General features: G+C 71.8%; 54 protein-coding genes, 1 tRNA gene and 1 pseudogene (2 of these 56 running past the window's edge). 43 read left to right on the top strand and 13 right to left on the bottom strand.

All coding sequences use genetic code 11. The annotated features are described in order from the left end of the window. Both ACN9MM_RS14160 and ACN9MM_RS14155 read left to right on the top strand, forming a co-directional pair. Window positions 1-866, top strand: partial view of an AfsR/SARP family transcriptional regulator gene (locus tag ACN9MM_RS14160; RefSeq protein WP_426363955.1) — the 3' portion only. Its footprint begins 76 nt before the window's first position; the window shows 866 of its 942 coding nt (coding positions 77-942); its start codon lies beyond the left edge, outside the window; its stop codon occupies window positions 864-866. Window positions 867-1,032: 166 nt separating this feature from the next. Continuing rightward, on the top strand, window positions 1,033-3,048 hold the full coding sequence (locus ACN9MM_RS14155) for a helix-turn-helix domain-containing protein (RefSeq protein WP_426363954.1): 2,016 nt from the start codon (window positions 1,033-1,035) through the stop codon (window positions 3,046-3,048). Window positions 3,049-3,078: 30 nt separating this feature from the next. On the opposite strand, the gene ACN9MM_RS14150 is transcribed toward ACN9MM_RS14155, so the two are convergent. After that, the gene (locus ACN9MM_RS14150; protein ID WP_426368739.1) at window positions 3,079-4,284 is read right to left on the bottom strand and encodes an IS701 family transposase; all 1,206 of its coding nucleotides are present in this window, start codon (window positions 4,282-4,284) and stop codon (window positions 3,079-3,081) included. Window positions 4,285-4,761: 477 nt separating this feature from the next. Here ACN9MM_RS14150 and crcB (ACN9MM_RS14145) point away from each other — a divergent pair, with 477 nt between their 5' ends. Next, complete coding sequence (gene crcB, locus ACN9MM_RS14145) at window positions 4,762-5,178, top strand: fluoride efflux transporter CrcB (protein WP_426363953.1); 417 nt, start codon at window positions 4,762-4,764, stop codon at window positions 5,176-5,178. Further along, window positions 5,175-5,531 carry a fluoride efflux transporter CrcB gene (gene crcB / locus ACN9MM_RS14140; RefSeq protein WP_426363952.1) on the top strand — a complete coding sequence of 119 codons (357 nt, stop codon included), beginning with the start codon at window positions 5,175-5,177 and terminating at the stop codon, window positions 5,529-5,531. Before crcB (ACN9MM_RS14145) ends, crcB (ACN9MM_RS14140) begins: the two co-directional genes overlap by 4 nt. A 9-nt stretch (window positions 5,532-5,540) precedes the next feature. On the opposite strand, the gene pucL is transcribed toward crcB (ACN9MM_RS14140), so the two are convergent. Then, entirely contained in the window at window positions 5,541-6,458 is a 918-nt protein-coding gene (gene pucL / locus ACN9MM_RS14135) for a factor-independent urate hydroxylase (RefSeq protein WP_426363951.1), read from the bottom strand. A gap of 415 nt (window positions 6,459-6,873) precedes the next feature. On the opposite strand from pucL, the gene kdpF reads away from it, so the two are divergent. Genes kdpF through ACN9MM_RS14115 form a run of 4 tightly spaced genes read left to right on the top strand, consistent with a single transcriptional unit; the run spans window position 6,874 to window position 11,378 of the window. Next, a complete protein-coding gene (kdpF, locus tag ACN9MM_RS14130) occupies window positions 6,874-6,963 on the top strand; it encodes a K(+)-transporting ATPase subunit F (RefSeq protein ID WP_033204243.1) in 90 nt (29 codons plus the stop codon). Window positions 6,964-6,970: 7 nt separating this feature from the next. Then, entirely contained in the window at window positions 6,971-8,635 is a 1,665-nt protein-coding gene (gene kdpA / locus ACN9MM_RS14125) for a potassium-transporting ATPase subunit KdpA (RefSeq protein ID WP_426363950.1), read from the top strand. Continuing rightward, window positions 8,632-10,737: a potassium-transporting ATPase subunit KdpB gene (kdpB, locus tag ACN9MM_RS14120; RefSeq protein ID WP_426363949.1), complete on the top strand. Its 2,106-nt coding sequence runs from the start codon at window positions 8,632-8,634 to the stop codon at window positions 10,735-10,737. The genes kdpA and kdpB overlap by 4 nt, the downstream gene beginning before the upstream one ends. A gap of 5 nt (window positions 10,738-10,742) precedes the next feature. Next, window positions 10,743-11,378: a potassium-transporting ATPase subunit C gene (locus tag ACN9MM_RS14115; RefSeq protein ID WP_426363948.1), complete on the top strand. Its 636-nt coding sequence runs from the start codon at window positions 10,743-10,745 to the stop codon at window positions 11,376-11,378. On the opposite strand, the gene ACN9MM_RS14110 is transcribed toward ACN9MM_RS14115, so the two are convergent. Beyond that, window positions 11,372-12,517, bottom strand: a complete 1,146-nt coding sequence (locus tag ACN9MM_RS14110) for a winged helix DNA-binding domain-containing protein (protein WP_426363947.1) — start codon at window positions 12,515-12,517, stop codon at window positions 11,372-11,374. The two genes, ACN9MM_RS14115 and ACN9MM_RS14110, sit on opposite strands and share 7 nt — an antisense overlap. Window positions 12,518-12,626: 109 nt before the next feature. On the opposite strand from ACN9MM_RS14110, the gene ACN9MM_RS14105 reads away from it, so the two are divergent. The 3 genes from ACN9MM_RS14105 (at window position 12,627) to ACN9MM_RS14095 (ending at window position 16,621) form a co-directional block, all read left to right on the top strand. Next, window positions 12,627-14,198: a DUF2079 domain-containing protein gene (locus ACN9MM_RS14105; protein ID WP_426363946.1), complete on the top strand. Its 1,572-nt coding sequence runs from the start codon at window positions 12,627-12,629 to the stop codon at window positions 14,196-14,198. An 81-nt stretch (window positions 14,199-14,279) separates the two neighbouring features. Then, complete coding sequence (locus ACN9MM_RS14100) at window positions 14,280-15,146, top strand: hypothetical protein (protein WP_426363945.1); 867 nt, start codon at window positions 14,280-14,282, stop codon at window positions 15,144-15,146. Between the two features lie 134 nt (window positions 15,147-15,280). Then, a complete protein-coding gene (locus tag ACN9MM_RS14095) occupies window positions 15,281-16,621 on the top strand; it encodes an esterase-like activity of phytase family protein (RefSeq protein ID WP_426363944.1) in 1,341 nt (446 codons plus the stop codon). Between the two features lie 22 nt (window positions 16,622-16,643). Here the strand turns inward: ACN9MM_RS14095 and ACN9MM_RS14090 are convergent, their stop codons facing one another. Further along, entirely contained in the window at window positions 16,644-18,227 is a 1,584-nt protein-coding gene (locus tag ACN9MM_RS14090) for an IucA/IucC family protein (protein WP_426363943.1), read from the bottom strand. Between the two features lie 713 nt (window positions 18,228-18,940). On the opposite strand from ACN9MM_RS14090, the gene ACN9MM_RS14085 reads away from it, so the two are divergent. After that, complete coding sequence (locus ACN9MM_RS14085; protein WP_426368738.1) at window positions 18,941-20,161, top strand: IucA/IucC family protein; 1,221 nt, start codon at window positions 18,941-18,943, stop codon at window positions 20,159-20,161. Here the strand turns inward: ACN9MM_RS14085 and ACN9MM_RS14080 are convergent. Continuing rightward, on the bottom strand, window positions 20,140-20,595 hold the full coding sequence (locus ACN9MM_RS14080) for a cupin domain-containing protein (RefSeq protein ID WP_426363942.1): 456 nt from the start codon (window positions 20,593-20,595) through the stop codon (window positions 20,140-20,142). The two genes, ACN9MM_RS14085 and ACN9MM_RS14080, sit on opposite strands and share 22 nt — an antisense overlap. 20 nt (window positions 20,596-20,615) lie before the next feature. On the opposite strand from ACN9MM_RS14080, the pseudogene ACN9MM_RS14075 reads away from it, so the two are divergent. Continuing rightward, a pseudogene (locus ACN9MM_RS14075) lies at window positions 20,616-21,269 on the top strand (LysR family transcriptional regulator); the annotation flags it as partial. 79 nt (window positions 21,270-21,348) lie between these two features. After that, the gene (locus tag ACN9MM_RS14070; RefSeq protein ID WP_426368965.1) at window positions 21,349-21,615 is read left to right on the top strand and encodes a hypothetical protein; all 267 of its coding nucleotides are present in this window, start codon (window positions 21,349-21,351) and stop codon (window positions 21,613-21,615) included. A gap of 9 nt (window positions 21,616-21,624) precedes the next feature. On the opposite strand, the gene ACN9MM_RS14065 is transcribed toward ACN9MM_RS14070, so the two are convergent. After that, complete coding sequence (locus ACN9MM_RS14065; protein WP_426363941.1) at window positions 21,625-22,185, bottom strand: carboxymuconolactone decarboxylase family protein; 561 nt, start codon at window positions 22,183-22,185, stop codon at window positions 21,625-21,627. Window positions 22,186-22,337: 152 nt separating this feature from the next. On the opposite strand from ACN9MM_RS14065, the gene ACN9MM_RS14060 reads away from it, so the two are divergent. Beyond that, on the top strand, window positions 22,338-22,634 hold the full coding sequence (locus tag ACN9MM_RS14060; RefSeq protein ID WP_426368737.1) for a winged helix-turn-helix transcriptional regulator: 297 nt from the start codon (window positions 22,338-22,340) through the stop codon (window positions 22,632-22,634). Here ACN9MM_RS14060 and ACN9MM_RS14055 read toward each other — a convergent pair. Both ACN9MM_RS14055 and ACN9MM_RS14050 read right to left on the bottom strand, forming a co-directional pair. Then, a complete protein-coding gene (locus tag ACN9MM_RS14055) occupies window positions 22,609-23,445 on the bottom strand; it encodes a PhzF family phenazine biosynthesis protein (RefSeq protein ID WP_426363940.1) in 837 nt (278 codons plus the stop codon). The two genes, ACN9MM_RS14060 and ACN9MM_RS14055, sit on opposite strands and share 26 nt — an antisense overlap. 80 nt (window positions 23,446-23,525) lie before the next feature. Continuing rightward, window positions 23,526-24,197 carry a DUF4097 family beta strand repeat-containing protein gene (locus tag ACN9MM_RS14050; RefSeq protein WP_426363939.1) on the bottom strand — a complete coding sequence of 224 codons (672 nt, stop codon included), beginning with the start codon at window positions 24,195-24,197 and terminating at the stop codon, window positions 23,526-23,528. A 303-nt stretch (window positions 24,198-24,500) separates the two neighbouring features. Here ACN9MM_RS14050 and ACN9MM_RS14045 point away from each other — a divergent pair, with 303 nt between their 5' ends. Next, entirely contained in the window at window positions 24,501-25,208 is a 708-nt protein-coding gene (locus ACN9MM_RS14045) for a DUF998 domain-containing protein (RefSeq protein ID WP_426363938.1), read from the top strand. A gap of 33 nt (window positions 25,209-25,241) precedes the next feature. Here the strand turns inward: ACN9MM_RS14045 and ACN9MM_RS14040 are convergent, their stop codons facing one another. Together ACN9MM_RS14040 and ACN9MM_RS14035 are read right to left on the bottom strand one after the other, a co-directional pair. Beyond that, a complete protein-coding gene (locus tag ACN9MM_RS14040; RefSeq protein ID WP_426363937.1) occupies window positions 25,242-27,986 on the bottom strand; it encodes a phosphotransferase in 2,745 nt (914 codons plus the stop codon). Between the two features lie 1,809 nt (window positions 27,987-29,795). Then, window positions 29,796-30,968 carry a helix-turn-helix domain-containing protein gene (locus ACN9MM_RS14035; RefSeq protein ID WP_426363936.1) on the bottom strand — a complete coding sequence of 391 codons (1,173 nt, stop codon included), beginning with the start codon at window positions 30,966-30,968 and terminating at the stop codon, window positions 29,796-29,798. A 740-nt stretch (window positions 30,969-31,708) separates the two neighbouring features. On the opposite strand from ACN9MM_RS14035, the gene ACN9MM_RS14030 reads away from it, so the two are divergent. Both ACN9MM_RS14030 and ACN9MM_RS14025 read left to right on the top strand, forming a co-directional pair. After that, window positions 31,709-32,155, top strand: coding sequence for a winged helix-turn-helix domain-containing protein (locus ACN9MM_RS14030; RefSeq protein WP_426363935.1), 447 nt, complete (start codon window positions 31,709-31,711; stop codon window positions 32,153-32,155). Between the two features lie 11 nt (window positions 32,156-32,166). Further along, window positions 32,167-32,730, top strand: a complete 564-nt coding sequence (locus tag ACN9MM_RS14025; RefSeq protein ID WP_426363934.1) for an HD domain-containing protein — start codon at window positions 32,167-32,169, stop codon at window positions 32,728-32,730. Here ACN9MM_RS14025 and ACN9MM_RS14020 read toward each other — a convergent pair. Both ACN9MM_RS14020 and ACN9MM_RS14015 read right to left on the bottom strand, forming a co-directional pair. After that, window positions 32,718-33,191, bottom strand: coding sequence for an NUDIX hydrolase (locus tag ACN9MM_RS14020; protein WP_426363933.1), 474 nt, complete (start codon window positions 33,189-33,191; stop codon window positions 32,718-32,720). The two genes, ACN9MM_RS14025 and ACN9MM_RS14020, sit on opposite strands and share 13 nt — an antisense overlap. Further along, complete coding sequence (locus tag ACN9MM_RS14015) at window positions 33,188-33,958, bottom strand: helix-turn-helix domain-containing protein (protein WP_426363932.1); 771 nt, start codon at window positions 33,956-33,958, stop codon at window positions 33,188-33,190. Before ACN9MM_RS14015 ends, ACN9MM_RS14020 begins: the two co-directional genes overlap by 4 nt. A 656-nt stretch (window positions 33,959-34,614) precedes the next feature. Between ACN9MM_RS14015 and ACN9MM_RS14010 the strand changes: the two genes are divergently transcribed. From ACN9MM_RS14010 to ACN9MM_RS13930, 17 genes are all read left to right on the top strand, one after another. Next, window positions 34,615-34,881: a DUF6284 family protein gene (locus ACN9MM_RS14010; RefSeq protein ID WP_426363931.1), complete on the top strand. Its 267-nt coding sequence runs from the start codon at window positions 34,615-34,617 to the stop codon at window positions 34,879-34,881. Next, window positions 34,878-35,216 carry a hypothetical protein gene (locus ACN9MM_RS14005; RefSeq protein WP_426363930.1) on the top strand — a complete coding sequence of 113 codons (339 nt, stop codon included), beginning with the start codon at window positions 34,878-34,880 and terminating at the stop codon, window positions 35,214-35,216. The genes ACN9MM_RS14010 and ACN9MM_RS14005 overlap by 4 nt, the downstream gene beginning before the upstream one ends. Beyond that, window positions 35,213-36,244 carry a DUF2637 domain-containing protein gene (locus ACN9MM_RS14000; protein WP_426363929.1) on the top strand — a complete coding sequence of 344 codons (1,032 nt, stop codon included), beginning with the start codon at window positions 35,213-35,215 and terminating at the stop codon, window positions 36,242-36,244. Before ACN9MM_RS14005 ends, ACN9MM_RS14000 begins: the two co-directional genes overlap by 4 nt. Beyond that, window positions 36,241-36,471 (top strand): hypothetical protein, encoded by a 231-nt coding sequence (locus tag ACN9MM_RS13995; protein WP_426363928.1) that lies wholly within the window; start codon window positions 36,241-36,243, stop codon window positions 36,469-36,471. Before ACN9MM_RS14000 ends, ACN9MM_RS13995 begins: the two co-directional genes overlap by 4 nt. Then, complete coding sequence (locus tag ACN9MM_RS13990; protein ID WP_426363927.1) at window positions 36,471-36,806, top strand: RRQRL motif-containing zinc-binding protein; 336 nt, start codon at window positions 36,471-36,473, stop codon at window positions 36,804-36,806. The genes ACN9MM_RS13995 and ACN9MM_RS13990 overlap by 1 nt, the downstream gene beginning before the upstream one ends. Window positions 36,807-36,836: 30 nt before the next feature. Next, window positions 36,837-37,343 (top strand): hypothetical protein, encoded by a 507-nt coding sequence (locus ACN9MM_RS13985; protein WP_426363926.1) that lies wholly within the window; start codon window positions 36,837-36,839, stop codon window positions 37,341-37,343. A gap of 17 nt (window positions 37,344-37,360) precedes the next feature. After that, entirely contained in the window at window positions 37,361-37,924 is a 564-nt protein-coding gene (traA, locus tag ACN9MM_RS13980; protein WP_426363925.1) for a plasmid transfer protein TraA, read from the top strand. A 24-nt stretch (window positions 37,925-37,948) separates the two neighbouring features. Next, a complete protein-coding gene (gene traB, locus ACN9MM_RS13975; protein WP_426363924.1) occupies window positions 37,949-39,988 on the top strand; it encodes a plasmid transfer protein TraB in 2,040 nt (679 codons plus the stop codon). Between the two features lie 181 nt (window positions 39,989-40,169). Next, window positions 40,170-40,664, top strand: coding sequence for a hypothetical protein (locus ACN9MM_RS13970; protein ID WP_426363923.1), 495 nt, complete (start codon window positions 40,170-40,172; stop codon window positions 40,662-40,664). Window positions 40,665-40,675: 11 nt separating this feature from the next. After that, complete coding sequence (locus tag ACN9MM_RS13965; protein WP_426363922.1) at window positions 40,676-41,080, top strand: RapZ C-terminal domain-containing protein; 405 nt, start codon at window positions 40,676-40,678, stop codon at window positions 41,078-41,080. Between the two features lie 18 nt (window positions 41,081-41,098). Next, entirely contained in the window at window positions 41,099-41,449 is a 351-nt protein-coding gene (locus tag ACN9MM_RS13960) for a hypothetical protein (RefSeq protein WP_426363920.1), read from the top strand. A gap of 102 nt (window positions 41,450-41,551) precedes the next feature. Next, window positions 41,552-41,821 (top strand): hypothetical protein, encoded by a 270-nt coding sequence (locus ACN9MM_RS13955; protein ID WP_426363919.1) that lies wholly within the window; start codon window positions 41,552-41,554, stop codon window positions 41,819-41,821. A gap of 87 nt (window positions 41,822-41,908) precedes the next feature. Continuing rightward, on the top strand, window positions 41,909-42,859 hold the full coding sequence (locus tag ACN9MM_RS13950; RefSeq protein WP_426363918.1) for a bifunctional DNA primase/polymerase: 951 nt from the start codon (window positions 41,909-41,911) through the stop codon (window positions 42,857-42,859). Window positions 42,860-43,050: 191 nt separating this feature from the next. Then, window positions 43,051-44,241 (top strand): DUF3631 domain-containing protein, encoded by a 1,191-nt coding sequence (locus ACN9MM_RS13945; RefSeq protein WP_426363917.1) that lies wholly within the window; start codon window positions 43,051-43,053, stop codon window positions 44,239-44,241. 185 nt (window positions 44,242-44,426) lie between these two features. Then, on the top strand, window positions 44,427-44,624 hold the full coding sequence (locus ACN9MM_RS13940; RefSeq protein WP_426363916.1) for a helix-turn-helix transcriptional regulator: 198 nt from the start codon (window positions 44,427-44,429) through the stop codon (window positions 44,622-44,624). Further along, window positions 44,624-45,748 (top strand): tyrosine-type recombinase/integrase, encoded by a 1,125-nt coding sequence (locus tag ACN9MM_RS13935; protein ID WP_426363915.1) that lies wholly within the window; start codon window positions 44,624-44,626, stop codon window positions 45,746-45,748. The genes ACN9MM_RS13940 and ACN9MM_RS13935 overlap by 1 nt, the downstream gene beginning before the upstream one ends. After that, window positions 45,745-46,023: a hypothetical protein gene (locus ACN9MM_RS13930; protein ID WP_426363914.1), complete on the top strand. Its 279-nt coding sequence runs from the start codon at window positions 45,745-45,747 to the stop codon at window positions 46,021-46,023. The genes ACN9MM_RS13935 and ACN9MM_RS13930 overlap by 4 nt, the downstream gene beginning before the upstream one ends. A 167-nt stretch (window positions 46,024-46,190) precedes the next feature. Here the strand turns inward: ACN9MM_RS13930 and ACN9MM_RS13925 are convergent. Beyond that, window positions 46,191-46,263 (bottom strand) — tRNA-Arg (locus tag ACN9MM_RS13925). Between the two features lie 301 nt (window positions 46,264-46,564). Between ACN9MM_RS13925 and ACN9MM_RS13920 the strand changes: the two genes are divergently transcribed. The 8 genes from ACN9MM_RS13920 to ACN9MM_RS13885 all read left to right on the top strand — a co-directional run. Beyond that, a complete protein-coding gene (locus tag ACN9MM_RS13920) occupies window positions 46,565-48,184 on the top strand; it encodes a dynamin family protein (protein ID WP_426363913.1) in 1,620 nt (539 codons plus the stop codon). A 1-nt stretch (window position 48,185) separates the two neighbouring features. Beyond that, on the top strand, window positions 48,186-50,174 hold the full coding sequence (locus ACN9MM_RS13915; RefSeq protein ID WP_426363912.1) for a GTPase: 1,989 nt from the start codon (window positions 48,186-48,188) through the stop codon (window positions 50,172-50,174). Between the two features lie 120 nt (window positions 50,175-50,294). Continuing rightward, window positions 50,295-50,762: a single-stranded DNA-binding protein gene (locus ACN9MM_RS13910; protein ID WP_426363911.1), complete on the top strand. Its 468-nt coding sequence runs from the start codon at window positions 50,295-50,297 to the stop codon at window positions 50,760-50,762. Between the two features lie 225 nt (window positions 50,763-50,987). Beyond that, the gene (locus tag ACN9MM_RS13905) at window positions 50,988-52,445 is read left to right on the top strand and encodes an LAETG motif-containing sortase-dependent surface protein (protein WP_426363910.1); all 1,458 of its coding nucleotides are present in this window, start codon (window positions 50,988-50,990) and stop codon (window positions 52,443-52,445) included. 372 nt (window positions 52,446-52,817) lie between these two features. After that, complete coding sequence (ettA, locus tag ACN9MM_RS13900) at window positions 52,818-54,482, top strand: energy-dependent translational throttle protein EttA (RefSeq protein WP_426363909.1); 1,665 nt, start codon at window positions 52,818-52,820, stop codon at window positions 54,480-54,482. Between the two features lie 5 nt (window positions 54,483-54,487). Next, window positions 54,488-54,913, top strand: coding sequence for an acyl-CoA thioesterase (locus tag ACN9MM_RS13895; RefSeq protein ID WP_189801763.1), 426 nt, complete (start codon window positions 54,488-54,490; stop codon window positions 54,911-54,913). Then, window positions 54,910-55,569 (top strand): hypothetical protein, encoded by a 660-nt coding sequence (locus ACN9MM_RS13890; RefSeq protein WP_426363908.1) that lies wholly within the window; start codon window positions 54,910-54,912, stop codon window positions 55,567-55,569. The genes ACN9MM_RS13895 and ACN9MM_RS13890 overlap by 4 nt, the downstream gene beginning before the upstream one ends. Further along, on the top strand, window positions 55,566-55,607 hold the 5' end (the start) of the coding sequence (locus tag ACN9MM_RS13885; protein WP_426363907.1) for a GNAT family N-acetyltransferase. The gene runs 378 nt beyond the window's last position; the window shows 42 of its 420 coding nt (coding positions 1-42); it begins with the start codon at window positions 55,566-55,568; its stop codon lies off the right edge, out of view. The genes ACN9MM_RS13890 and ACN9MM_RS13885 overlap by 4 nt, the downstream gene beginning before the upstream one ends.

Below are 55,607 nucleotides of genomic sequence, written 5' to 3'. Positions count from 1 at the left end.
GGCAGCTGCTCGCCCTGCTCACGGCCAGCGCCGACCAGGTCGTCCCCGTGACGGTCCTGACCGAGGAACTGTGGCCGTCCGGCGCGCCGCGCGGCGCCCGCGCCGAACTGCAGGCGCACATAGCCGAACTGCGGTCCCTCATCGCAGGCGCCCTGCGCGACACCGACCCGGCGGAGCCCCGGCCCGGCTGGTCGGACCGGCGCAGCGCCGACGCGATACTCGTCTCCCAGCCCGGCGGCTACCGGCTCGACACCGGCGGCGGCGTCAACGACGTCTGGCAGTTCGAGCGCGCGGCCGGCGCCGGCTACCGGGCCATGGAGGCCGGCGACCTGTCCCGGGCGGCGCTCCGCCTCGGCGAGGCACTCGCCCTGTGGCGCGGCGAACCCTACGCCGGCGTCGCCGCGGGACCCCGGCTCCGCAGGGAGATCGAGCGCCTCGAAACCTCCCGGCTCAGCGTCCTCGACCAGTGGATGGAGGCCCAGCTGGGCCTCGGCCGGCACGCCGAACTCGTCTCCGAACTCACCGGACTCGTCGCCCGCTACCGCACCAACGAGCCCCTCCACGCGCACCTCATGGTCGCCCTCCTCCGCTGCGGACAGCACGACGAGGCCCTCGTCGTGTACGAGCGGCTGCGCGTGCACCTCAAGGCCGAGAGCGCCATGGAACCCTCGGCGCGGCTCCGCCGCCTCCAGCGCTCGGTCCTGGCCGTACGGGACACGGCCGGCCGGCCCGTGTACGCTCCGCGGATCCCCGCCCAGCACATCCCCACCCAGCACGTCCCGGCGGCCTACGTCCCCGCCCAGTACGGCACGGCGCGGTACGGTCCGGCGCGCGAGCGGCTCGTCCCGGCGGGCTCCGTCGGCTGACCTCGGGCGGCCGTCCGGCGGCCGACCGGCGGGGTGACCGCCCGTCACGAGGGAATGAAGTGCGGCAACTCACCGTTGACCGACTCCCGAAGCCGAATTACTTTCGGCGAGCAGTACGGGTTTCCTCCGAGGTGCCCGATTTCGCTCGACTATGGGGGTTGGGGCCATGACGATGGACGGCGCGGACGGAGCCGGTGGTGCCGACGCGCTGCTCACGGTCCTCGAACTGCTCGCCCGGCAGGCACCGCACGGCCGCCTCGACGACCTCCTCGACGAGGCCCGCGCGAACGGACTGACCGGCGGGGAACTCCACCGCCTGGAGCGGGCCGTGGGACTCGCCCGCGAGGTCCACACCGGACGCGCGCGCGACGCCCGCCGCGAGGCCGCGCTCACCGCCCTCACCGACACCACCCGCGACCTCACGCTCTCCTACGACCTCGACAGCCTCCTGCGCGTCATCACCCGCCGCGCCCGCCGGATCCTCGGCCTCGACCTCGCCTACGTGACCCTGCGCGGCCCGCACGGCGCCTGCTACGTCCACACCACCGAGGGCTCCCGCGCCGCCACCGGCCCCGGCCCGCGCCTCACCCCCGGACTCCGGATCGCCGAGGGGTACGGACTCGGCGGCGCCGTCCAGCTCCACGGCGAACCCGTCTGGACCGCCGACTACCTCGCCGACGAGCGCTTCGCCCCCTCCGGCTCCCTCGACGCGGGCGTCCACGCCCCCGCCTTCGACGAGACCGCCGAGTCCGCCCTGCGCGCCGAGGGCCTCCACGCGATCGTGGCCGCGCCGCTGCGCAGCGGAGACACCGTCATCGGCGCCCTCTACGGCGCCGACCGGCGCGTCCGCCACCACACCTCCGAGGAGATCGCGCTCCTCTCGGGGCTCGCCGACCTCGCCGCCCTCGCCGTCGAGAAGGCCGGCCTCCTCGACCGCACCCGGGCCGAGGTCTCCGAACTGGAGCGGGACAGCTCCCGGGTGCGCACCAGCCTCACCCGGATGCGGCACGTCAGCGAGGCCCACGGCCGCATCATGAACCTCGTCCTCGCCGGCGGCGACCTGTGCAACGTGGCCAAGGCCGCCGCCGACGCCCTCGACGCGACCGTGCTGATCCGCGACCCCGGCGGCCGCCCCCTCGCCACCGCCGGAGACATCCCCGGCCTCGACGAGGAGGCCGTCGCCAAGGCCTCCCTCGACGCCCACGCCCGCCGCCGCCCGGTCCTCGCCGCCGACGACACCTGGGTCGCGCCCGTCATCGCGGGCTCCGAGGACCTCGGCGGCCTCGTCGTCCGCGCCGCCGGAAGCCTCACCGGCGAGGACGAACGCCTCCTCGAACTCGCCGCGCAGTCCGTCGCCTTCCTGCTCCTGATGCGCCGCTCCACCGCCGTCGCCGAAGGACCCGTCCGCGACGAACTCCTCGACGACCTCATCGCCGACCCGCCGCACGCCCCGCAGCAGATCGCCCAGCGCGCCCGCCGCCTCGGCGTCGACCTGGGCAGGCCCCATGTCCTCGTGCTCGCCCGGCCCGAGGGCGGCGAGCAGGGCCGCGCGGTCGTCTGGGCGTCCTCCTACGCGTACCGCCTCTCCGGCCTCAAGACCGTGCAGGGCGGCTGCATCGTGCTGCTGCTCCCCGGCATAGACGCCTCGGCCGCGGCCAAGGCCGTCGCCGCCGAGCTGTCCCCGCTGCTCGGACACCCCGTGTCCGTCGCCGCCGCCGGACCCGCCCAGAGCCCGGACGGCGTCGGACGGATCCACCAGGAGGCAGGGCGCTGCCTGGACGCGATGAGCGCGCTCGGCGGCACCGGCTCCGCCGCCTCCGCGCAGGACCTCGGTTTCCTGGGGCTGCTGCTCTCCGACGACAACGACGTCGACGGCTTCGTCGACGCCGCGATCGGGCCCGTACTGGACTACGACGCCGAGCGGTTCACCGACCTCACCCACACCCTGGAGGCGTACTTCGCCTCGGGCGGCAGCCCCACGAACGCGGCCGAGGCGCTCCACGTCCACCCCAACACGGTCTCCCGCCGCCTGGAACGGATCGGTGAACTCCTCGGCCCCGAATGGCAGAAGCCCGGCCAGGTCCTGGAGGTCCAGCTGGCGCTGCGCCTCCAGCGCACCCGGGAGGTCCTGGCCCGCGGACGCGCGACGGCGGGCCCCGCGGGACCCGCCGGACCGGCGTGACCCGCACGGCCCGCCGGACCCGCGTGGCCGTCAGCTCGCCGAACGGCCCGAGACGTAGCCCGTGTCGTACGCCGCGTCCCAGCCGCCGGCCATGACCGTCGCCGCGTGGGCCGCCGAGGCCAGCGTGATGTGACGGTGCCAGCCGCGGAACGAACGGCCCACGAAGTCCCGCAGGCCCGCCCCCTCGCCGACCTCGGCGAAGTCCCGCTCCACCCGGCGGCCGAGCTTCGTGATCCGCAGCAGCGAACCCACCGGAGAGCCCGTCAGATCGCTGACCCACACCCGGGCCGGCGCCCGGCGCGGGTCGTCCCACTCGCCGAGCAGCACCAGCGGACGCATCCGCTCCCCGCCCGGCGCGGGCAGCGCCACCCGCACGGCCGTCGCCAGCGAGGTCCGCGAGGTCCGCGCCCCCGCCACCGTGTCCACCCAGCTCACCGGCCTGCGCAGGCCCTTGAGCGACTCCAGGATCTGCACGGCGGACAGCGGACCCGCCCCGAAGCCCGGCAGCGAACGGTCGGCGATCGCGAGCCGCGAGCCCGGGTTGATCCGGGCCACCACGGGCACGCCCGCCCCGGCGAGCCGCGTCAGGGCCGCCCGTCCCGCGCCGCCCCGGATGTCGAGGAGCACCGGCTTGCGGGTGACGTCGGACCAGCGGGCGGTGTCGAGCGCCGCCGCGACCGCGCACTCCTCCAGGGTCTCCTCGCCGGCCTCCTGGGGAACCTCCGCGCGGTCGCGCCGCGTCCGGTCGTTCACCCAGGGGTCCGGCAGGAACAGCCGCCAGTTGACCGGCACGCTCAGCTCGTCGCTCGCGAACCACACACCGAAGGCCTGCTGCCCGTGGAAGACCTGCCCGCGCTCCGGGTCGAAACGCCGGTCCACGCCCACCGAGTGCTCCCCGGCCTTCGGGATCGGCATCGGACGCACCACCCAGGCCTGCGGGCAGCTGTTCCGCTCCAGGTACCGGGCGAGCGACGCCCGCATGGGCTGCCAGTCCCAGGTGGAGCTGGAGACGAAGTGGTGCAGGCTCTGCTCGGCCGCCGGCCCGCCGATCTGCGCGGCGATGTTCCGGATCGACTTGCGGCCGTGCGCCGTGAGCAGACCGTGCAGGTACTGCTCGGCCTTCAGGCGCTGGTCGCGCCGCGGGAAGCCGGAGAACAGCGCGGCACACAGCTCGGCGTAGACGTCCTCGCGCGAGTCGGCCGCGCCGCCGGAGGACCTGACGACGCCCAGGGGCACGGCCGGGGAGACGGTCCCGGTGGCGGCCCTGCGCTTTGTTGCGACGGATGTACTCACGACACTCCTGCCCGAAGGTTGAGCAGCTCCCTCCCGCTGCTGCACCAGCGTCGCCCGGACCCGCCCGCCGGGAGGAGGTGTACCCGGCACCCGAATCGGCCGCCGGATGGTGGCCCGGCCACCTCCCCTCGTGTCGCCGCAGGTCAGAGCCCTGCCACCGCCGTGCGGGAGGCCCGTCATGAACCCCCGACATGGCCTCCTGGAATACCCCGGCGGTGCCCCCGCCATACCCCGCGGGGGGATCTGACAGACTCGCCGGCCCCGCTTTGACCCGTCGCAGGGAGTGGCCGGACCATCGCAGAGCGAGGCTGCACGGGCCGGACCCCGGTTAATGCCCCAGGCCGGGGTCCGCGCCTGTGCGCCTCGCCTTGACCCCGCCACCGTCCCGGCGCCCCGCGGGCCTCTCGTAACCTGGGGCGCATGGGGCTGCGCAAGGAACTGCCGGTCGTCGCGGTGGTCGCCGCCGGCGGCTGCATCGGCGCGGTCGCGCGCTACGGCGCCTCGCTCGTCTGGCCGACCCCCGACGGCGCCTTCCCCTGGACGGTCCTCACGGTCAACGCGACCGGCTGCGCGGTGCTCGGCGTCCTCATGGTCCTCCTCACCGAGACCACGACCGCCCCGCACCCGCTGCTCCGGCCCTTCCTCGGCACCGGCTTCTGCGGCGGGTTCACCACCTTCTCGACGTACAGCCTCGACACCCAGCGCCTGTTGAGCGCGGGCGACCCGGCGCGGGGCCTGCTCTATCTGGGCGGCACGCTGCTCACCGCCCTCGCCGCCGTCGGGGCGGGCGTCACCGCGGCCCGGCTGCTCGTGCGGAGCCGGGGGAGGCACGCGTGAACTGGCTGCTCGTCGTGGTGGGGGCCGCCGTCGGCGCACCCCTGCGCTACCTCACCGACCGCGCCGTCCAGGCCCGCCACGGATCGGTCTTCCCGTGGGGCACCTTCCTCGTCAACGTCGTGGGCTCGTTCGTCCTCGGACTGCTGACCGGCGTCTCCTCGGCCCAGGCCCACCTGCTGCTCGGCACGGGCCTGTGCGGGGCGCTGACGACGTACTCCACCTTCTCGTACGAGACGTTCCGGCTGTACGAGAACGGGGCGAAGGGCTACGCGGCCCTGAACGTGACCGGGAGCCTGGCCGCCGGACTCGCGGCCGTATGGCTGGGAGTGGAGACGGCGGCCGGGCTCGCCTGACCCACCGGGTCAGGCGGTGATCCAGTCGCTGGTCGCGATCACCGGCTGGACGCCGTCACGGTGGATGGTGCCCTCGATCAGGCCGTACATCCGGTCGGCCGCGAAGTACACCTCGTTGTCGTTCTTCAGCCCGAACGGCTCCAGGTCCACCAGGAAGTGGTGCTTGTTCGGCAGGTTGAGCCGGACCTCGTTCACCGTGGAGACGTGGTCCAGGACCCGGTCCGCCATCGCGTGCAGCGTCTGCTGGAGCGAGTAGCTGTACGTCTCCGCGAACGCCTCCAGCATGTGACGCCGCACCTTCCCGTACGAGGCGTCCCAGTCGTGCCCCGCGTCCGCCGCCGCCGAGGCCGAGTTCGCCCAGCGGGCGGTCACCTTGGTCGCCAGGATGCGGTCGTACGCCTCCTGGAGCGTCGTGTACCCGTCCTTGATGAAGCCGTGGAACTCGGAGTCGGTCGAGTTCATGACGGTCAGCTCCTTCAGGCCCGACAGGACCTGGAGCCCGGTGTTCTCCGAGTACGTGATCTGCGCGGTGCGGACCTCCTGCCCCTTGCGCGCGAAGGAGTGCTGCTCCTTGCGCGAGGGCACCGAGATCCGCTCCCAGGCGTACTCCTCGATCCGGATCTGCGCCTCGTGGATCACGGCCTGGGAGGACACGAAGTGCCGGGCGAGGAGGATGCCGAAGGCCTCGGGGGACTCGACGCCGTGCTCCTTGGCGAAGGCGTAGACCGTGTTCTTGGTGGTGTCGGTCGGCAGGCAGTTGCCGTTGTCGCCGGTCAGATGGACCTGGCGGTACTCGCCGCGCAGCGCCACCGACACGTTCAGGTCGCGGATCTCGTGCCACGCGCCGTCGTTGCCCTTGCGGGTGACCGTGACGATGCGGTTCTCGGCCTTGCCGTACTGGTTCTGGGCGAGGACGTGCTTGCTCATGTGCTGCTCAGCTCCTGCGGGTACGTGGATACGGATATCCCGTACGCCCGGCGTCTAGCCCCCTCCGTCGTCCTGGAGGTGCGCTCCCCGCCGTCCGGCCCGTGAACGGCGGACCGCCCCGGGACTGACGAGCATCCCGGTCCGTAGGTGTCGGCTCGAAGATATGTCCGTTCCCGAGGACTGGCAATGGGGAGGGCATCGCGTAGAGAAGGCATCAAGACGGGCATTGGCGGCGTTAGGGGCACGTCAACGGCGGCGGCGAGGTGGCCGGAAGGCGGTTTCCTCATCTCGTCCGAGAATCCGTTCTTCCTTCTTCCTGCATCCGGGAGCTCACGATGGCCGACGTGGCCTTCGTCGTCACCACGATCGCGGTCTTCGCGCTGGTGGCCTTCATCGCCAAGGGGGTGGCCAGGCTGTGAGTGCCGAGAACATCGTCGGCCTGCTGGTCGCGGCCGCCCTGCTTGGATATCTCGTCCTCGCCCTCGTCAAGCCGGAGAGGTTCTGAGGTCCGGATGAGTCCCGTTCTCGCTGGAGTCCTCCAGCTTCTGGCGTTGATCGTCGCCCTGGGTCTGTCGTACCGGCCGCTGGGTGACCACATGGCGAGGGTGTACTCCTCGGAGAAGCACTACAAGCCGGAGAAGTGGATCTACAAGGCGATCGGCGCGAACCCGAACACGGAGATGCGCTGGCCGGCGTATCTGCGCGGGGTCCTCGCCTTCTCCGCCGTGAGTGTCCTCTTCCTCTACCTGCTGCAGCGGGTGCAGGGCTCCCTGCCGGGCTCGCTCGGCTTCGTGTCGATCGATCCCGACCAGGCCTTCAACACGGCCGCCTCCTTCGTGGCGAACACCAACTGGCAGTCGTACTACGGCGAGCAGGCCATGGGCCACGTCGTGCAGACCGGTGGTCTGGCCGTGCAGAACTTCGTGTCGGCGGCCGTGGGCATCGCGGTCGCGGTGGCCCTGGTGCGGGGCTTCGCCCGCTCCCGTACCGGTGAGCTGGGCAACTTCTGGGCCGACCTGGTCCGGGGCACGGTCCGCGTCCTGCTGCCGATCTCGGTGATCGGCGCGCTGGTGCTCGTCGCCTGCGGCGCGATCCAGAACTTCTCCGGGATCCACGAGGTGGGGCAGTTCGCGGGCGGTTCGCAGCAGTGGAACGGCGGTGCGGTGGCCTCGCAGGAGGTCATCAAGGAGCTGGGCACGAACGGTGGCGGCTACTTCAACGCCAATTCGTCCCACCCCTTCGAGAACCCCAACGGTCTGTCGAACCTCTTCGAGATCTACCTGATCCTGGTGATCCCGTTCGCGCTGACGCGGACGTTCGGGCGGATGGTCGGCTCGATCAGGCAGGGGTACGCGATCCTCGGCACGATGGCGGCCGTCTGGCTCGGGTTCACGGCGCTGATGATGTGGACGGAGTTCGCCCACCACGGCCCGGCGTTCGACCTGGCCGGCGGCGCGATGGAGGGCAAGGAGACCCGGTTCGGGATCGGCGGTTCGTCGATCTTCGCGGTGGCGACCACGCTCACCTCGACGGGCGCGGTGAACTCCTTCCACTCCTCGTACACCGGCTTCGGCGGCGGGATCACGATGCTGGGCATGCAGCTCGGGGAGATCGCGCCCGGCGGTGTGGGCTCCGGCCTCTACGGCATGCTGATCATGGCGGTCATCGCGGTGTTCATCGCCGGTCTGATGGTCGGCCGCACCCCGGAGTACCTGGGCAAGAAGATCGGCACCCGCGAGATCAAGTTCGCCGCCTGCTACATCCTGATCACCCCCGCCCTCGTGCTCTGCTTCACCGCCGTGGCGATGGCCCTGCCGACGCCGGCGGACTCCATGACCAACTCCGGCGCGCACGGCTTCTCCGAGATCCTCTACGCGTACACCTCGGGCGCGAACAACAACGGTTCGGCCTTCGCGGGCCTGAACGCGGACACGCAGTGGTTCAACACCACGATCGGCATCGTGATGTTCCTCGGCCGGTTCCTGCCGATGGTCTTCGTCCTCGCCCTCGCGGGTTCGCTCGCCGAGCAGACGCCGGTGCCGGAGACGGCGGGCACGCTCCGGACGGAGAAGCCGCTGTTCACGGGCCTGCTGGTCGGCACGATTCTGATCATCACCGGTCTCACCTACTTCCCGGCCCTCGCGCTTGGACCGCTCGCCGAAGGACTCGCAGCATGAGCACCCTCACTCCCACCCGGCCCCCGCAGTCGGGGGCGCCCGAAGGCCGACCGGCCGGGACCGGACGCGTCGGAGGCGGGCTGTTCGACCCGAAGCAGCTGGTCACGTCCTTCCCGGACGCGATCAGGAAGCTCGACCCGCGCGTGATGATCAAGTCACCGGTCATGTTCGTGGTGCTCGTCGGCTCGGTGGTCACCACCGTGCTGGCGGTCATGAACCCGGGGGACTGGTTCGGCTGGGCGATCACCGCCTGGCTGTGGCTGACCACCGTCTTCGCCAACCTCGCGGAGGCCGTCGCCGAGGGCCGGGGCAAGGCCCAGGCCGACACCCTGCGCAAGGCCAAGACCGACACCGTGGCGCGCCGGATCACCGGCACGAACGAGGAGCGCGTGCCCGGCACCGAGCTCCGCGTCGGGGACCTGGTGGTCTGCGAGGCCGGCGACGTCATCCCCGGCGACGGTGACGTCGTCGAGGGTGTCGCCTCGGTGGACGAGTCCGCGATCACCGGCGAGTCCGCCCCCGTGATCCGCGAGTCCGGCGGCGACCGGTGCGCGGTCACGGGCGGTACGAGGGTGCTCTCGGACCGGGTCGTCATCAAGATCACGACGAAGCCCGGCGAGACGTTCATCGACCGGATGATCAACCTGGTCGAGGGCGCGGCCCGGCAGAAGACGCCGAACGAGATCGCCCTCAACATCCTCCTGGCGTCCCTCACCATCGTCTTCCTGCTCGCCGTGGTGACGCTGAAGCCCTTCGCGATCTACGCCGGGGCCGACAGGCAGACGTCGATGATCGTCCTCACGGCGCTCCTGGTCTGCCTCATCCCCACCACCATCGGCGCGCTGCTCTCCGCGATCGGCATCGCCGGCATGGACCGGCTGGTGCAGCGCAACGTCCTCGCGATGTCCGGCCGCGCGGTCGAGGCCGCGGGTGACGTGTCGACGCTGCTGCTCGACAAGACGGGCACGATCACGCTCGGCAACCGGCAGGCCTCGGAGTTCGTCCCGGTCGCGGGTACGACGGCCGCCGAGCTCGCCGAGGCCGCCCAGCTCTCCTCGCTCGCCGACGAGACCCCCGAGGGCCGCTCCATCGTGGTCCTCGCCCAGGAGAAGTACGGGCTGCGCGAGCGTCACCAGGGCGAGCTGGCCCACGCCGAATGGATCGCCTTCACCGCCCAGACCCGCATGTCGGGCGTGGACGTGGGCGGGCGGAAGGTCCGCAAGGGGGCGACCGGTTCGGTCGTGGCGTGGGTGGAGGAACGCGGTGGCGAGGTCGCCAAGGATGCCCAGGACGTTACCGACGCCATCGCCCAGGCCGGCGGTACGCCGCTGCTCGTGGCCGTGGAGGACGAGAAGGGTGCCCGGGTCCTCGGTGTCATCCACCTGAAGGACGTCGTCAAGGAGGGCATGCGGGAGCGGTTCGACGAGCTGCGCCGCATGGGCATCAAGACGGTCATGATCACGGGTGACAACCCGCTGACCGCGAAGGCCATCGCCGAGGAGGCGGGTGTCGACGACTTCCTCGCCGAGGCCACGCCCGAGGACAAGATGGCCCTCATCAAGCGTGAGCAGGCCGGCGGGAAACTGGTCGCGATGACCGGCGACGGCACCAACGACGCCCCCGCCCTCGCGCAGGCCGACGTCGGCGTCGCGATGAACACGGGCACGTCGGCCGCGAAGGAGGCCGGCAACATGGTCGACCTCGACTCCGACCCGACCAAGCTCATCGAGATCGTCGAGATCGGCAAGCAACTCCTCATCACCCGAGGCGCGTTGACGACCTTCTCCATCGCCAACGACGTGGCGAAGTACTTCGCGATCATCCCCGCGATGTTCGCCGTCGCCTACCCGTCGCTCGACAGGCTCAACATCATGGGCCTCGCCTCGCCCGAGTCCGCGATCCTGTCCGCCGTCATCTTCAACGCGCTGATCATCGTCGCCCTGGTGCCGCTCGCCCTCAAGGGCGTGCGCTACCGGCCGTCGAGCGCCGACTCGATGCTGCGACGCAACCTCGGCGTCTACGGACTCGGCGGCCTGGTCGCCCCGTTCGTCGGCATCAAGATCATCGATCTGCTCCTCTCCCTCATCCCCGGAATCGGCTGATGACCATGAACAACTCGGCAGTGAACACGGGCCGCGTGCTCTGGGCCGGCCTGCGCGCCCTCCTCGTCCTCACCGTGATCTGCGGCGTCCTCTATCCCCTCGCCGTCACCGGCATCGCCCAGGCGGCGTTCCCCGGCAGGGCGAACGGCTCCGAGGTGAAGGACGCGAGCGGGAAGGTCGTCGGTTCGGAGCTGATCGGCCAGACGTACGAGGATCTCCGTTGGTTCCAGCCCCGCCCGTCCAACGGCCTGGGCGCCAACAGCGTCAACACCCGGTACAGGCTGATCCTCTCCGGAGCCACCAACCGCTCCGGCGACAACGCGGACCTGATCGCCTGGGTCAAGGACGCCAAGGCGGCCGTGATCAAGGACAACTCGGTGAACGGCTACACCGTCAAGCCCTCCGACGTCCCCGCCGACGCCGTCACCTCCTCCGGCTCCGGCCTGGACCCGCACATCTCCCCGGAGTACGCGAAGCTCCAGATCCACCGGGTCGCCGAGAAGAACCACCTCACCGTCGCCCGGGTCGACAGGCTCGTCGCCGACCACACCGACGGCCGCATCCTCGGGTTCGTCGGCGAACCCCGCGTCAACGTCCTCCGACTCAACATCGCCCTGAAGGCGTTGACGGCCGGTCAGTAGGCCAGCACCCGGGACTCGACCGTCGGCAGCCCCTTGACCCACCAGTGGTCGTAGCGGCGGTAGACGTGCGGGTCCCGGGCCGCGAGCAGCCGCCCGAGCGGCGCGGCCTCCGCCCCGACGGCCTCCCAGTCGGCGGCGGCCAGAGGATGGAAGGGCGAGACCTCGATCCCGCCCTCGACCGGCCGCCAGACCCCCGCCACGTACCCGTCGACGAGGAGCGTCGGGAGCGTGTCGCCGTTCACGCGGATGACGAGCTTGCGGTACTCGGGCGGGATGACCCGGCCCCGGTCCGCGTAGGCCAGCAGGACGCTGTCCCACATAGCGAGGAGCCGGGGCGGTGCGGGCACCTCCCCGTCCGGCCGGGGCGCCCCCGGTACGTCGTACAGCACCGTCCCGCCGGGCCCCTCCAGGCGTTCCAGCTCGCCCTCCAGGGTCTTCACCGCCTCGCGCACCAGACCGCGCGGGGCCGTCGTGAACTGCGCCATGTCCGGTATCGACGCGGGCCCGAAGCCCTCCAGGTAGCGCCGGACCAGGACGGCCAGACCGGCGGCGGACGCCTCCGGGTCACCGAGCACCGGCAGCTCGCGCGCCGTGACGAAGGCCTGCTTGGTGCCGAAGGACCACGGCGGGCCCGTCGGCGCGTGCCACAGCGGCGCGTACTGCCGCACCATCCGCCAGACGACGGCCTCCACCGGCTCGCCCCGCCCCTTCGCGATGTGCTCGCGCAGCTCGGCCCCGGTCCGCGTGCTCTCCGCGTACGCCAGGAGGCCGGGCAGCAGCGCGTCGGCGTCGGCGGCCGTGAAACCCGCCGCCGTGAAGCGGGGATCGTGCAGCCGCGAACCGCGCAGCGTCGGCTCCATGCCCTCCCGGAAGGCCCGGTAGTCCTCGGCGTGCACCAGGTGCAGCGTGAGCCGCATCAGCGTCGACCTGACCAACTCGAAGCCGCTCACGGCCCCGTCGAGGTGCTCCGGTTCGAACTGCGTGACCCGGTTCCACAGCGCCACGTACGGCGAACCGGGATGCTGCGCCTGGAGGCCCACCACCCGCCGTACCGCCTCCGCGACGCCGAGCGGCTCCCGCTCCAGGAGCAACTGCCGGTGCAGGGTGGAGCGGTTGAGGGCGCGCGCGGTGATGACCATGGCGCGATTCTGCCTCCCCGGCCGCCCGGACACGCACCGTAGGGTCGTGGCCATGGGGAACGCGCCGCCACACATATCGACCCGCCCGCCCGGCGAGAGCATCACTCGGGTGCCGGGCCCGCGCACCCCGGGCGGACGGGACACGGCGGCGCCCACGAAGCCCTTGGCCGGCCGGGGCGTCGCCCTCACCGCCCTCTGCTTCCTCGTGTGCGCCGCCCTCGGGCTCCAGTCCTGGACGGCCCTGCGGGCCACCGGCTTCGACCTCGGCATCTTCGACCAGGCCGTGCGGGCGTACGCCCACCTCGAACTGCCGAGGTCGCCGATCAAGAACGTCCACCACGAGTTCCCGCCCGGCTTCTCGCTCCTCGGCGACCACTTCACCCCCGCGCTCGCCCTCCTCGCACCGCTCTACTGGCTGTGGGACGACCCGCGGACCCTGATCCTCGCGCAGGCCGCGCTGTTCGCGGCGGGCGTGCCGGTGGTCCGCCGCATCGCCCGGCACGCCTTCGCGGACGCGACGCCCCGGGCCGCACGCCGGGCCGCCGACCTCGGCGGACTCGTGTACGCGCTGGGGTGGCCGCTCCTCAACGCCTCCTACAACGGCTTCCACGAGGTCGCCTTCGCGGTGCCGTTCACCCTCCTCATGCTGGAACGGGGACTCGCCCACCGCTACGGCGCGACCGCCCTCTGGGCGGCGCTGCTGTGCACGGCCAAGGAGGACATGGGCCTCGTCGTCGGCGCGTACGGTCTCGTCCTCGCGGTCCGCGCCCACCGCGCCGGACACCGCGCGGGCCGTGCCACGGGCGCCGTACTCGCCCTGGCCGGACCGCTGGTGTCCGCGCTCGCCCTCTGCTGGTTCCTGCCGGCGATGGGCGGACCCGAGGGCTACTACTGGTCGTACGGACGCCTCGGCGCCGACCCGGGGGACGCCCTCGCCCACGTCCTCACCGCCCCCTGGGTGCTGCTCCAGGTCGCCGTCACCCCCTTCGTCAAGGTCGCCATGGCCGCCTGGATCCTGGGCACCCTCGCCCTGCTCCCGCTCGGCTCCCCGACATTCCTGCTCGCCGTCCCCCTCCTCGCGGAACGCCTCCTCTCCGACAACCCCAACCACTGGCCGGTGATCAACCACTACGACGCCTTCCTGTGGCCGATCCTCCTGACGGCGGCCCTGGAGACCCTGGCGCGGCTGCACGCGCGCCGCCGCGTCCGGCCGTGGGCGCTCGCCGCGGTCGCCCTCTCCTCCGCGGCGGCCGTCGCCCTCGGCCTGAACCTCCTCGTCCGCCCCGACGCCTGGCGGCCCTCCCCGGACAGGCGCCCCCTCGCCACGGCCGCCGCGCTCATCCCCGACGGCGCGACGGTGGAGGCCGACAACACCGTCGCGCCCCGCCTGACCGCCCGTACGGACGTGGTCATCGCGGACGGGACCCCACGCGGCGCGGACTGGGTCCTCCTCCGCGTGAACGACCGGACGTTCCCCTTCGCCTCCACCGACGAACAGCGACAGCGCATCGACCTCCTCCTCGCCCACGGCTACACGAAGACGTGGCAGGAGAACGGCACGGTCCTCCTCCACCGCACCACCCCCACCCCGATCCCCGGCGCACACCGCCCGGACCGGGACAGCACCCCCGTCCGGGAGGGCGTCCCGGACGACGTGGGCACGAACCTGCTGCTGCGGTAGGGGCCTTCCCGTCCCGTCCGGTTCACCCGGGCCACGTCCGTGGGTCACCCGGTTCTCACCCGCGGTCGTGAGCATCGGGGCATGACCTTCCTGCCCCGTGTCACGCGCCCGGCCACCGCCGGCTCGGCCGTCGCCCTCGCCGTCGCCGCCGCCCTCCTCGCCCCGTCCTCGCCGGCGTACGCCGCGGGCAACGCCGTCCCCACGTACGAGGTGAAGATCAACCTCACCGCGGCGGCCCTCGACGCGAACTCCGCGCCGAGCACGGCGGTCAGGTCGGCCTTCGGCATCACCGGTTCCGCCAAGGCCCGCTCGTACAGCTACTACGACACCGACGCGCTCGCGCTGGACGCGCAGGGCTGGAGCGTCCGCCTCCGCCACAAGAGCGGCTCGTCGTTCGAGGAGACGTACAAGAAGCGCTTCCCCGTCACGAACGGCGACATCGACGCCGCCCTCACCACGGCCGACGCCGCCGGCTTCGACAGCGGCGACACCAACTACGACGCCGAGGTCGACTGGGGCTACGCCAAGCAGACCCTCAGCTTCTCCAACGAGAAGAGCCACAGCGCCAGCGGCTACTCCGGCACCGCCCTGCCCACGAGCACCACCGGCCGCACCTGGCTCGTCAACGACATCCCCGGAAAGCTCCAGGACTGGAACACCACCGGCTGGGGCAAGACCACCCTCCAGGCCTCCCGCGCCCACGGACCGGTCACCGCCCAGGTGTACGGCGGCGCCTGGGGCCCCTCCGACGACGCGAGCATCGAGGTGCTCCCGGTCGTCGGCGCGAACGGCACGGGCACCGAGTACGTCGTCGAGCTGTCCTTCAAGACCGACTCGTACGCCGACGCCGCCGACCTGCACGCGGACGCCATCGCCGTCGCCGAGGCCCACGGCTGGCTGTACCACGGGGACATCCTCAAGACGCAGCTCATCCTCGACCGGTACTGAGCGGGGCCGCACGGAGGCGCGCGTTCACCCAGGACTCGCCCCGATGTCGCGAACACGTCGCCCCGTGTTGCGCGAAGGACTGGACCATGAGGCCGCCCTCACCGGCGACTTTCCATGTTCTCCAGGGAGTTCAGATGAATCCGCGCCTCCTGCGCCGGCCCGCCCTCGTCGTCCTGCCGCTGTCCGCCGCGCTCGCGTGTTCGGTCGTCGTGGGCACGGCCGACGCCACCCCGGCGCACCACGGCGGCCCCGCCGCCCGGGTCGTCTCCACCTCGACCCTGCCCGACATCCCGCTCGCCGCCTTCAGCAACGCCCTGCTGCCCGGCAGCGTCGCCGACGACCGGGGCGTCGACCTCGGCGGCATCGGCAGCGACCTCTACCCGGCCGAGCGGCGCGGAGAGTACTGGACCGTCACCGACCGGGGCCCCAACGGCCAGATAGCCGTCGGCAAGGACAAGCGGCGCACCTTCCCCGTGCCCGGCTTCGACCCGGCCATCGTGAAGATCCGCACCGTCGGCGACCGGATCCAGGTCCTGGAGTCCATCCCGCTGACCACCGCCTCCGGCGCCCCCGTGACCGGCCTGCCGAACCAGCCCGGCCGCGACGAGGCCCCGTACTCGTACGACGCCTCCACCCCGCTCGCGTACGACCCGAACGGCCTGGACACCGAGGGCGTCGTCCGCGACCGGGACGGCAGCTTCTGGCTCGTCGACGAGTACGGGCCCTCGCTCGTGCACGTCTCCGCCCGGGGCCGGGTCCTCGCCCGCCACGTCCCCCGGGGCCTCGGCCTGACCGGCGCCGACTACCCGGTCGTCGAGTCGCTGCCGTCGATCCTCCTCCAGCGCAAGATCAACCGCGGCTTCGAGGGCCTCGCGCTGCTGCCCGACGGCGACCTCGTCCTCGGCCTGCAGAGCCCGCTGCTCAACCCCGACAAGGTGTCCGGCGAGGACTCCCGCAACACCCGGCTGCTGCGCTTCTCGCCCCGCAAGAACCGGGTCACCGCCGAGTACGCCTACCGCTTCGACGCCGTCGGCACCGTCGAGCCCGGCCAGACCAAGACCTCCGAGCTGAAGCTCTCCGCGCTCGTCGCCGTCGGCGGCGACCGCCTCCTCGTGCAGGAGCGCACCGACAAGGCCGCCCGCCTCTACGAGGTCCGCCTGCGCCGCGGCTCCGACATCCTCGGCACCGCCTGGGACACCGCCCAGGGACCCACCCTGGAGCAGCTCGACGACGCGGCGGCGGCCGAGGTCACGGTGCTCGACAAGCGACTCGTGATCGACCTCAACACCGTGAAGGGCGTCCCCGGGAAGATCGAGGGCGTCGCCGTCGAGGGCTCCTCGACCCTCGTCCTGCTCAACGACAACGACTTCGGGATGACCGACGGCCCCGCCGCCTTCGACACGAACGGCCGCCTCGTCGACAGCGACGTGGAGACCACCCTCGTACGGGTGCGGCTGAACCGACCCGTCCGCTGATCCCCTTCCGCGGTGCGAGGTCCTACGGGGCCTCGCACAGCGGATTGGCCATCGGTACGTAGCGGGCGTCGGCGCCGTCCACGTCGAGCCAGCGCAGCAGCAGGTTGGTCTTCGCGGGCACGTGCGGCGAGCCGAGCAGCGCGGTGACCTCCGCCGGACCGCCGTGCTCCGCCACGTACCGGGCGAACACCGCCCGCGCCCGGGGCCACAGCTCACCGGCGAGCTCCGGGTGGCGGTCGGTGAGGCCCCCCGCGATCTCGGACAGGTTGTTCGTCACCAGGCAGTAAGCGAGCCGCTCCCAGCCGTGCGCCGCGTCGACCACCGGAGCGGGTCCCCGCGACCGGTACCGCTCCAGGAGCGCGCGGTGCCGCTCGGCGACGATCCGTACCCCCTCGTGGTCGCGGAAGACCACCCGCGCCGGGAGGCCGTCGGCGTCCACCCCGACGAGGACGTTCTGCAGATGGCACTCCAGGACCAGGCCGTGCTCCCGCCAGGCGTGCAGCACCGGCGGCACCAGGACGTCGAGGTAGCGCCCCCACCAGTCGAGCGCCCTCTCCGGGGTCAGCCCGTCGACCGGGTTGCCCGGGAAGCCCTCGCCGATGCCCGCCGCGAGCAGCGGCGTCACCCCGGGCGGCAGGTGAGGCCGCAGGCCCTCGCGCGCGATCACCGCGAAGCCCTCGTAGGCGTGCTGCCCGCCGAGGTCGGCGGTGCGGTAGCCCCGGTCGGCGAGGAACGACGCCGCCGGCAGGGAGTCGAAGGCGGGCGCGAGGAGGTCGCCGACCGTCCTCAGCCACAGCAGGTCGCGCAGCTCCAGGCGGCGGTTCCCGTTGGTGATGCGCACGTCCAGGCTGAACTTGCAGAAGACGTCGGCGTCCGGCAGGTACACCGTGCGGACGGACGAGGTCGCCACGGCGAGACCCGCCCGCGGCGCGGCGGCGCCGAGCCGCACCAGCCGCCCGTCACGGAACGCGGGCAGTTCGTGCGTGCGGAGCAGGTCGAGCTCCCAGGGGTGGATCGGCAGCGGCACGTACCCGTCGGGGGCGGCGCCGGAGACGAGCGCGTCGAGGAGGGACAGGTCGCCGTCCTCCGCGACGACGTCGGCCCGGACCCCGAGGAGCTCCAGCGGGAACCGGGCGTACGCCTCCGGCGCGTACGGCAGCCAGGTCTCCGGCGCGCCCGCCCCGCGCGCCTTGGGCGCCGGGTGGTACCGGTGCCCGGCGAGCAGCGCCTGCTCCGACCGCAGGTAGGGGTCCTCCGGCGGGCACGCGGACGCGCGCGCGTCCTGGAGCGCCGCGACGACGTCCCGGCTGGCGGCCATCTCGCCGACGACGGTCCTGTTGGCGACGCCGGTGCGGCGGGTGAGCTCGTCGGCGGTCAGCGCCACGAGTGCGTCGAAGGTCAGCGGGAGCCAGCCGCCGTCGGTGCGGACACAGGGCTCGGTGGGCCGGCGCCCGGCCCGCACCCGCAGCAGCCGGCCGGTCGCCGGGAGCCGGTGGACGGCGTGGTCGGCGTCCGGGTGCTGCGCGGTCTCGGCCACTTCCCGGATCAGGCAGTTGAGGAGGGCGGTGGCCGACAGGGCGTCGGCCCGGCCTCTGGCTTCACTCACGACAGCGCCTTCCACCGGTGCCCCGGCGGGTCGTCCACCGGTAGGGACATCCTGCGCAGGGTAGTGAACCTTCATGCACTCCGCTCCGGATCACGATACGAGCGCCCGCCCCACCCCGCGCGCCCCCGAGCCGGCCTCGGTTCCGGGGCCTGGGGCGGCCTCCGGCCCCGCGGCGGTCTCCGTCTCCGGATCGGGCCCTGGGGCGGTCTCCGGCTCGGGCCCTGGGGCGGCCTCCGTCCTCGCCGACGCCACCGAGGCCCGCTTCGCCGCCCAGCTCGCCGACGTGGCTCCCCGGCTCCTCGCCGCCTACCGCCGGGAACTGCCCCCGGCCAGGGCCGCGGTCCTCGCCCGGCTGTGGCGTGCGCTGCTCCACGAGCCGCTGCCCGGGGTCGCCGCGCGGGACGCGGACACCGGCCGGGTGGAGCTCGCCGACGGCCGGGTCCTGAGCGGGCCGCCCCGGCTCCCGTACGACCTGGTGGTCCCCGGCGAGGACGTGACGGTACGGCTCGACGGCCGCGCCCACGACCACCCGGCCGCCCTCCTCGCCGCGCTGGACCTGCCGGGCGCGACCCCCCTCGTCGCCGAACTCGACCACGGCGTGTCCTCCCTGGCCCTGTCCAGGGCGGGGGGCGGGGGCGGGGGCAGGGGCGGGGGGTACGGGTACGGGCGCGGCGCCCGGCCCGGGTCCGGCGCCCGACGACCCCCTCGCGTCCATCGAGCAGGGCATCGTCGACGGGCACCCGTACCACCCCTGCTGCCGCAGCCGCCCCGGCCTCTCCGTCGCCGAGCAGCTCGCGTACGCGCCCGAGCACCGCCCGGTCGTCCGCCTCGACCTGGTGGCGGTCCCGGCCGGACGGTGCCTGGTCGCGGGGGAGTGGCCGGCGCGGCTGCGGGACGGCGACCGGCTGCTGCTGCCCGTGCACCCCTGGCAGAGCGAGCACGTCCTGACGGGCCTCGGACACATCCCGTACGTCACCGGCGCGATCCCCGCCCGGCCGCTGATGAGCGTACGGACCCTCGCCCCGCTCGACGGGGGACCGCACCTGAAGACGGCGCTGACCACGCGCATGACCAGCGCGATCCGCGACATCTCACCGAGCGGCGTCGAGAACAGCGCGCCGCTCTCGGCCCTGCTGGCGCACGTCGTGGCCGACCTGGCCGGCACGTTCCGGATCACCCGCAACCTCGCCGGCGCCTCCGCGCTCGTACGCGGCGGGCCCAGCGCCGACCTCGCCGTGCTGCTCCGCGAGTCGCCGGCCGCCGCCGCCGGCCTGCGCGAGGGGGAGACGATCCTCCCGGTGGCGGCGCTCGCGGCCCGCCCCGCCGACGACGGACCGCCCCTGATCCGCGCGCTCCTGGCATCCGCCGGCGCCCCGGACGCGGGCGCCGACTGGCTCGCCGCCTTCGCCGGCCTCGCGGTCCCGCCGCTGCTCCGCCTCCTCGGCCGGGGCGTCGCGCCCGCCGCCCACGGGCAGAACCTCCTGGTCGTGCTCGACGCGCACGCCCGCCCCCGCCGGCTCGTCTACCGCGACCTCGCCGACGTCCGGGTGAGTCCGGGCCGCCTCGCCCGGCACGGTTTCGACGCCGCTCCCGTCGGCGGCCGGGTGATCGACGACGACCCGTCGGTGCTCCGCACCATGCTGTTCGGTCACCTCTTCGGCACCACCTTCGGCACCCTGGTCTCCGCCCTCGCCGACCGGGACCGGACCGCCGGGGACCGGCTCTGGGAGGTCGTCGCCGCCGCGGCCCGCCGCGCGTACGACGACCTTCCCGCGACGCCGGAGCACCGGGCCGACCGCGTGGCCCTCTTCGCCCCGGAACTCCGGGTCAAGGCCCTCACGCTCATGCGGCTGCGGGGTGCGGACCACGACGCGTGGATCCCGGTGCCCAACCCCCTGGCCCCTCTGTCGCCTCACAGGAAGTGCACGTCGTAGCGGTCCTGTTCGGCGAGAAGGCCGTCGAAGGACTCCAGGCCGTGCTGGACGCGGCCGAGCGACCGGAAGTACCCGAAGCGGTCGACCCCGGGGGCCAGGACCACGAGCAGCTCCGCGGCGGAGCCGGGGGCCGCGCCGAAGGAGTGGGGCGTTCCGGGCGGTACGGAGACGAGTCCGCCGGCGGCCACGGTCGTCGTCCCGCCGGCCAGGGTGAACCGCATGACCCCGTCCAGTACGTAGAACAGCTCGGTCGACAGCGCGTGGAAGTGCGGCCGCGCCCCGGCCGCGCCCTCGCCGAGCAGGAGCCGGTTGGCCCCGAGGGCGCCGCCGGTGTGGCGGGCGTCGGCGAGGAGACGGAACCCGCCGCCGTGGGGGAGGTCGATCCGCTCGGCCTCCTCGGGCTGCACGACCAGCGCCTTCTGGTTCTCGGACATCGTTCACGGTCCCTTCCGGGGTGTCGGACTTCCCTGCGCTCCCCATTCGATCCGGGGAAGAGGGGCCGCACCACAGGCGGTTGCAGACGGCAGAGATCACCGTTCGTGATGAATGCGGGGAGGGGGCGGCGGTGGAGCTGCGGCAGCTGCGGTACTTCGTGGCGGTGGCCGAGGAGGGCGGGTTCGGCCGGGCCGCCGAGCGGCTCGGCATCGTCCAGTCAGCGGTCAGCCAGCAGATCCGGCGGCTCGAACGGGCCTGGGGCGTGGAGCTCTTCGAGCGCACCACCCGGCGCGTGCGCCTCTCCGGTGCCGGTGAGCGGCTGCTGCCCGAGGCGCGCGCCGTGCTCGCGGCCGCCGACCGCACCGCGCGCGTGGCCGCCGACACCGCGGCGGGGGACGACGGGATCCTGCGGCTGGGCGGCATCCACGGCCCGGGGGACCGGATCGACCGGGTCCTGGCCGCACTCTCCGCCGGAGCACCCCGGTTGCGGGTCCGTCTGCACCGGCTGCCCGTCACCCGCCGACTGGAGGCGGTGCGCGACGGGGAGCTGGACGCGGCCCTCGTACGGGCGCTGCCGGACGAGCCGGGGGCCGCTCCCGGGCTCGAAGCGCTCCCGCTGTGGAGCGATCCGCTGTACGCCGCCCTGCCCGAGGGCCACCCGCTCGCGGCCGAGCCGGAGCCGTGCCTGGAACGGCTTGCGCGGCTCCCGCTGCGGCTCGCCCCCCCGGGATCGGAACCCGCCCTTCCATGCCTTGGTCGCGGGCGCGTTCCGGGCCGCGGGGGTCCGGCCGGCGGCGGGCCCGCCGTTCACGGACCTCCAGGCGACGCTGACCGCGATCGGTACGGACCGGGAGCCCTCGTGGACCCTCTTCTACGAGGTGCGCGGACTGCCGGGGATCCCCAGGGTCGCGGTGCGTCCGCTCACGGGCCTCACCGTCACCACCTCGCTGGCCGTGCGGCCGGGCCCGCCGGGCCCTGCCCTGCGACACCTGCTGCGGGCCCTGCACGCGGTGGGGTGAGTCCCGGGGTCACCTCGTGGGAAAGGGCGCCGCCCAGGCCTCCTCCTCCACGAGGAGACCGTTGGCGAGGTAGCTGATGGTCCGGTACCAGCCGGCCAGGACGAGGAGTTCGAGGAGCTGCTCGTCCTCGTAGTGGGCGCGCAGGGCGTCCCAGGCGGGTTCCGAGAGGCGGGCGGTGTCGTGCAGTTCGTCGACGGCGGCCAGGAGGGCGGTCTGGCGCCCGGTGAGCGAGCCGGTCGACGCGGGGTCGGTGTCCGTGGTGGCGCGGAGCTGGTCGGGGCCGAGCCCGGCCCGCGGGGCGAGGGTCGCGGCGTGCACGCCCCACTCGTAGGCGCAGCCGGCGCGCGCGGTCACCCGGGCGATGACGAGCTCGCGGTCGGCGGCGGGCAGGAGCCCGTGGCCGAGGAGCCCGGCCCCCAGGGCGAACATGCGCGACGCCAGGTCGGGACTGCGGTGCAGGACCCGGAAGAGCCGGAGCGGTTCGTGGGGGACGCCGGGAGGCATCCAGCGGCGCAGGGCCCGGTCGACCTCGGGGTCGTACGGGGGGACGAGCGGTTCGATGCGCGGCATCTGCTGTACCTCCTGCTTCGTTTTCAGAAGCGCCACTATGATGCTTCTGAAAACGAAGCGCAAGGGCAGGGAGAGGGAGGCGACCCATGGACGACGGAGCGGCACCACGGCCCGGACGGCCCGTACGGGGATCGGAATCCGGCCGACCGGTCATGGCCGCACTCGACCTGCTCGGACGCCGGTGGGCCCTGCGCGTCCTGTGGGAACTGAGCCTGGCCCCGGCCGGATTCCGCGAACTCCAGCGCCGCTGCGCGCACATGTCCTCCAGCGTGCTCAGCACGCGCCTGGACGAGCTCACGGCAGCCCTGCTGCTCACCCGCGCCGACGAGGAGTACCGGCTCACCCCCCTCGGGGCGGAACTCGTCGAGGCGCTCGCCCCGTTGGAGGCCTGGAGCGGCCGCTGGGCGAGGGAGACGGACGGGTCTACGGGAGCAGGGGCGGGCGCGTGACCAGGACGTCACCGCCCAGCCGCACCACCGGACCGGACGACCAGGCCCTGAGGGTGGAGGGACTGCCGAGGGAGTCCCCCATGTCGACGGAGACGCGGTCGATGCCCCGCTCGCCGAGGTGGGCGGCGAGACAGGCCGTGCTGTTGGCGTTGGCGACGTCCTCGGGGACGCCGATCGACGGGGCGAACATCCGGGCGGCGACCCGCCCCGACGGCGACGGCGCCGCGTACACGTAACAGCCCAGGAGCCCGAGGCGGTCACACGCGGCGCGGAGCCGTTCCATGTCGGGGGCGAGGGCGGCGAGTACGGCCGGCGAGGTCACCGGAACCAGCAGCCGGGGCCGCCCGACGGAGGCGACCCGAAGCCCCGTCCCGAGCGCGTGCGGGTGGATGCCGAGCGTGGGCAGGACGAGCGCGGACTCTTCCGGGTCCGGCTCGCGCAGCTCCACGGGCCCGTACGCGAAGCCGACCTCGGCGCACGGCCCCTTCCGTACCGCCCGGCCGGGGAAGGTGCGGCCCGCGACCCGGAGGGTCACCCGGTGCGTGCCGGCGCCCGCCCGCGCGGCGAGGTACCCGAGGGCGGCGAGCGTCCCGTGTCCGCAGGAGGGCAACTCCCCCTCGGAGGTGAAGAACCGGAGGGAGAACACGGGAAGCCCGTCCTGTTCGGGACCCCGCGAGACGAAGACGGCGTGCGAGGTCCCCGCGACCCCGGGCACCCGCCGCCGCTCCTCCTCGCCGTACGGCCCGTCGTCCGTCACGGCCGTGGGGCTGCCCCCGCGACCGTCCCGTACGCACGCGTGGACGACACTCACGGACGCCCCTCCGAAGAACACCACACGACGTCCTTACCCACGGACGGCCGCGACCGTGCTCCGCGAGCCGGATCGCGGGCTCAGAGGCTGCGGGCGTTGATGTCACCGTACGAGGTGGTGGCGCGGATGCTGAGTCCGGCGCCGGCACCCTCGGTGTTCCGGAGGGAGTTGCTGACCCGGCCGTAGGCGGTGCCGGCGTCGAGGGACGCGGACACGCCACGGGCGGCGCCGACGTTGATCTCGCCGGCCTCGGTGCGGAGCACGACCGTGCCGCGCAGGGCCTCGCCGATCCGGAGGTCGCCCTTGCGCGTCCTGATCTCGGCGTCGCCGCCGAGCCGCCCGACCGTGATGTCACCGGCCTGGAGGGTGAGACGGGCGCTCGCCGCCTCGTCGAGCTTGACGGTGGCCTGCGCGCTCTCGAAGGTGACGTCGCCGAGTCGCCCGACCCCACGGAGCTCCGCGGCGGCGGCCTTCGCCTCGACGCGGGACCCGGCGGGCAGCTGGACGGTGACCTCGACGGCCCCGGACTGACCGAAGTACTGGTTCTTGGCCGCGGGGGCCTCGATCCGCAGCACACCGTCCCCGAAGGAGACCCCGGTCTGCTGGGCCGCCTTCACGTCGCGGCTCTTGGAGGGGTCGGCGGGCAGGACCTCGACGATGGTGTCGGCCCGGTCGGCGGCGATGAACCGGATGCGCCCGGCGGGGACGTCGAGGACGGCGGAGACGGGGGCGGTGGTGGCGAACTTCTGCATGGTGCTTCTCCTTGGACTCGTCGTTTCCGATGAAGGAAAAGCTACGTTGCATTCACAAGAGTGGCAACATGAGCGTTGCGCAGAATCTCAATCTATGCAGGTGAAGGCTAGGATTTCATTGCAACGACCCTGAGGCTAACGCAACACGGAGAGCGCAATCCATTGCAATGAATGAAGGTGAACGCAAAGAAGAGGGGCGGCGGGGGCCCGGCCGCGTGGCGCAGGTCACCTTCACCCCGTCGATGAGTTCCGCGCTCGTCACCGGTCGTACGTGCGACAGGATCCGAACGAGGAAGGCCCGACATGACCCAGACGCTCAGCGCCGGTTCCCCCGCCGTCCCCACCTCGCCCCCTTCGCGGTCGGCCGGTCGGGGCCTGACGGCCGGCGCGGTCGTCGCGGGCCCGTTGTTCCTCGGGGCGGGCGTCGTCCAGGGGCTGACCCGCGACGGCTTCGACTTCGGCCGTCACGCCCTCAGCCAGCTCGCCCTCGGCGAGGCGGGCTGGACGCAGACCGTGAACTTCCTGATCGCGGGGGCCCTGTTGCTCGCGGGTGCGGCCGGGCTGCGGCGCGTGCTGGGCGGCGGCGCGGGCGGCACCTGGGGCCCGGCCCTGGTCGGGGTCTTCGGCGCCTCGTTCTGGGCCGCCGCCGCCTTCCCGGCGGACGCGGGAGCGGGCTTCCCCGCCGGTGCGCCCGACGCGGCCGTGATGAGCGGGCACGGCTTCGCGCACATGCTGGCGGGGATGGTCGGCTACCTCTCCCTGTGCGCCGCGTTCGTCGTCCTGGCCCGGCCGCTCGCCGCCCGGGGCCACCGCGGCTGGGCCGTCGCCTCCCGCCTCGTCCCCGTGGCCGTCCTCGCCGGCTTCACGGCCTCGGCCACCTCCGTCCTCGCCTTCACCGCGGGCGCGGGCCTCGGCCTGATGTGGCTGACCGCGGTGGCGGCGCGCCTGGCCACCGTCCCGGCGGACAGCTGGGGCCTTTCGTCCGGATCACGCCGGGCTCGCGGGGCCTGACACGCCCTCGGCCTCCACATCCTCCGTCCCCTCCTAGGTCTCCGTGCCCTCCGTCGCTGTCTTGGCCGCCGCCCCCTGAGTCGCCTCCGTGGCCCTGGCGACCAGAGCGTCGGCGACATCGGCGGCCAGGAAGAACGGCAGCCGTCGGTTCACCAAGTCCTCCTGATCGCGGTAGCGGGCGAAGGGGAGCAGAGAGGCGAGCAGGGCCCACTGGTATTCGAGATCGGTGAAGGCCCAGTTCGACTGCTCGCAGCCCTTGAGGATGCTCCGCAGCTTGATGACACAGGTCAGGATCCGGCGGACCTGGGCGTCGTCCACGTTCTCCGACAGGACCGGGCTCCAGAGCGCGTCCGTGTGCAGCGATTCGGCGAACCACGTGCGGATCTGGGTCACCTGTTCCGGCCCCCACGCGAACGTCCGCGACCACAATGCCGCTTCGAGGCGGGCGAAATCCTTGGCGATGTGACCGCGGTGCGTGGTCTCGAAGTCGATCACGTAGAGGTGGGGGTCCGCGGCGTCCGGACCGCTGGCGAGGATATTCTCGCAATGCAGATCGCCGTGCGAGACGCAGGTGAGATAGCGGGTCGTCAGCCCGTGCTCGCGGTCGTACAGCAGCCAGTCGATGAGCCGGGCGGATTCCGGGGCCGGCGTCGCGACCTCGGCGATCTGCGCCACCAGCCAGAGCGGGTTGGTCCGCTTTCCGTCTGTCACCTTCAGGCCGCCGACGTCGACATGGTCCCCCAGCAGCTCCTCCAGAGTCCGGGGCCGGAAGGTCAGGCCGTCCGGGACGCTGAAGATGGTGCCCGCTTCCGGTGAGGCGAACTTCGCGAGCTCCGAAGCGGCGTCCTTTCCAGGGCGGTACCCGGCCCGCTCGAAGCCGGCCGGCCGCAGGGCCGGATACTCGCCCCGCAGGTCGCCCACGGCCCGGCTGGCATTGCTCAGCCAGGGACCGAGCGCCTTGACGAAGAGCTTCTTGACCACGGCGCGGAGCGCTTCGTCGGTCACGGGCTCCTGCCGCGTGAGCCAGTCGCGGAAGGTGCTCGGCTCGTCGTCCTCACGGAAGACGTAGGAGGTGAGGATCGCCTGGTAGCGGCTGCCGGTGCTGCGGTTGACGATCGAGGTGGACGAGACCGTGCACTTGCTCGACCGGTAGAACGGCTGGAGCTGTTCGCCGAACTCGTCGAAGTTGCGTTTCTCCCGCTGGACCTTGTTCTCCTCGTCCATCTTCAGCACACCGACGGGGCCGAACACGTTGCGTGCCAGGAACGTCGGTACCGGGCGGCCGGCGAACAGGGCTCCCTGCACCATGAGGCCGCCGTGCCGGGGTGCCAGTTCGGCGGCGACGCCTTGGAGCAGCCGGTCGGGCAGCTGCAGCTTGTGGTCGTCCCGTTCCGTCAGGGACATCGAAGTCGCCGTGCCTGACGAGGTACCCGCTTCCCAGGCGTTCTTGACGACGCTCACCTCCCGGGCCTTGTCCAACAGGTCGACCGCCTTCTCGCGCCAGAACAGGCGAACGTCCCTCTCGCGTGCGGACAGCTCCTCGTTCTTCTTCGTCCTGCGGTACAGCCCTGTGAGCAGCCGGTCCAGCTGGTCCTCCTTCCATCCGGAGAGGCTCAGCAGCATGAAGGCGGTGCTGTGATGGTGCTCAGGCCTGCCGGCCCACTGATCGAGGAGATGCGTGGCCCAGTCCTCGTCGGGCGTGCCTCTCACCCGTTCGTCCTGATTGCCGTACTCGGGATCCACGGGTTTGGGGCCGCCGATGAGCAGCTGGATCCCCACGGCATGCCGCAGCCAGCCGCACACTTCGGGCAGCCGCAGCTCAAGGTCGACGGCCTGCAGGTCGCTGACGGCGACCAGCGCGGTCGCTTCCGCGGCGGCGAGCAGCCGCTCGCGCTGATCGTTGTTGTGCCGGTGCTCGGCCTGGAAGGTGTGGAGGTAACCGACGATGTCGGCCACGACCTGGAAGTTGTTGGACCTGCGGTGATCGCGAAGGCAGAAGTTCAGCAGGGCACCCTCCAGGAACCGCTTCCGGATCCGCTCCGCCTCGGGCGCGGTGCCGCCGACGTCATAGCTCGCCATCGCCGAGCGCGCCGCCTTCCGGACGGTCGTCGCGCCCCTGTCCAGGGCCCGGTAGTCGCCCACCGGGACCTGGACGTCCTCCAGGTGTTTCCTCAGCGTCAGCAGGTCGGCTTCGATGAGGGGTGTCAGGAGCTCGGCGGCGTCAGGCGCGCACTGGGGGATTCCCTTCAAGAGCCGCTCCTCGAAACCGTCGAACAGCTTTGTGAAGGACTCCTGCCGTGCCTGGTCGGACCGCCAGCCGTCGAGCAGGTCCTCGGCGGCTTGGTGGAAGGAGGGGTTCTGCCCTGTGGGACTCTGCGGATTGGCCTCGGTGTCGGCGACGGTCGGGTCGACGTCCTCGTCCGGGTCGACGGGGTCGAGTTGCGCGAGCTGCCGACGGGAGTTGTCGATCGACAGCTGGTACCTCTCCGGGCGTGATCCGTATAAGCGGATGGCCAGTTCGAACAGCGTGCGGGCCCGTCGGGGGTCCGCCTCCGTGTAGTGCCTCTCCGCGGCCAGCACCGCCGCATTGGCGATCTTGAAGGTGGGTCCCGCGAAGTTCCCAGTCGCGAGTTCCTCCTCGGCCGTGGCCAGGTTGCCGCGCGCCTTTGCCAGGTCGCCCGTCAGCCGACCGTCGTCCCCGGCGATGTCCTGCAAGGCCTTGGCGACGTAGCGGTACGCCTCGTTGAACTCCTCCGGCGAGACCGGCGAAGCACCCATCGTCCTTCCTTTCTGAAGATCGCGACAACCCCTTGCGGCCAGGGGTGATCAGAGCGGCGTCGGCAGGCGACCCGTGGCCGAGGGGCCTGCGGGCCACGGCGCGGGCCGCCACGACGGCTCAGTTCGCCGAGGTGTCCATCTCGGCACGAGTACGGCCCTCGGGTTCAAAGCCGAACAGCTCGGGCCGGGACTTCGCCGCTTCGTGGCCCTTCGCTACGTCCCGGGGCGGCGGTCCGAAGGTCCCGTCTGTTCTGCCGCAGGGTCTGGCCTGTCAGGGTCAGCAGAGCGATGGCCACGCCACCGATGATCTTCTCCACCACCAGGGCCGTCCTCCCCGTCGAGCACACCTCATCCGGTGCCGTCAATGTATCGGCTGAACTGCCGAGTTGACTGCCCGTCGTGACGGCAGGTCATCGTCGATCCGCGCGGAGAAGCACGTGAGTCGCCGCCGTAATGCCCAAGGGCAACGCCCCTTCGCCCGTGATCAACATCAGCGTCGAGGGAGACGCTCCGTTCAGCCCCACTGCGCCTGTGTCACAGTCCGATCGGGGAGCACGCAGCCAAGCTGTGGTCGCTCCGGCACCGACAGATGCGCCGGCCGTTCCGATCTGGCACCGGACATCGGTGATCTGGAGCGCGACGGCCGCGGTCGTGGGAGCCTGCGGACTGCTTGCGCCCTGGCTGACTGCACGGTGATTCGTCGTTGCTTCCGCCCGGCGCCACGGTCCGTCGCCGGGCGGAACGGCTTGGCGGAAGGAAGGCAGCGACTCAGGGGTTGATTCCCTTGATCTCCACTCAGGAAGACGCTCTTGACTTGCGCGAGTGCAGAGCAGTGGCGTCTTCCGCGGTACGGGACAAGGGGTGGTGGGCTGACTTGTCAGTCCGCCGGAGGTGGACGAGGGAGAGGGGCCAGGGACTGGATATGGTCCCGCCCTCGCAGACCAAGGTGGGCGCGGCCCTCTCGTTCGCGGGCCGGCGCATGTGGCCGACCGCTCGCGACGCCCTTCCCTGTAGGGACCCCAGGGGGCTCACGACATCGACCGTCCGCACACCACCGCTCTCGCCCCCGGGCTCCTGGCCGGAATCTCGCTGGAGGAGGTGCCCTCGCTCGTCCAGCGAGATTCCGACCCGCGGCCCGGAAGGTTCAGTTTGCGGGCGTGGGCGGAGTCCCTCGTCGGGGGTCCGTACCTGGGGTGCGCCGGCTTCAGTGGCAGCATGCCGCATGATGTGCTCGCGATCTTCGCTTCCTGCTCGCCTCGCCGCATCTCGTGCAGCGTTCCTGCCTGCCCACCGGAGATCGACCGGCAGAGAAGAGCGCGTGGGCCGGAGTGAGGCGGGCAGTGGGCGGCCCGAACGGCCGCCGGAGGCCGCCCTTGGTCGGTTTCACCGGACGGATCGAGCCCTGCCCGCCCCTCTCCCGGCTTTTCCTTCCATCGGCCGAAAACCGCTCCTGACCAGCAAAAAGACCCTCCCGAAGGAGGGTCTCGCGCTGTGCGCCCCCGGCAGGACTCGAACCTGCGGCCAAGTGCTTAGAAGGGACTTGGCCGCATGCGAGGCTACGCGGCGCTGGCCTGCTGCTTCGTAGCTGCACCAGGAGCCACGATCGTCGTCGCCCCGCGTATTCACCGGAGGGCATCATTCCGGCAGATGCTGAAGCACGCTTCCTGCTCGGCGTCGGCGCCCGCCCCCGACCTCGCCGCCGATTGTCCCCGGCTTAACGGCCCTGGTATTGGGAGCTCGGAGCCTACCGCGCCAGACTCCGGGACCCCCTTGCAGCTACAGAGGAGCTCTTGGGGTGGCCGGTCTAAGTCATTCCTCGACATCGACCAGGGCGTGGAGGAGTTTGAACGCGGCTTCTGCTCCCTCGGTGCGGAGGACGAGATTTGCGTAAGCTGCACGCAACTCTTTTTCGCTCTCGAAATCTGCACTGTTGAAAAGTAGTGACTTCGCGGTCTGATATTCGCCGAGATCTTCGAGGATTGTTGCGTAGCTGATCAGGCGGTAATACGGAAGATCTTCCCCGAAACTGGCGTTGAGTAGCTCATGCATTCTTCTGGCCTCTTGGAGTTTCCCGCAAAGGCGTAGGACTTTAATGTAGGTGCCGAGTGCATCGACCCCTTGCCCTTCCGGAGCATCCCAGGTCGCCTCATGGGTTCGCTTGGCCATCGATTCTAGTTCGCTCCAACGATTCGCGAGCTTTAGGGCGTTGATGGCGTCATGGAGCCATGCGACGTCTTTGGGGTCTAGGCAATGGGCCTCAAGGAATAGGTCGGCCGAATCTGAATATCTGCCCACCTTGAGCATGAACTCAGCATGCACGCGCATGGTGAAAAGCGAATGTGGATTCAGGCAGCGAGCGGCTTCGGCCCAACGGAGTGCCCGGTTGAAGTCTCCCAGGTCTTCGCAGCGCCGGGCGAACCAGATTGCGCTACGGGATGCTCCTATCTCCTCGATGTCGCCATTCAGTGCCACCTTGTTGACTGCTTCGCCGTACTTGTCTCGAATTAGCTGACCGTCGCTGCTGTACCAGTATTCTGCGCCGAGTTCGCCAAGGAGCGTCATGTTCAAATAGGGGGAAGAGTCTAGGGCGGTGGTGAGGATCCTTATGCTCGTCGCGTGATCCTTTCTCTCGCGATATACCCTTGCCAGGTTGAATACGGCGGCATATTCGGGGTCGATGGTCTCCCGGTACTTAATTCTCGCCGCCTCTGGTTCACTCATGGCGATTTTCTGATAACCCTCCTCGGATTCCCTGGCCTTCACCCAAATTCTCTTGAACTCGGCTACGTCGCCGTTTAGTGCGCTGACGACGGCTTCGAGAGAGCGCCATGAGGGTACGGAATCTCCGCGAAGGACTTGATGCGCGGTGGTATGACTGACGGCCCCGTGGGTCCTCCGTGCGATCTCCCGGGTGCTGACATCTCCAGCCTCACGCTGCGCTCGCTGCAAGCGCGTCTTCAGCTCTCTGAGGTGCTCGGACACTGTCCCCCCTTGTCAGGCGTGTACGGAACTGTAAAGCGCGTGATCCCCGCTCTGCAAGGAGTCGTACTGCTTCGTCAGAGGATGGATGTCGTTGTACCGATTACAGAATCTTGCGATTCGCGAGTCCAGGGTTGAGTCATGGAATCGACCAGGAACTGGCTCAAGTGCCGAATGGTGAGCATGCGCGATTTTCTGCGGCGCTCGCGAAATCGAACCGAGGAGTCCACATCTCTCAACCCTGAACACCACGTCCGGCAGATTTGGTGGATTCTCCTTACCGGGCTCCTGCGTGCGGCGTCGCAACCGCTCTTTGATGCACTCCTGGAGCTTCTGTAGAGATGCAGGATTAGGGCTGGGAGTCTCGGCAAGGGAGAATTTGATGAGGTGGTGACTGTATAGAAGTCAGTCGTAGTGTGCGGAGCCGCCGACGCATCAGATTGTCCTAAGGCGTCCTTGGTCAAGCGCGGCGATGAGGCTATGCCCTTGAGGCCGGTGGAAGGCGGTTGGCGACTGTGCAGGAGTGGCAGCCTGGTGACGGGCTGTCTGCTCCGAACGGCTCGGTCGCCATCGCCTCTTGGCTAGGACCTCTGCCCCCACCGTCCCTTCAAGCCGGTTGGCTCTCGCCGCTCAGCACCTGGCGCAGCCGTGTCGCCTGCCCAGGTGCTGGCATTCCAGCAGAGCCGCTTCGTGCTGGCCACCTGGTCATGCGACCCTCAGGGGAGGCTGAGAGAGGAGACAACGTGACGGAGGCGAGCCCTCGTGGCACGTACATGGTCATCGCAGCGACGATTCGTGCCGAGATCGAAGACGGCGTGATCGCGGAGACATTGCCATCCGAGGCTTCCCTGATGCGTTCGCAGAACGTCTCGCGCAACACCGTTCGTAGGGCGCTGAAGATGCTGGAGGCTGAGGGGGTCGTGGAGTCCTCACCCGGTATCGGCTGGAGGGTAGCTAGCGGTGAAGACCGCCGACCCCTCGTTGACCGTATGGCGGACGTCATCGCCATGGACTCATTGGGTGTGGGTGATGCCTTCCCGTCGGAGTCGATGCTTTGCGAGCGCTTCGGGGTCTCCCGCACTGCTGTGCGTCGTGCGCTCGCCCAGATGGAGGGAAACGGCTTGCTCGACACCGTTCACGGCAAGGGGCGCACAGTGCGCTCTCTTCCAGCTTCCTCTGCGCGGCCGTAGCCTTGGCAATCATGGGGCTTACTGAGTGGGCATACTCGCTTTCTGAATCGCTACTGTCCGAGCCGTTGCCGCGCCGCTGGGCGCACTCCCTCGGGGTTGCCAAGCGGGCCCGCTCCCTGAGCCCAATCCTGGGGCGGGATGCTGAGCTGCTGGAGGCCGCTGCGGTCCTGCACGACATCGGTTACTCCCCCTCCCTCGCCACCACGGGCTTCCACCCGCTCGACGGGGCCCGGTTCCTCCGCGACCAGGAGGGCACCGACGAGCGGGTCGTGCGGCTCGTCGCTCATCACTCCTGCGCCCTCCTGGAGGCCGAGGAGCGCGGGCTCCGGCATGAGCTGGAGACGGAGTTCGAGTTGGAGCGGCCCGAGCTGGTGGACGCGCTCATCGTGTCGGACATGACGACGACGCCGACCGGCGAGCACACGACGCCGGCGGCCCGGCTGGACGAGATCGTCCAGCGATACGGCCCGGACACGATTGTCGGCCGGTTCATCCAGCGGGCGGCGCCTGAGATCCACGCCGCCAACGCGCGGGTGGAAGGGCGGATGGCCGCGGCTGGCGCTCAGCCGATGTAGGGCTCCCGGCCCGACTCGTCCAGGCCGTGCCGGATGCGCAGCCGCATGGACGGGTGAATGTCCAGGTCATCGAGGTCCGCTGGGTTTACCCAGCGGACCTCTTTCGATTCGCTGCTCGTGCGGAGGGAACCACCCACTGGGTGGGCCCGGAAGCAGATCGAGAACTGCTGCCGCACCTCGCCGTCGTCGTACGCGAGGACGTGTTCAGGGTTGGTGTAGAGCCCGACGATGTTGTCCACCTCGACCTCGATCCCGGTCTCCTCCTCAACCTCACGCACGGCCGTATTGCCGATGCTCTCGCCGATGTCGTGGCCACCTCCGGGCAGCGCCCACAGGTCGTTGTCGGTCTTGTGGATGAGCAGGAGCCGACCGCCACCGTCACGCACGACGACGGTGACCGAGGGCACCACCGAGTTGGCCTTCGGAGCCTTCGGATCGCGGAAGTAGTCGATTCGACTCATGCGTCTGAACCTCCCAGGTCCGTGGGTGAGGAGATGCGTCGGGCGCTCTCCCAGACCCGCTCGACGCTCTCAGCGTAGGCGTCGAACAGTTCGCCCCCGGGGACGCGCTGGATGTGGAGCACCGGCGCCATGTACGCGCCCACGCCGTACAGGTGGCCGTTAGCGAGCATCTCGTTATCGGCCCGGTAGATGGAGTTGTAGAGCGTGGTGCCGTGGAGCCGGAACTCGACGCCAGGGAGCCCGAACAACGGCGCGTAGTTGACCAGCGCGTTGCGAATCTTGCTCGCCATCGCTGCACCGATGCCTTCGTCGGCTCCACGGACAGCGACGGCAGCCGAGTCGGGGTCCCCGAGCATGAAGCGGACCGGGACGCCGGCCGCCGACTTCTCCTTGACCACCTGGTGGAAGGCCGCGTCCTCGGTGAGCCAGAACCCTGAGTACGCGAGGACGTCGAACTGCCGCGTCGCCCCCGCGTAGAGCTGCGGCCAGAGTCGATTCGGTACGACGGATCGGTGCGGGTAGAGCTTGACCAGTTCTGCGCCACCCGCTTCGGTGACCTCGGCCGACGTCCGCTCCTCCGGCCACAGGTACGACATCTCTCGCTGGAGGAGTGAGGCCGCTGCGTACTTGAAGCGGCGGTACGGCTGACGCTTGGGCTCGTTGATCCAGCGCTCCACCGTCTTGGCGGAGATCCCGAGCCGCTCCGCGACCTGATCAAGGGTCAGGCCGCTCTCGATGATGGCTCCGCGCAGTCGTTCATTGGCCATGTCGTGCTCTCCCCCCGACGGGACGACTTGGGACGACTTTCACCGTAGCGAGTCGTCTCGGAGCCGTACATCCACGGAGTCCAGCGTCTGCCCAGTTCAGGCCACGCTTAGGGCATCAAGCGGAGCGGACTCGCGAACCCCCAAAGAACCAAGGGACTTGACGATGCGAATTCTCCTCCCCATGATGAGGAACAGGTAGTACATGTACCTCATCGGGCTCCGGTCCGGTGAGAGGTGCTGCCCACGAGCAGAGGGCGGGGACGCTGCAATCCCGCTAAAGGCCAGGTGGAACAGGGTTTCGGCCCGTACTGGCGAGGTGGCCCGGCGACCGCGAGCAACGGCCGGCGAGTGGGGACACAGGTCCCCCTTGCAGTGCTTGTTTTCTTCCTGTCGACCCAAGGAGGTCTCGATGTACCGACGAAGACTTTGGGCGCCGTCCCTGCTGGACCGGCACGGCGGCCGCGCCTGACGCGTCACCTGCTCCGCAGTTCTGGGCTGCGGCCGGTTGCCTCCTCTGCCCGTCCGGGCCCCTCGCGGGGTGCGTACGGGCGGGGTCGAGGGGAGCCGGAGATTCCTGGTTCTAACGGCGAGAGGCCCCGGTGGTAGGACACCGGGGCCTCGGTTCGGGCCGTTCCTGCATGAGAGGAACACACCCAATGAAGTCCATCATCACACTCCCCGCCACGAGCGGGGTCCTGGCGTTCGACGGGGAGCCGTCGGATGCGGAGCTGGACGCGGTTGAGCTGGAGGTGCCGCTGATCCTGGCGGAGGTCGACCTGCTCGACGTGGAGATCATGACGATCGACCGTCCGGCCACGGAGCTGGACGAGCGGCGCGTCCGCCGGGCCCGTAACCGGGTCCTCGTCGAGCGTCGGGACCTGACGAACCGCGTCGTTGCGATGCTGACGGGCGGTGCCGCGTGAGGGCCCGGACGCTGGCGGACCTGTCCGCCCCGCTGGTGGCGCTGCGGCTGCTGGCGACGGAGTTCCCGGACCTGCCGGCGCTGTCCCTGGACGTTTCGACGATCTACCCGGACCGGCTGACGATGTCGGTGCACGACGACGACGCCGGTTTCGAGGCGTGGCGCGAGGCCCTGAACATCGACCCCGAGTCGGTCGTTCACCACGTTCAGGGCGGCGGCCGGACCCGGGTCGAGACCGCTCGCACCGACTTCGCGGGAGCGGTGGTCGAGCTGGTCGGCTACTCGCAGGTCCCGGCCATCGAGCCGGTGCCGTCGGGTGCGGGGGCGCTGTCGTGAACGGTGTTCAGATCCGTTCAGCGGAGCGGGCCCTGAGCGTGGGCACGTGGCTGATCGTGTGCGGGGCGATGCTGTACTCGGTCCTCACCGTCACGCCGCTGATGCGGGCCCACACCCCCGACGGCTGGACGTGGACGGCCCCCATCCTCCCGATCGTCGTGGACGCGGCCGTCGTCATCGTCGTCCGTCTCGACTCCGTCCTCGCCCGCCTGGGCGGGGAGGGGGGCCGATGGCCGGTGGTGCTGCGGTGGATGACCGGCATCATGACCCTGGCCCTGAACACGGCCGACTCGGCGCTGAAGAAAGACCTGGTCGGGGTGTCCGTGCACGCGGTCGCGCCGCTGCTGCTGATCGTCACCGCCGAGACCGGTCTCGCTTACCGCCGCTCCATCACCGCCGCCGTGGCGGCGCTGGAGGAGCGGGAACGGGCCGAGCGCCGGCAGCGTGAACAGGAGGCCCGGAAGCGCGCCGAGGAGGCCGAGCAGGCCGAGCGGCGGCGGGCCGATGAGGAGGAACGGCGGGAGCGGGAACGCCGCGAGTTCGACGCCCGAATGGCCCGTGAACAGCGCGACCACGAAGCCCAGCTGGCCCGTGAACAGGCCGAGCGCGTGGAACGTGCGCAGCAGGCGGAGCGGGACCGGATCGCGGCCGTCGAGCGGGCGGAGCGGGAGGCGCGTGAACGCGCTGAACGCGAGCGTGAACAGCAGCGCCAGGCCCGTGAACGCCGTGAACGTGAGGCCGTCGAGCGTGCCGAGCGCGAGCGACAGCAGGCCGTCGAGAAGGCCGCGCGTGAACAGCGTGAGCGCGAGGAGCGGGCCGAGCGTGAACGCGCCGCGCTGCTCGCCGCCGGCCCCGCGCCGGTGAAGCAGTCCGAGGAGCAGGCCCGCCAGACCGTGGCCGCCGCATACGCGACCGGAGTGCCGGTGCGGCAGGCCGCCGAGCTGTGCGGCTGGTCCGTCGGCTGGGTCTCCGCCCGCTACCAGGAACTCCGCGACAACGCCCCTGCTCTGGAAGGAGCGTCCCGGTGATGCACTCCCCGAACACCAAGCCGCCCGAGCCCGACAACTTCCTCATCCGGTTCCACTCCCAGACCGGCGCCGCCATCGACGTGGTCGGCACCACGACCTACCAGGGCTCGCGCTGGCTCTGCCACGGGTGCGGTGCGCGCTCCGGGCTGTACGACCTGTCCTACACCCGCCAGTCGGCGAACGAGCACGCCGCCGCTTGCCTGGCCACCTACCACCGGCTCGGCTGATGACGGGCCTGCCCCTCTACCGGTGGCGTCTGGCGCCGGAGGGCCTGGCGACGTTCCGGCAGCTCCGCGCGCTCGGGCTGCGGCCGGCCGGTCAGCCGGTCGTGGCGCAGCTCGAACGCCCCCGCCGCCGACGTGAACCCCTCGTCGCCTACCTCTACCGCATCGACCTGGCCCGGCCGGTACGTCCGATGACGCCGGCCCGCTGGGCGGCCCTCGCCGCGGCGAACGCCGCCCGCCGGGTCTGCCCGGAGTGCGGGCGGGACGCCGGATACCGCATCCCGCCCTCGCTCGGCATGTGCGTCCCGTGCGCGGACGCCCCCGCACACGCTGCCTGATCTGCGTTTTCCGACCTCCAGGGAGTTCCCGTGGCTCGTCGTTCCCGTCCCCGCACGGTGCAGGTGCCGTCCGGCGCCACCACCGTCCGCATCCCCACCCAGCGCGGCGCCAGGAACGCCCCGCCGGTGTTCGTCGTCGTCTCCGAGTCCCGTCCCTCGCTGTCGTCCCGCATTGCCCGCGCCGTGGGCGGCTGGGCGTGGAGCCACCGCGCCTCCTGGGCGCCGACCGGTTACGCCGTTCTCGCCTACGGCCTGGTGGCCGTGGTGCACGTGATCGCGCCGTGGATGGTCTTCGTCCTGGCCCCCGCCGCCCCGGCGCCGCTGCTCGGCCTGTGGTGGACCCGCAAGAAGCGCAGCGAGCGGATCGGGGAGCGTCCCGGCCGCCTCGCGACCTCCAGCGCGCTGGCGGCGGGCGGCGTCGGCTGGGCCGCCGCCACCGTCCACTTCGGCCCGCTGAACGCCCCTCTCGCCTGGGCGTGGGTCGGGCTCACGCTCACTGCTCAGTCGTTCTGGCTCGTCATCCGCCGCTCGAAGTGACCCGAGGAGAACCTGTTATGGCCGAGATCCCCCGCAGCCGACGTACCGCCCCCGGACGACCTAGCACCAGCCGTCCGAGCGGGAGCGGCAAGTCCGACAAGTTCGCCAACGCCGGCGCCGCCGTGGGCGGGTTCGTCGGCGCGATGGGCGGCTCGTTCGCGCCGCCGGTGAACGTCAACATCAACCGCACCGTCGTCAACGGCGGCGGCGGCAGGCGCCCGCACTCGCAGGCGCTCATGCCGGAGCCGGACTTCAGCTCCCCGGCGCAGGTGAGGGCCTACTGCAACCACCTGCGGGCCACCGCCGTCGCTCTGTCGATCGAGGTGGCGATGGGCGCGGAGATCCTCAAGAGCGTTCTGGCGGCCGTGCCGGACCCCGAGGGCCGGATCGGCGGCTCGCGGCTGCGGGCGGCGAAGGTCGCCCGCAAGCTCCAGAAGTCCGCCGACGAGCTGCGCAACGCCGCCAAGCTCGCCGCCGCGACCTACGCGGTGTTCCAGCAGGAGTACCAGGAGGAGATCAACCGCGTCCGCCACCACGCCCGCCCCCGCGCGCAGCAGCGCATGAACTGGACCCAGCAGTAGCGAAGTTGGAAGGGAGGTCCGGTCATGGCCGGACGCAACACGACCATCGAGGTCCTGGACGACGACGCCCGCGGCTCCGGGGGCAGCACGATCGGCCGCTACCTGCTCCACCGGGCCAAGCCCCACCTGCCGCCGTGGCTCGGCGTCGCCGGGACCGGCATCGCCGGGGCCCTCGGCAACCTGCGGTGGGCGGACAGCGCCGCCGCCGGCGTCGGCCTGACCGCCGTATCCGTCGCCCTGACCGGGGCCACCTGGTGGATCGGCCGCAGCAGCAGCCACCAGCGCCGTCTGCACTCCGCCATCACGGTGGCGGCCGGGTCGGCGTGGCTGACCGGCGCCTGCCTGGCCGGGCCGACCGCCGGACCGCTGGACGACCTGTACCTGATGGGCGGCCCGGCGCTCGCCCTGTCGTGGAACGTGCGCATGGTCATGCGCCGCACCGACGACTCCCCGGCCACCGCGGGCGGGGACAAGGGGCTGCTGGAGAAGGTCGGTCTCGCGCGGGCCGCGATCGGGTCGACGAAGGTCGAACCGAACCGGGTCACCGCGCAGATCGCGCTGGAGCCGGGCGAGCAGACCACCGACGACGTGGCCAAGGTGCTGCCCCGCCTGGCGTCCGCGCTCGACCTGCCCACGACCGCGCTGCGGTTCATGCCTAACGCGGACTCCGCCCGCCGCGGCGAACTCGTCATCGTCCCCGAGGACATGCTCTCCGAGGTCGTCGAGTACGACGGGCCGTCCCGGCTCGGCGGGTCGATCGCGGAGCCGCTGGTCATCGGCCGCTACGACGACGGCTCCCCGCTCATGCTCTGGCTTCCCGGCGACCCGGAGGCGGGCCGCAACGCCACCCACCTGCTGATCGCGGGCGGCACCGGCTCCGGCAAGGGCGACGGCGCCCTCAACGTTCTCACCGAGATCGTCTCCCGCACGGACGTGAACGTGCTGCTGTCGGACCCGAAGTCCTTCCAGGACTTCCGCCCGCTGCTGCCCGCGTTCGACTGGGCCGAGGAGGGCGGAGCCGGTACGGAGGCCATGGTCGAGGCCCTTCAGGCCGCGATCCCGGCCCGCACACGCTGGCTGGGGGCCCACCGCTACCGCCAGTGGAGCACCGCCGCCGCCCAGCGGCAGACCGACCCGGCCCACTCCTGCCGCCCCGACGGCACGGCGTGCGGCTGCGAGGGCATGGCCTACCTGGTCGCGTGGTTCGAGGAGGCCGCGAACACTCTGCGGGCCCTCGGCGACGACGCGTTCACCGGGATCGCGCAGGAGGCCCGCGCGGCCGGCGTCTCCCTGATCGTCTCGCTTCAGCGCCCGAGCTACGACCAGATGAGCACCAGCACCCGAGCCTCCCTGCCGTCCGTCCTCGCGTTCGGCTGCGACCCCCGCGACGAGGGGTTCGCCCTCCCGGAGACGGTCCTCGACGCCGGGGCCCATCCCGGCGCGTGGGGCAACCGCCGCCCTGGCTACTGCTACCTCGTCTCGGCCGGAGTCCCCGAGGACCGCTACCCCGCCCCGGGCCGCACGCGGCGCTTCACCACCCGCTCCATGGACGTCATGGAGCAGCTCGCGGACTGGGCCGCGGCGAACGGTGCCCCGATGGACCCGGTCACGGTCCGGGCCTTCGAGGCGACCGTCGGCAACGCCTACACCCACCGCACCCGCCACACCACCGACCCCGCCCCGCAGCTCCGGGTGGTGGGCGTCGAGGAGGCCGAGGAGATGAACACGGGCATGCTGCTCGACCCCGAGGACGACGGCATCGACCCCGACGTCGACCTCCCCGACCCCGAGGACGGCGACGACGAACCCCTCTTCGGCAGGGAGCAGGGCCGCAAGCCCACCCCCGAGGAGGTCCGCCTCCTGCTGGAACAGGCGCTGGAGGAGTTCGAGGAAGAGGGCCGGATGGTCGTCGGCCCGAAGGACTTCACCGACTGGTGCGAGACCCACGGCTACAGCCGCCCCTGGGTCTCCGCCCGCCTGAAGGACGCCTCCCTCGACGGCCGCCTGGAGCCCACGAACCAGGCTGGCCGGTGGCGGATCGTGCCCGTCCTCGCCGCCGCCTGACACCCCACAAGGCGCCTGACACCGTCACGGGCCGGTGACAGCCAAACCCCTAGGCGGGAGCGGGTGTCACGCGCCCTGACACCACGCTCTGACACCCCCTGACACCTGTCCCTGACACCCGGCACGCGGGCTCGTGACACCCCTCGGTCACGGGCCCGCGCCATACCCCCGAGGACTCGCCATGCCCTACCCCGAGCAGCACCCCGGACCCCCCGCCGTCCACTACCCCGTCCCCCTCCACCCGGCCGCGAGCGCCCCGCTCTCCACCACCGCGCCGACCGGCCTGTCGGCCGTCCAGAGCGTGCAGCTCCCCGACGGCCGCATCGTCACCGGCTACACCCTCGCCCCCACGGCGCCCGCCGCGGCCCGCCCGGTCGGGTCGGTCCCGGCGTGGGCCAAGACCACGGCCCTGCTCGCCCCCACCGTCGGAGGCGGGACGGCCGCCGCCGGCATCGGACTCTCCTACGCCGCCCCGGGACTCATCGCCATGAGCCACGCCCTCTGGTCCGCCGCCGCACTCGTCGTCGCCGCCGTCATCGCCGTCCCCGTCCTCATCCGCACCGCCCGCCGCGCGGCCACCGGCAGCAACGGCGGCGGGTCGACGACGCACATCACGCAGAACATCTCCGCGACTGGCCTGTTCGGCCGTGCCAACGGCACCATCAACCACCACTAGGGAGCCACGACATGGCCACCATCCGGATCACCTCCTACGGCACCGGACACCACGACGCCCCCACCGCTGACGACCCGGTCGTCGTCGACACCACCAGCCTCCACAACCCGCCCGACGACCCGCAGGTCCGGGCCACACTCACCCAGCTCACCGGACGCCACCCCGACGTCGCCGCCTACGTCCTGGCCACCCCCGGCGCCCACGACCTGATCACCACCGCCCGCCGCGCCGTCGAGCAGCGCATCGCCACCGGCGCCCAGCACATCGACGTCCACGTCCACTGCTACGGCGGCCGGCACCGCTCCGTCGCCGTCGCGGAACTCCTCGCCGCGGACCTGTCGGTTCTCGACGACTACGTCCACACCCAGCACCGCCACATCCACCAGCTGATCCTTCCCGCCCGCACCCCCGCCTAGGAATCGGAGAGGGCCGCCATGTCCGAGACCATCCGCAGCAGGTTCACGTCCCTCACCTTCTGGCCCTACATCGACGAGAACCTGCGGCGCGAGCTGCACGACCTGGCCCGCGAGGCCCGGTACGTCATCACCCCGCCCAACCTCCACCCCGCCCTCACCTCGTTCCACGACCCCGACAGCGGCGGCGCGGGACTGCTCACGCTCCTCGCCCAGGCCCTGCGCGAGCTGAGCGGCAACCTCGACGAGCAGACCCCCGACCACGCGGCGGTGCGCGAGGCCCTCGACGACGCCGCCGCCCACATCGCCCACGCCGCCGGGCAGCACATCGCCACCGCGCTCGCCCTCCTCGGCCTGCCCGACCAGCGGTAGGGCCGGGCCGTGGAGCGGGTCCCCTGCCTGGATTGGCGGGACAGCAGCCACTTCGACCACACCCGGGACCTGCCGTGCTGCCTGTGCGGTAGGCCCACCCCCATGCGGTCCCACAACGCAGAGCCCGTCCACAAGGTGTGCGCCGAGACCTGGAACGCCGCCTGCCCGCAAGAGCCCCGCCGCTACACCGTCCCCACCAAGGACAAGCCCGAGCAGCACGACGTCGGCACCTGGCGGTTCCACAACGACGGCTCCATCACCACCGACCGCGTGCCGATCCTCGGCCAGGTCATCACCACCAACTCCCTGCCCTCCGGCCCCCGAGAAATCGAGGGTTCCAGGCAGGAGCAACGCGAACTGTTCGCCGCGTGACAGCACGAAGGGCGGCCCCCGTCTCCGCAAAAAGTCCGGGGCCGCCCTCACATCCAGCACGCCGATAACGGACTGGAGATACCCAGCATGACCCAACCGACCCCCGCCCGGCGAGAGGACAGCACCCCGCTGCCCGTCGACCTGCCGGGCCTGAACCTCCTCGCCCACGCCGTCGCCGCCGCCGGGCGCGGCTGGCACGTCTTCCCCCTCCGCCCCCGCGACAAGCGGCCCGCCGGCCACGCCGAGTCCCGCTGCCCCCGCATCGGCCGGTGCGCGGACGGGCACAGGACGCCCGAGCAGCGGGCCACCACCGACCCCGACCTCCTCGCCGCGGCCTGGACCCACGCGGCGTACAACATCGGGATCGCCACCGGCCGGAGCGGGCTGCTCGTGGTCGACCTGGACACGCTCAAGGAGACGGACGAGAAGGGAACGCCTGACGGCGTCACGACCTTTGAGGCGCTCTGCGAGCGCGCCGGACAGGCCGTCCCCCTCACTCACCGGGTGCGGACCGCGCGACACGGGATGCACCTGTACTTCACCCAGCCCCACGGCGCCCGGCTCGGCAACACCGCCGGACGGCTCGGCAAACACATCGACACCCGGGGCTGGGGCGGGTACGTCGTCGCCCCCGGCAGCCACACCCCCGACGGCGCATACGAGACCCTCGACGACCGCCCGCCCATCCCGCTGCCGGGCTGGCTCCACACGGCACTCACCGCCTTGCGCGAGACCGCCCTCACCCCCGCCCCGGTTCTGGCTGGCGGTGGGACCCGAGCGGCCGAGGTGGCCCTGGAGCGCGAGACGGCCGCCGTCCGGTCGGCCCAGGAGGGCGGCAGAAACGCGCAGTTGCTCGCGTCCACACGCGCGGTGGGGCGGTTCGTTGCGTGGGGCGACATCCCCCGGCACGTGGCCGAGGAGGCTTTTCAAGCGGCGGGGGAGACGTCCGGACTCACCGCGGCCGAGTGCCGCTCCACGATCCGCAGCGCCCTGGACTGGTCCATCCGCACCGCACGCCCCCGGCCGGCCGCCGCATGAGCCACCCCGAATCCGCTCCCTTGAAAAGCCCCGCCCTCACCGAGTACCGGCCCGCAGCCGCCGCACCGGCCTCGCCTCCGGACGCCGTGGGCGCCCCGGGAGGCGTCGCCGAAGGCGCCCCTTCTGGTTCTGACCCGCACCCGGCCGACCACACCGACCACCCGTCCGCCCCCGCACGGAAGGAATCCCGCATGCCCGAGCCCATCGACGCCGCCGCCCTGCTCGACGAGGTGGAAGCCTTCCACCGCCGGTTCAACGTCTTCCCCCGGGAGGGCGCCTACGTCGCCGTCGCGCTCTGGGACGCCCACGCCCACCTCCTCGACGCCTTCGACTCCACCCCGCGTCTGGCCTTCCTCTCCCCGGAGCCCGGCTCCGGCAAGTCCCGCGCCCTGGAGGTCGTGGAGACCCTCGTGCCCCGGCCGATGCTCGCGGTGAACGCGCGGGCCGCGGCCCTGTTCCGGTCCGTCTCCGACTCCGCCGGACGGCCGACGATCCTCTACGACGAGATCGACACCGTCTTCGGGCCGAAGGCCGGAGACAACGAGGAACTCCGCGGCTTCCTCAACGCCGGCCACCGACGCTCCGGCGTCACCTACCGGTGCGTCGGAGACGGCGGCAACCAAACCGTCGTCGAGTTTCCCTCCTACAGCGCCGTCGCCGTCGCCGGGCTCGGCGGACTCCCCGACACCATCACCACCCGCTCCGTCATCATCCGCATGCGCCGCCGCGCCCGGAACGAGAAGGTCGAGCCCTTCCGCGCCCGTCTCCACGAGGCCGAGGGCAACAAGCTCCGCGACCGGCTCGCCCAGTGGGCCGAGCAGGTCCACAAGGACATCGCCGGACGCTGGCCCGAGATGCCCGAGGGTGTCACCGACCGGGCCGCCGACGTCTGGGAGCCCCTCCTCGCCGTCGCGGACGCCGCCGGAGGCGAGTGGCCCGAGCGAGCCCGAGCCGCGTGCGTGGAACTGGTCAACGCCGCCCGCGCCGACGACAAGGGATCCGTCGGCATCCGGCTGCTGACCGACCTGCGCGACCACGTCATGGCCGGCATCGACCGCCTGCCGACCGTGGCGATCCTCGACCGGCTCTGTGCGCTGGAGGAGGCGCCCTGGTCCGACATGGCCGGGCGCCCGCTTGACTCCCGGGGCCTGGCCAAGATGCTCGGCGAGTACATGACGACCGACAACACCCCGATCAAGGCCCGCAACATCAAGACCGCCGGCGCCGTCCTCAAGGGCTACTACGCGGCCGATCTGTACGACGCCTGGGAGCGCTACTGCCCCCCTGTCCTCCTGAGGGCCGCTACTTCCGCTACCGCCGCTACCCCGCAGGTCAGCGAGCCGGAAACGGTAGCGGAAGAGCTCTTCTCGTCCGCTACCTGATCCGCTACCCCGCTACCCGCCCCGGCCGCCCGAGCCGGGGCCGGTAGTGGATTCATCCGCTACCGCTACCCCGTCCGCTACCCCCGATCATGCCCCTGACCAGGGCGGTAGCGGATGTAGCGGAGGTAGCGGACCTGACAGGAAGGGGCCGGTGGCCCCGCTTCACCGCGATGAGGAGTCCGGTCATGGCCAGCACGCTCAAGTCCCGCGTGATGCTCACCGTTCCCGAGCTGTGCGACGAGCTCGGCATCTCCCGCTCCACCTTCTACGACTGGCGCCAGAAGCAGCGGGCCCCCCGCTGCATCAAGCTCCCGAACGGCGGCCTCCGTGTGCGCCGGGTCGACCTTGAGATCTGGCTGAACGACTGCGAGGACGCTGCTTGATGGACACGACGTACGACGTGAAGTTCTGGAAGACCTCCGTGTACGAGGGGCGGAAGAAGACCACGTACACGGTCCGCTGGGAGCTGGAGGGCAAGGAGTGGCGCAAGCCGTTCGGCACCGTCGCTCTTGCGGACTCCTTTCGGGCGGGGCTGGTGTCCGCGGCCCGGAAGGGGGAGGCGTTCAGCCTCTCCTCCGGGCTGCCGGTCTCGCACCTGTCCCGGGCGGCCAGCGTGAAGTGGTACGACTTCGCGATCCAGTACGTCGACCAGCTCTGGGAGCGGACCTCGGCGAACAACCGGAAGAATGTGGCGAAGGCGCTCACGCCCATCACAGTCGCGCTGCTTCGCTCCCAGCCGACCACGTTCAAGGGCGTGGACGTGCGCCGGGCGCTCCGCGAGTACGCGTTCAACACCCTCCGGCGGGACCAGGCCCCGCCCGAGGTCGCAGTGATCCTCCGGTGGGTGCAGCGCAACTCGCTGTCCATGGCCGCTTGGGAAGACGAGAGCACGGTGGAGAGGGCACTGCGCGCGGGCATGACGAAGCTGGACGGCTCGCCTGTCGCGCCCAGCTCGGCCCGACGGACCAAGCGCGTCCTCAATGTCCTCTTCGAGTACGCCCTCAAGAAGAAGGTGCTCAAGGAGAACCCCCTCCCGAAGGGCAAGGGCGCGAGCACCACGGTGTCCAAGACGTCCTCCGCCGTCGACAAGCGGGCTCTGCTCAACGGCGAGCAGGCGGGCAAACTGCTCGGCTGGATCTATGGGCGACCGCGGGGTGGCCAGCGGCTCCACACCTTCTTCGCCACGATGTACTACGCCGGCGCCCGGCCCGAGGAGGTCGTGGCCATCGACGTGGGGGACGTACGGCTGCCCGACGTGGACGCCGATGACCAGTGGGGTGAGCTGCTGCTCCACACCGCTCACCCCGAGGTCGGGAAGCAGTGGACGGACACGGGGGAGGTGCGCGAGCAGAGGGGCCTGAAAGGGCGGGCCGCCGACGACACCCGCACGGTGCCGTGCCGACCGGCCCTGACGCGGATCCTCCGGGCCCACATCGAGGAGGAGGGGCTGAAGCCCGGCGATCTGCTGATGCAGGGGAGAAAGGGGGAGGCCTTGCCGGATCCGTGATCCGCCGAGCGTGGCGGCGGGCCCGGAAAGAGGTGCTCACCTCGTACGAATTCGGAACCCCGCTCGGCCGCCGTGTGTACGACCTCCGGCACACCTGCCTGACGAACTGGCTCAACGCCGGCGTACCGCCCGCGACCGTGGCCGAGTGGGCGGGCAACAGCGTCCCCGTCCTCCTCTCCACCTACGCCCGATGCGTCGACGGGCAGCTGCACGACCTCAAGCGCCGCATCGAGCAGGCGGGGGAGCTGCCGGACCCGGCCGCGGCGACCGGCTGAAAATTTCTCCGCGTATTCTCCGTGGCCACCCGCAGAAACCCGGTTTCAGCCGGACATCGCCGGACGCGCCTCACCCTGCCGTGGGGTGCGTCCGGCCCCGGCACCGTCCGCCCGGAACGTGCTCTGACCAGCAAAAAGACCCCTCCCGAAGGAGGGGTCTCGCCGTGCGCCCCCGGCAGGACTCGAACCTGCGGCCAAGTGCTTAGAAGGCACCTGCTCTATCCACTGAGCTACGGGGGCCGGGTGGTGGCCGTGTGGCCAGGAGCCCCTGGTGGGTGGGGTGTGCCTGCCGGGACAAGGATAGGGCTCCGATCGCCTTGGCCCGGTTGCTTCACCTGCGTGGCACGATGTGTAGGTTCGGTGAAGCGAACCGATAATCGCAGGCAGGTGCGATTCGCGCAGCGCTTTTCGCAGCGCTGGGGGCGGGTGTTGTGCACTCGTTATGCCCGGCCTTCCGGTCGCCACCCTTCTCTTCGGCGCGCAGGGTCGCAATAGGCTTCAAAAACACTCATAAATTGGGCATTCTTCGCATGTGGTGACCTTGGACGAACGGCCTCAGCTGATCGACGCACTCTCCGCCCTGCGCGACCGAGTCGCCGCCGTGCGTCTCCCACTGCCCCTCCCCGACACTCCCCGCGCCCGCCAGACCCGGGCCGAGCTGCTCGCGCAGCTCGACGACTACCTGGTCCCGCGTCTGAAGGATCCCGACGCCCCGCTCCTCGCCGTCGTCGGCGGATCCACCGGAGCCGGGAAGTCCACCCTCGTCAACTCCCTTGTCGGGCGCCGCGTCAGCGAGTCCGGGGTGCTCAGACCCACGACCCGGACGCCCGTGCTCGTCTGCCACCCCGAGGACCACCACTGGTTCGCCGGGATGCGGGTCCTCCCGCAGCTCACCCGCGTCTGGCTGCCGCAGGCCGACGAGGACCACCCCGTCGACGAGCCCGCCCCCGAGGAGAACGCGCTGCGCGTCGAGACGGCCGCCTCGCTGCCCCGCGGGCTCGCCCTGCTCGACGCGCCCGACATCGACTCCCTCGTCGTCGAGAACCGGCTCCTCGCCGCCGAGTTGATCTGCGCCGCCGACATCTGGGTGATGGTCACCACGGCCTCCCGGTACGCCGACGCCGTGCCCTGGCACCTGCTCCGTACCGCCAAGGAGTACGACGCCACCCTCGTCACCGTCCTCGACCGCGTCCCGCACCAGGTCATCGGCGAGGTCTCCCGCCAGTACGAGGCCCTGCTCGACAAGGCCGGCCTCTGCGACGTCCCCCGCTTCACCATCCCCGAGCTGCCCGAGTCCGCCGGCGGCGGCAGCGGGCTCCTGCCCGACAGTGCCGTCGCCGCCCTGCGCGGCTGGCTCGCCCACCGCGCCCAGGACCCGGCCGCCCGCCAGCAGGCCGCCGACCGGACCGCCTCCGGGGTCATCGACTCGCTCGACGCCCGGCTGCCCGAACTCGCCGCCGCCGTCGCCGCCCAGTACGCCACCTCCGTCCGCCTCGGCGGCGCCGTCCGGGACGCCTACGGGGAACAGGGCAGGCGGGTCCGCAAGGAACTCGGCCGCGGCGCCGTCCTCGCCGGCGACGCCCGCACCCGCTGGCGCGGCTACCCCCGCGACAGCACCGCCGACGAGCTCCTCGACGCCCTCGCCGAGTCCCTCGCCGCCCTCCTCCACTGCGCGGTCTCCGCCGCCGAGGAACGCGTCCGGGACACCTGGCGCCGCGAACCCGCCTCCGAGGCCCTCGGCCCGCCCCGGACCGGCGGCGACCGGGAGGCGGTGGAGCGGATCGGCGTGGAGGTGCGCCGCTGGCGCCGCGTGCTCGAAGAGCTGGCCGAGGAGGAGGTGCGCGTCGTCGAGCGCCCCTCGGGCTCCCGCGCGGCCCGTAGCGCCGCCCCCGAACCCGACACCGTCGCCGCGCTCCTCGCCGCCTCCCTCCTCGGCGGCCGCCGCGCCCGCGCCGCCGGCGAACGCCTCGCCGAACTCCTCGGCGCCCAGGCCGCCCTGCGGCTGCGCGACAAGGGCGGCGAACTCGTCCTCTCGTACGTCGACCGGGTCCTGCACGCCGAGCGCGACCGGCGCCTCGCCCCCCTCGACGCGCTCGACGTGACCCCCGAGCCGCAGGCGGAGCTGATCGCCGCGCTCTCCGTACTGCAGAAGGAGAAGTGACGTGACGGACGACGACCGGGAGCGCGCCCGCGCGCGCTGGGACGACGGCCTGATCGCCCGGCGGGCGGGCGAACGGGCCGCCCCCGGCGCGCACGAGACGGCGGAGACGGAGCCGGGGACACCGGACGAGGACGTCCTGCCGTCCTTCGGCGGCAGCTACGGCGGAGCCCTCCGCAGCCGCCTCGACGCCCTCCACGAGCTGGTCGGGCTCTCCCGTACCCGCGTCGAGGGCGAGGCCCTCGCCGAGGCCGGACGCGTCCTCGACGAGGCCGCCGCCCGCCAGCGGCTCTCCTCCCGGCACACCGTGATCGCCCTCGCCGGAGCCACCGGAAGCGGCAAGTCCACCCTCTTCAACGCCCTGGCCGGGGTGCCCGTCTCCGAGACCGGACTGCGCCGCCCCACCACCTCCGCGCCCATCGCGCTCAGCTGGTCCGAGGGCGCCGCCGGGCTGCTCGACCGGCTCGCGGTCCCCAGCAGGCTGCGCCGGCGCCCCCTCGCGGGCGGCGCCGCCGACACCGAGCTCCAGGGGCTCGTCCTCGTCGACCTGCCCGACCACGACTCGGCGGTCACCGCCCACCGCGACCAGGTCGACCGGGTCCTCGGCCTCGTCGACGCCGTGATCTGGGTCGTCGACCCCGAGAAGTACGCGGACGCCGCCCTCCACGAGCGCTACCTGCGGCCCCTCGCCGGGCACGCCGAGGTCACCTTCGTCGTCCTCAATCAGATCGACCGGCTCGGCACCGAGGCCGCCGACCTCGTCCTCGACGACCTGCGCCGCCTCCTCGACGAGGACGGCGTCGCGCTCGGCGAGCACGGCGAGCCCGGCGCGACCGTGCTCGCCGTCTCCGCCCTGACCGGCGAGGGCATCCCCGAACTGCGCGAACTCCTCGCCCGGTTCGTCCAGGAACGCACCGCCCCCGAACGCCGCCTCGCCGCCGACGTCGACGCCGCCGCGGGCCGGCTGCGCCAGGCGTACGTCGCCGACGGCCGGGCCGGCCTCGACGAGCGCGCCCGGGACGCCTTCACGGACCGCCTCGCCGTCGCCGTCGGCGCCCAGGCCGCGGGCGAGGCCGCCGAGCGGGTCTGGCGCCGGGGCGCCATCCGCGCCTGCGGCACGCCCTGGCTGCGGCTCTACCGCTGGTACGAGCGGACGCGCGCGCACGGCGCCACCGACCCGCGCCTCGAACCCCCCGTCGAGGACGAGCTGACGGCACGCCAGCGCGTCGAGCAGGCGGTGCGGATCGTCGCCGACGAGGCCTCGCGCGGGCTCCCGGCGCCCTGGGCGCAGGCGGTGCGCGAGGCCGCGGCGCGCGGGGCGGAGGGCCTGCCGGAGGCCCTGGACGAGCTGACGGTCTCCCTGGGCGACCCGGCCGCCCGGCCGCCCCGGCCCGCCTGGTGGCCCGCCGCCGTCCTGGCCCAGGCGGTGATGACGCTCCTGCAGATCTTCGGCGCGCTCTGGCTGGTGGCGCAGATCGTCGGCGTCGTGCAGCCCGGCCTGCTGCCGCCGGTCCTGGTGATGCTCGGCGGCATCATCGGCGGCCCGCTCGTCGAATGGGCCTGCGAGGGCGCCGTGAAGGGACCGGCCCGCCGGTACGGGCAGGAGGCCGAACGCCGCCTGCGGGAGGCGACCGCCGCCTGTGGCAGGGCCCGGGTCCTCGACCCGGTGGCGGCGGAACTGATGCGCTACCGGGAGGTGCGCGAGCAGTACGCGACGGTGGTGGGCGCGCGGCCGTCGGCGGCCCGGGTCGTGGGCGGCGGCCGCTCCGGCACGACGCGGCTGGGCGCGACGAGGGCGGGGGTGCGGGGGGAGGTAGGGGGCGGCGGGTTCCGGACCGGCCGGGGGGTGGGGCATGGGCCGGCCGGGGGTGGGGGTATTGGCCGGTCGGGGGTGGGGGCATGGGCCGGCCGGGGGTGGGGGCATGGGCCGGCCGGGGGTGGGGCATGGGCCGGCCGGGGGTGGGGCATGGGCTGGTTTCACCCTCGCGGGTGAGGGAGTTGTCCACCGGTACGGAGCTGTCCACAGCCCCGAGCGGGGTCCGCCCGACCGTCCCAGGATGGTTCCCACGGGGTGGCCTCAGAGCGGGGCGACCGGGGCACAGGGGGCGGAATCATGAACGACACGACCGTGACGCTCGTCGGCAACGTGGCGACGGCGGTGGAGTACCGGGACACCGCGGCCGGCGGGGTGGCCCGCTTCCGGTTCGCGGTGACCGCGCGACGCTGGGACCGGGAGAGCGGGCTCTGGTCCGACGGGAACACCAGCTTCTACACGGTGTCGGCCTGGCGCTCGCTCGGGGCCAATCTCGCGGCCTCGGTGTCCGTCGGCGAACCACTCGTGGTGCAGGGACGGCTGAGGGTCCGTGAGGAGGAGCGCGACGGGCAGCGCAGGACCTTCGTGGACGTGGCCGCGCTGGCCGTGGGGCACGATCTGAGCCGGGGGACGGCGGCCTTCCGGCGCGCGGCGCGGGTGGAGTCCCCACCGCGGCCGGATCCCGGAAGGCAGCCGGAGCAGGACCCGTGGGCGGTCGCGGCGGAGGAGGGGGAGGCCGTGACACCTCAACTGGTAACCGCGTCCTGACCTTGTGTTGTGGGGATTTGTCGACCAACTGGCCTGCGCGATAACGATTCCGAGTCGGAATGGTTATCTGACCGGAAGGCCGGGCACCGGGGGGTTTCGCGTACCTAGGATTCCCGGATACTCATGTGGCACGTGAGCCCATCGAGTCTGTGAGTTCTGCTGGCGTGCGCTCCCCCCACGCGAATCGACCATTTTCGCGGAGCGGCGCGCCCGGAGGGGAATCCAATGTTTTCTGTTCGTGGGCGTGGCGTTGCCCGTGCGGCCGCCACGATCCTGGTCTCCGGCCTGGTCGCCGCAGGTGCGATAGCCACCGCGGGTCCGGCGCTGGCCGATGACGGTGGCGCGGGCACCGGCGGTGTCACGGCGAAGCTCGGTCGCGTGACCGAGGGCGACTCCGTCGAGATCGTCGAGAACGCCGGCACGCCGCAGGAGAAGAAGTGGCCGGTCGGCGGCGGCCTGTTCACGATGCAGGTCGACGGCGGGGGCACCCTCCAGACCTACTGCATCGACCTCCGCACCGGGGCGAAGCGCGACTACACGTACAAGGAGGTCGGCTGGTCCGAGTCCTCCCTGCACAACAACGACAACGCGGGCAAGATCCTCTGGATCCTGGAGAACGCCTACCCGAAGTTCTCGGCCGAGGCGCTGGGCAAGAAGCTCGACGTCGACCTCTCCAAGAACGAGGCCGCCGCCGGCACCCAGGCCGCGATCTGGACCTTCTCGGACAACGTGAAGGCGACGCCGAAGAGCGCCGACGCCGCGAAGCTGACCGAGTACCTCCTCAAGGAGGCCGTGAAGCTCGAGGAGCCCAAGGCCTCCCTGGCTCTCTCCCCGGCCACCGTGGCGGGCAAGGCGGGCGACAAGCTCGGCCCGATCACCGTCACCACCAACGCCGACAAGGCCAAGGTCACGGTCGCCTCCGGCGCCCCCGCCGGTGTCAAGGTCGTCGACAAGGACGGCAAGGCGGTCACCGACGCCAAGAACGGCGACGAGGTCTACTTCGACGTCCCGGCCGGCACCGCCGACGGCACCGCCGAGCTGACCGCCGAGGCCACCACCAAGGTCTCCCTGGGCCGTGCCTTCGTCTCCATCGACGGCCCGTCGCAGACCCTGATCCTGGCCGGCTCCAGCGACTCCACCGTCACGGCCAAGGCCTCCGCCTCCTGGGCGAAGAAGGGTGCCGTCCCGGCCGTCACGGTCGCCAAGGACTGCGCCAAGGGCGGCCTGGAGGTCATCGCCTCCAACGCCGGTGACGAGGACTGGACCTTCGACCTGAAGGGCACCTCGTACACGATCCCCGCCGGTGGGACCAAGACCATCACGGTCCCGGTCGCCGAGGACGAGGCGTACAAGTTCACGATCACCGGCCCGAACGGCTTCGAGGAGACCTTCGAGGGCGTCCTGGACTGCAAGACGGCCACCCCCGGTCCGAAGCCGTCGGAGACCCCCTCCACCACCCCCTCGGCCACGCCTTCCACCCCGTCGACCACCGGTGGTACCACCGGTGACACCACGGGTGGCACGACCGGCACCACCGGTACCACCACGACCGGTGGCGGCGACCTCGCCGAGACCGGCAGCTCCAACGCCACCCCGATGATCGCCGGCATCGCCGCCGCGCTCGTCGTGGTCGGTGGCGGCGCGGTGTTCTTCCTCCGCAAGAAGAAGGCCGCCGGCCAGTGAGCCCGCGCCCGGGTGCCGGGCCCACGCCCGGCACCCGGGCCGCAGCCCACGCACCCGGGCCGCGCGCCCCGCACACCGGCGCCGCGGCCCGAGCATCCGGGCCCCGGCCCGGCCCCATGGAGTGAGCCGCTGACCCCGCGGAGTGATCCGCGTCACACGCGCTCCACCCCATGACCCCCGCACGACCCCGGACCGTACCTGCGCCCGGGGTCGTCGCACGTCCACGCCCCGCAACGGCGCCGTTCCGCCCACGAACGCCCCTCGCGGCCCCCTCCGAGGCGCCGCTTCCCGTCTTACCGGTTTCCGCCTGAGGGTGGCGGTCAGGCAAGATGGGGTGTATCTGCCCACTCACTCCTTGCCGGACGGTTTCTCTTGGCTGAGTACATCTACACGATGCGCAAGACGCGCAAGGCGCACGGCGACAAGGTCATCCTCGATGACGTGACGCTGAGCTTCCTGCCGGGTGCGAAGATCGGTGTGGTCGGCCCGAACGGTGCCGGTAAGTCCACCGTTCTGAAGATCATGGCCGGCCTCGAGCAGCCGTCCAACGGTGACGCGTTCCTGTCGCCCGGCTTCACCGTCGGCATGCTCCTCCAGGAGCCCCCGCTCGACGAGTCGAAGACGGTCCTGGAGAACGTGCAGGACGGCGCCGCCGAGATCATGGGGAAGCTGCAGCGCTTCAACGAGGTCGCCGAGCTCATGGCGACCGACTACTCGGACGCGCTGATGGACGAGATGGGCAAGCTCCAGGAGGACCTGGACCACGCCAACGCCTGGGACCTCGACGCGCAGCTGGAGCAGGCCATGGACGCCCTGGGCTGCCCGCCCAGCGACTGGCCGGTCACCAACCTCTCCGGTGGCGAGAAGCGCCGCGTCGCGCTCTGCAAGCTCCTCATCGAGGCGCCCGACCTGCTCCTCCTCGACGAGCCCACCAACCACCTCGACGCCGAGTCGGTGAACTGGCTGGAGCAGCACCTCGCCAAGTACCCCGGCACCGTCGTCGCCGTCACCCACGACCGGTACTTCCTCGACAACGTCGCCGAGTGGATCCTGGAGCTCGACCGCGGTCGCGCCCACCCGTACGAGGGCAACTACTCCACCTACCTCGAGAACAAGGCGACCCGCCTCAAGGTCGAGGGCCAGAAGGACGCCAAGCGTGCGAAGCGTCTGAAGGAAGAGCTCGAGTGGGTGCGGTCGAACGCCAAGGGGCGTCAGGCCAAGTCCAAGGCCCGTCTCGCTCGCTACGAGGAGATGGCGGCCGAGGCCGACAAGATGCGGAAGCTGGACTTCGAGGAGATCCAGATCCCGCCGGGCCCGCGTCTGGGCTCCATCGTCGTCGAGGTCAACAACCTCTCCAAGGCCTTCGGCGACAAGGTCCTCATCGACGACCTGTCCTTCACCCTGCCGCGCAACGGCATCGTCGGTGTCATCGGCCCGAACGGCGCCGGCAAGACCACACTCTTCAAGATGCTCCAGGGCCTGGAGACCCCGGACTCCGGCTCCGTCAAGGTCGGCGAGACCGTCAAGATCTCGTACGTCGACCAGAGCCGCGCCAACATCGACCCGAAGAAGACGCTGTGGGCCGTCGTCTCCGACGAGCTCGACTACATCAACGTCGGCCACGTCGAGATGCCCTCGCGGGCGTACGTCTCCGCGTTCGGCTTCAAGGGTCCGGACCAGCAGAAGCCGGCCGGTGTGCTCTCCGGCGGTGAGCGCAACCGCCTGAACCTCGCGCTCACCCTCAAGCAGGGCGGCAACCTGCTGCTCCTCGACGAGCCCACCAACGACCTCGACGTCGAGACCCTGGGCTCCCTGGAGAACGCCCTCCTCGAGTTCCCGGGCGCGGCCGTGGTCATCTCCCACGACCGCTGGTTCCTGGACCGAGTGGCGACGCACATCCTCGCGTACGAGGGCGACTCGAAGTGGTACTGGTTCGAGGGCAACTTCGAGTCGTACGAGAAGAACAAGGTCGAGCGTCTCGGCCCGGACGCCGCCCGTCCGCACCGCGCCACTTACAAGAAGCTGACCCGAGGCTGAGGTCAGTGACCAGGCACATCTACAGCTGTCCCCTTCGCTGGTCGGACATGGACGCCTTCGGGCACGTCAACAACGTCGTCTTCCTGCGGTACCTGGAAGAGGCGCGGATCGACTTCATGTTCCGGCTGGCGCCGGGGGACGGTTCCCCCTCGTTCTCGGGCGGGTCCGTCGTGGCCCGGCACGAGATCGACTACAAGCGGCCGCTGGTCCACCGGCACGAGCCGGTGACCATCGAGTCGTGGGTCACGAAGATAGGCGCGGCGTCGCTGACGATCGCCTACGAGGTCAAGGACGCCGACGTCGTGTACGTCCGGGCGTCCACGGTCGTCGTGCCCTTCGACCTGGAGGCGCAGCGCCCGCGGCGGATCACCGCCGAGGAGCGCGAGTTCCTCCAGGAGTACGTCGACGACGGGATGTCGTCCGCCGCATGACCGTGCTCGCTCCGCTGCACTTCGCCGACGCCAGGGAGGCGGCGGCCCTCGCCGCCTTCCTCACCCGGCTCGTCCACTACGACCGGGCCGCCGCCGTCCGCCTCCAGGCGGGCGGCGGGGCGCTGGCCGTCTTCGGGCGGCCGCCGTCGTTCGAGGTGCTCGCGATCCGCACGGCCCGCCTCGCCGACGCCGTGGACCTCGACGTCACCGTCTCCGCCGGTGAACTCCTCGACGGCATCGAGGAGTCCGCGGGCAAGGCGGTCGTCCCGGACTCCGTGACCGGCCCGCCGTGGGCCGGGGTGCTCCCGCCGCGCGGCGGCTGGGAGCCGGTCCCCGGCCTGCCTGACGTCGCCGGGATGCGGGGCGCCGTCGCGGCCGCCGTCAGCGAGTTCCGTACGCGGGACGAGGAGCTGCCGGAGGAGCGTCGGACCCGGGCCGAGCGGGACGCCATCGGCCGTGCGATCTGGTCCCGGACCCTCGGCACCACCGGGCTGCCGCTGCGCGCCGTGCACGCCGCCCAGTCGCTCGGCTTCCTCCCGCCGGGGGACGCGCCGGTGGCGCTCTTCGTCTCGGGGCCGTGGCTGCGGCTGCGCACCCCGTACGGCTCGATCGCGCTGCGCACCGTACCGATCTCGCTGGGTGTCGCCCCCCGATGACCCTCGGCGTCGAGGTCGACGGGCCCCTCACGGGGGAC

It is taken from the genome of Streptomyces sp. E-08 (assembly GCF_049913095.1).
In the GTDB taxonomy this organism is placed as follows: domain Bacteria; phylum Actinomycetota; class Actinomycetes; order Streptomycetales; family Streptomycetaceae; genus Streptomyces.
This window is presented reverse-complemented; position numbering and strand designations above follow the sequence as displayed.

What these genes read in the sequence shown, in the direction of transcription:
- ACN9MM_RS14095 (WP_426363944.1), top strand. Translation starts at nt 15,281, where the DNA reads ATGAATCCGCGCCTCCTGCGCCGGCCCGCCCTCGTCGTCCTGCCGCTG.
- ACN9MM_RS13935 (WP_426363915.1), top strand. Translation starts at nt 44,624, where the DNA reads ATGGACACGACGTACGACGTGAAGTTCTGGAAGACCTCCGTGTACGAG.
- ACN9MM_RS14065 (WP_426363941.1), bottom strand. Translation starts at nt 22,185, where the DNA reads ATGCCGCGCATCGAACCGCTCGTCCCCCCGTACGACCCCGAGGTCGAC.
- kdpA (WP_426363950.1), top strand. Translation starts at nt 6,971, where the DNA reads ATGAGTCCCGTTCTCGCTGGAGTCCTCCAGCTTCTGGCGTTGATCGTC.
- ACN9MM_RS14110 (WP_426363947.1), bottom strand. Translation starts at nt 12,517, where the DNA reads ATGGTCATCACCGCGCGCGCCCTCAACCGCTCCACCCTGCACCGGCAG.
- ACN9MM_RS14115 (WP_426363948.1), top strand. Translation starts at nt 10,743, where the DNA reads ATGAACAACTCGGCAGTGAACACGGGCCGCGTGCTCTGGGCCGGCCTG.
- pucL (WP_426363951.1), bottom strand. Translation starts at nt 6,458, where the DNA reads ATGAGCAAGCACGTCCTCGCCCAGAACCAGTACGGCAAGGCCGAGAAC.
- kdpB (WP_426363949.1), top strand. Translation starts at nt 8,632, where the DNA reads ATGAGCACCCTCACTCCCACCCGGCCCCCGCAGTCGGGGGCGCCCGAA.
- ACN9MM_RS13990 (WP_426363927.1), top strand. Translation starts at nt 36,471, where the DNA reads ATGACGGGCCTGCCCCTCTACCGGTGGCGTCTGGCGCCGGAGGGCCTG.
- ACN9MM_RS13965 (WP_426363922.1), top strand. Translation starts at nt 40,676, where the DNA reads ATGGCCACCATCCGGATCACCTCCTACGGCACCGGACACCACGACGCC.
- ACN9MM_RS14020 (WP_426363933.1), bottom strand. Translation starts at nt 33,191, where the DNA reads ATGAGTCGAATCGACTACTTCCGCGATCCGAAGGCTCCGAAGGCCAAC.
- ACN9MM_RS14155 (WP_426363954.1), top strand. Translation starts at nt 1,033, where the DNA reads ATGACGATGGACGGCGCGGACGGAGCCGGTGGTGCCGACGCGCTGCTC.
- ACN9MM_RS14080 (WP_426363942.1), bottom strand. Translation starts at nt 20,595, where the DNA reads ATGTCCGAGAACCAGAAGGCGCTGGTCGTGCAGCCCGAGGAGGCCGAG.
- ACN9MM_RS14040 (WP_426363937.1), bottom strand. Translation starts at nt 27,986, where the DNA reads ATGGGTGCTTCGCCGGTCTCGCCGGAGGAGTTCAACGAGGCGTACCGC.
- traA (WP_426363925.1), top strand. Translation starts at nt 37,361, where the DNA reads ATGGCCGAGATCCCCCGCAGCCGACGTACCGCCCCCGGACGACCTAGC.
- ACN9MM_RS13970 (WP_426363923.1), top strand. Translation starts at nt 40,170, where the DNA reads ATGCCCTACCCCGAGCAGCACCCCGGACCCCCCGCCGTCCACTACCCC.
- ACN9MM_RS14100 (WP_426363945.1), top strand. Translation starts at nt 14,280, where the DNA reads ATGACCTTCCTGCCCCGTGTCACGCGCCCGGCCACCGCCGGCTCGGCC.
- ACN9MM_RS13940 (WP_426363916.1), top strand. Translation starts at nt 44,427, where the DNA reads ATGGCCAGCACGCTCAAGTCCCGCGTGATGCTCACCGTTCCCGAGCTG.
- ACN9MM_RS14015 (WP_426363932.1), bottom strand. Translation starts at nt 33,958, where the DNA reads ATGGCCAATGAACGACTGCGCGGAGCCATCATCGAGAGCGGCCTGACC.
- ACN9MM_RS14025 (WP_426363934.1), top strand. Translation starts at nt 32,167, where the DNA reads ATGGGGCTTACTGAGTGGGCATACTCGCTTTCTGAATCGCTACTGTCC.
- ACN9MM_RS13905 (WP_426363910.1), top strand. Translation starts at nt 50,988, where the DNA reads ATGTTTTCTGTTCGTGGGCGTGGCGTTGCCCGTGCGGCCGCCACGATC.
- traB (WP_426363924.1), top strand. Translation starts at nt 37,949, where the DNA reads ATGGCCGGACGCAACACGACCATCGAGGTCCTGGACGACGACGCCCGC.
- ACN9MM_RS14045 (WP_426363938.1), top strand. Translation starts at nt 24,501, where the DNA reads ATGACCCAGACGCTCAGCGCCGGTTCCCCCGCCGTCCCCACCTCGCCC.
- ACN9MM_RS13890 (WP_426363908.1), top strand. Translation starts at nt 54,910, where the DNA reads ATGACCGTGCTCGCTCCGCTGCACTTCGCCGACGCCAGGGAGGCGGCG.
- ACN9MM_RS14010 (WP_426363931.1), top strand. Translation starts at nt 34,615, where the DNA reads ATGAAGTCCATCATCACACTCCCCGCCACGAGCGGGGTCCTGGCGTTC.
- ACN9MM_RS13955 (WP_426363919.1), top strand. Translation starts at nt 41,552, where the DNA reads ATGCGGTCCCACAACGCAGAGCCCGTCCACAAGGTGTGCGCCGAGACC.
- ACN9MM_RS13960 (WP_426363920.1), top strand. Translation starts at nt 41,099, where the DNA reads ATGTCCGAGACCATCCGCAGCAGGTTCACGTCCCTCACCTTCTGGCCC.
- ACN9MM_RS13945 (WP_426363917.1), top strand. Translation starts at nt 43,051, where the DNA reads ATGCCCGAGCCCATCGACGCCGCCGCCCTGCTCGACGAGGTGGAAGCC.
- ACN9MM_RS13950 (WP_426363918.1), top strand. Translation starts at nt 41,909, where the DNA reads ATGACCCAACCGACCCCCGCCCGGCGAGAGGACAGCACCCCGCTGCCC.
- ACN9MM_RS14060 (WP_426368737.1), top strand. Translation starts at nt 22,338, where the DNA reads ATGGCCGCACTCGACCTGCTCGGACGCCGGTGGGCCCTGCGCGTCCTG.
- ACN9MM_RS14050 (WP_426363939.1), bottom strand. Translation starts at nt 24,197, where the DNA reads ATGCAGAAGTTCGCCACCACCGCCCCCGTCTCCGCCGTCCTCGACGTC.
- ACN9MM_RS13910 (WP_426363911.1), top strand. Translation starts at nt 50,295, where the DNA reads ATGAACGACACGACCGTGACGCTCGTCGGCAACGTGGCGACGGCGGTG.
- crcB (WP_426363953.1), top strand. Translation starts at nt 4,762, where the DNA reads ATGGGGCTGCGCAAGGAACTGCCGGTCGTCGCGGTGGTCGCCGCCGGC.